Raw genomic sequence first — 57,671 nt, forward strand, 5'->3', positions numbered from 1 at the left:
CTAATCTGCTTGAGAGTCGCATCGATGAAATCGCAGAGAGCATGACGCGCGAAATGGGGAAAACGCTGCCAGAAGCAAAGGGGGAGACGGCAAGAGGCGTAGCCATCCTTCGCTACTACGCTGGTGAAGGGATGAGGAAAAACGGCGACGTGATACCTTCGACAGATAGCGAAGCTCTGATGTTTACGACGCGTGCGCCGCTTGGCGTTGTCGGCGTTATCGCACCCTGGAATTTCCCCGTAGCTATTCCGATATGGAAAATGGCGCCTGCCTTAATCTACGGTAATGCTGTTGTCCTCAAGCCTGCTCAGGAAACGGCAGTGACGGCTGCCAAAATCGTGGAATGCTTCGCAGAAGCGGGACTTCCAGCGGGTGTATTGAATTTGGTAACCGGCAGCGGAGCCGTTATCGGGCAAGGTCTTGCCGAGCATCCGGATGTGAACGGAATTACATTTACCGGCTCGAATGAGGTTGGCAAACGGGTCGGCCAAGCCGCACTAGCTAGAGGAGCGAAATACCAGCTCGAGATGGGCGGGAAAAATCCGATCCTTATCGCTGCGGATGCTGATCTCGATTTAGCGGTTGACGCGACGATCAGCGGAGGAATCCGTTCGACAGGTCAGAAATGTACGGCGACAAGCCGTGTCATTGTGATGAGCGAGGTTTATGAATCTTTTAAAGAAAAGCTGCTGAGCAAATTAAAAGGATTAACCGTAGGGCACGGTCTAGATGCCGGAACATGGCTTGGCCCATGTGCAAACGAAAATCAGCTTAGAACCGTGCAATCCTACATTCAAAAAGGGATAGAAGAAGGCGCTGAACTGTTGTTCGGCGGTTCATCTCCAGACCATCCGGATCTCGCCGAAGGCTTTTATATTCAGCCAACTGTCTTCGATAAAGTAACTCCGGATATGGCGATTGCCCGGGAAGAGATCTTCGGACCTGTTCTCGCGCTTATTCAGGTTGAATCCATGGAACAAGCCATTCAGGTGGCTAATGATTCGGATTTTGGCTTGAGCGCTTCCATTTATACGCAAAATATAGGCAATATTCTTTCGTTTATACAGGATATGGATGCCGGTTTGGTAAGAATTAATTCCGAAACAGCCGGGGTAGAGCTGCAGGCTCCGTTCGGCGGTATGAAGCAGTCCAGCTCTCATTCGCGCGAGCAAGGACAGGCGGCTATCGAATTTTTCACCTCGATAAAAACTGTGTTTCTCAAAGCGTAGCTCCTTGCTAGGATGCCTGATTCGGAAGGGTGAAAATTGATGACTGAGCAATTAAAATCGATTATGGGCAATGAAAATAACGATTTGTACACGATCCATACGCATGCGCAAGGCCCGAAAGGCTCATTGCCATTAACGAAAGAGATGTTATTGCATGCTCCGAGCGGAGAGTTGTTCGGTCTTACCCAAAATGTGGGGATGGGGTGGAAACCGTCTCGCCTGAAGGGGAAGCAGTACCTTTTGCTGAGCACACAAGGGGGCATTCGTAAGGAGGACGGCAGTCCCGTTGCTCTGGGCTATCATACCGGCCACTGGGAGGTTGGCCTGTTGACGCAGGCTGCTGCAGAAGTAATCACAGAAAGCGGCGGGGTTCCTTTCGCTGGTTATGTGAGCGACCCTTGCGACGGCAGGTCTCAGGGGACGGAAGGTATGTTTGATTCTCTTCCATATCGCAATGATGCAGCGATCGTATTTCGTCGTCTCATCCGCTCGTTGCCGACACGCAAAGGCGTCCTCGGTGTGGCAACCTGCGATAAAGGACTGCCCGCGATGATGATAGCGCTGGCTGGCATGCATGAGCTTCCATGCGTAATCGTGCCTGGGGGAGTGACATTACCCCCAACGGAAGGCGAGGATGCTGGGAAAATTCAAACCATTGGCGCCAGGTATGCGAATGGTGAAATCAGCCTGGATGATGCTGCGGATCTCGGCTGCCGGGCTTGCGCAACACCGGGCGGAGGCTGCCAGTTTCTTGGAACGGCGGCTACTTCGCAAGTGGTTGCAGAGGCTATGGGCATGACGGTGCCTCATGCTGCACTAGCTCCATCCGGTCAACCCGTATGGGAAGAGATGGCTAGGCAATCGGCACGCGCTATGATGACATTGGAGGAAAAGGGACTTCGGATGAAGGATATTTTGACGGAAGCGTCCATCCACAATGCCATGGTTGTTCATGCAGCTTTCGGAGGATCGACAAACTTGCTGCTGCATATTCCAGCTTTCGCCCACGCGGCAGGGCTGCCGGTTCCGACCGTTCAAGATTGGATACGTGTGAATAAAAGCGTACCAAGGTTAGTTAGCGTTTTGCCTAACGGTCCGGAGTATCATCCGACTGTGAGGGTGTTTTTGGCTGGCGGGGTGCCAGAAGTGATGCTGCATCTTCGACGTTTGGGCGTACTGAAGGAAAATGCGTTGACCGTAACGGGGGAAACACTGGGGACTGTATTGGATTGGTGGGAATCGAGCGAACGTCGCCACAAAATGCGGAGCCTGCTTATCGAAATGGACGGCATAGATCCCGATCAGGTCATTATGAGTCCGGAGCGTGCCAAAGAGAGAGGATTAACCTCGACAGTAACGTTCCCTATGGGGAACTTGGCTCCGGAAGGATCAGTCATCAAATCAACTGCGATTGACCCGACAACGGTTGGGGAAGACGGCGTTTACCGCCATCGGGGCAAAGCCAAGGTGTTTACCTCAGAGAAAGCGGCTATCACGGCAATCAAGAATGGCGGCATTGGGGCCGGGGATGTTATGGCGTTAATCGGGCGAGGGCCATCGGGTACGGGGATGGAGGAGACTTATCAGTTAACCTCGGCGCTGAAACATCTGCCGTTCGGTAAATACGTGTCGCTCATTACCGATGCGCGGTTTTCGGGCGTATCCACAGGGGCTTGCATCGGCCACGTTGGACCTGAGGCGCTAGCTGGCGGGCCGATTGGTAAGCTGCGGGATGGTGATATCATCGATATCGTCGTGGACCGTAACAGTTTGGAAGGCACGATTCATTTTCTGGGTGACGGTGATGGTGACGCGGTGCTTACGCCCGATGAAGGAGCGCTTATGCTTGCTGCTCGGGAGCCTCATCCCGAGCTCGCCGCAGATCCAAGACTTCCTGATGATACGCGATTATGGGCAGCTCTGCAGGCTGTCAGCGGCGGGACTTGGGCAGGAAGCGTATATGATGTGGAGCGGATCATCGCTGTTTTGGAAGCAGGTAAAAAAGCCTTGGCTGAGCAGAGCGTTTAGGCGATTATGACAGCTTCATAGATTGGTTAAGGCAGTTCTGTTGGTGTATTCGACAGGACTGCTTTTTTGCTGGTTCTTGGAGAGCAGGGGAAAGCGGCGAATGTGAGGGACTAATGGGGAGGGGAAGTAGGGAATGTGTGAGAAATTGTGGGAAGCTAGAGGAACTACAGGGCGCTATTTCAGCAATTATTGGACAATTGGCCAGGGAAGGGGAACTGTGATCCGCTATTTCGTCATTCTGGAGGTCAATTGGGACGAAGGAGGCAAAATAAGACCCTGTAGTTACCCTGTCCTCACCGAAGGAGTGCTTTTTACTAAAATAAGGGAATGGAGTTCCCTTATTAATTGCGGTGCCTCCGGGGGAGGGGCATCGATTAAGTATTTTTGAAGAATCATCTAAAAACAGGATTGAAATCGCTTACGGTTTGATCTATAATCAAACTAATATCACTAGTAATACTAGTTATATAAAAACGGAAGTAGTTAACAACTATGGAGGGAAGGAGGTCATCATTTCTTGGGTCAAGGGCAATATGGAATCACCTTGATTTTGCTGAGCAGTTTTTTTATTCCGATTATTCTGGCCCGCCTCGAGCTGCGCTTGGAGAGGTTCAAGAAGAGATCCCGGACCATCCTGTGTACGTCAACACGGGGGATATAAAATAAGCGCCAAACTTTTCTTCTTTAATGGAAGCGATTTCAAAACAAGGAGCTGCTAGCTACTTTTATGATGTATTGTAGCAAACGCTCGCACTTAGCTCACTATTACCATCTTCCTTATAATCGACCTTACACACTCACACGCACACTTGCATAATTATCTTTACGCACTCGCCTAATCAATCTCCCACACACTCACTCGCATACGCTCACTATTACGCTACTAGCTCACTCTTACATACACACACACACACTCACTCACCAAGACGTTTCACACACTAGCTCTGATATGCACACTCAAAAAATTGGAGGAAGCTGCATGAATGCTAAGAAAAAAATCTTAAGCACCATCTTAGGCGTATCTCTACTTTTCTCAATGGCGCCCGCCGCCTTCGCGACTAACAATTACTATCCGTCCAATCAAGGTCCTTCTCAAGCCCAACCGCCAGCAGGACGCGAGTATTTTCCTACTGATATAAGTAAGCTGCCAAGTTCTGAAGGCCTGCCTGATCTGTTTAAGCTGCTTGACCCTACGAAGGGAACGAATGGATCTGTGACCACGAAGGAAGAATGGACACAAAGGCGTTCAGAACTCTCTGACTTGCTGCAGTATTACTATTACGGCTATGAAATGAAGACCGCTAAAGAGAATGTTACCTATTCAGGCAATCTAAGCACGAGTAACGCAACGCTTACGGTTACCGTCAAAAACCCTGAGAATGACAGATCCGGCAGCTATAATGTAACCGGTATTTACATCCCGACTTACAAACAGGGAGTATCGGATGCCGATCTGAAAGCCGGCGAAACCAACATCGCGCCACCCTATCCGTTTGTTATCGGCGTAGGTGGCGGTGTTTCCGCTAACATGCGCAACGCTTTCCTGCGTCGCGGTTACGCTGTGATGAACAATCCCACCGGCACGATTTACAGCGACAACGCAAGCCGGAGTGGCTTATATACCACACTGTATCCTTTTAATAAGGATACATATGAGGGCAATTCCGGCGCGCTGATGGGCTGGGCATGGGGGATTTCCCGCACCATCGACGCACTCGAAAATGGTGCCTATCAAGGCCTCATCGACCCTACTCGCTCGGTTGTTACCGGTGTTTCGCGCAATGGTAAGGGTGCAGCTCTCGCCGGAGCATTCGATGAGCGTATCAGCATTGTTGTGCCTGTTGATCCCGGGCAGGGGGGCATAGCCTCAATGCGTTATAGCTCCGAAGGCCGCATCTACAACTATAACGTGCCTAATAGCAGCACCGGTGCTCCGAACGCTTCTTACAGCAACTCCAATATGAACCGGAGCTTCTTCCGAAACGAGAAGCCAACCAACCTGCTCACTACCGGCGAGGCCCATTGGTTGGACGTCAAAGCCGAGGATTTCCGGTATGAGCTCGACAATCTCCCTTTCGACTCGCATGCACTTGCTGCGCTCGTTGCTCCCCGACCGCTTATCACCTATACGGGAGAAGGTTTTGACTGGCTGAGCTCCCCGGGAACTGTACTAGCTACAGTTGCAGCCAAAGAAGTCTATGAGCTCCTTGGTGTGGGCGACAACATCGCCGTCCGCGTCCATGACGGCGCGCATGCCTTCCAAGATCGCGACCACGCCTACATGTTGGCGATCATGGACCGTGAATTCCACGGAGGAAAGTATGGCGATCCGCTCAAGGTTGAAGGACCCGACACGCTAGGCGTTAACGTGAACCCGCCACTTCATCCTGCTGCCACCTACAGCAGCGTGTGGAAAATGTCCGTCTATCCGTACGAGGTAGACAGTTCATTTATCCGTTGGTCGCAGCCGGGCAAGTACTCGATTTATACCACGAACGAGATGTTGACAGCGGACTATCCCGCAACGATCAAAGCCTATTCGGACGCTCCGCAGGTTAAGCTGGACACAGGCTCAGGCACCTATACCGCTGATGTCGCCCAAGGTGTCGCTACTTTTGCGCTGAGCGCTGATAAGGTCAAAGCGGGTCGCTATACGCTTTCGACCATTGGAAGCAGCAAGGATAATAAGTCGGTCTACCTTCAGAGTTATGACCTCAAGGGGATTCTTCGCACCAGCATCACAGGTGATGACACGGGCGATCAACGGTGGGTTTTCGGTTTTACAAGTAAAGTCGATAAGAATGCCATCAAAATCTTCGCCAACAACGTGCCAGTTCCATCAAGTGTGAATGAAGGACTGGAGCCGGGGTGGATACTCCCTTATGGTGCTTCTATTAACACCGGCTATTCGAGCGCTGACGCTGATAACACCAACAAGCACTCCTTCTTTCAAGAAGAAGTCCCGGGTTTCCCGGTTAGTTATGCCGCAGGGACGAATAGGGTTGTCCGTCTTGAAGATGTTAAGCTCGAATCACTGCCAGGGTATAACTTTCAATTTTCCTATGATTTGAACAAAAATAAGTCAGTCATGCCGCCGTCATGGCCGTCCACGAATGTGAAGATTGGCCCGAGCGCCGATTGGCCGCAATATCCGAACAAAAACACGGATACGGGAGCAAGACCCGAATCCCTTCCGTGGCCAACTAGCAACCTGGGAGCTGTCACCTTTAATCCGAGCAACGCTGTGATTACACCAGACACCACAAGTGTTTCCATTGGATTTGAGAATGCGATGGACCCACAGAACTTCGGTTTCGGAACCAATTTCGCCAATGATTACACCGTAACTTGGAGCGAAAACAATACCATTGCGACCATTGGCTTTGATAAGCCTGTTGCATCCGGTGGCAAACTTATTCTTGCTCAGCTTAAAGACTCGGCAGGTAACGCCAACGTTCAGCCTTATGTCTTTGATCTTCAAGGCGTTAATGCAACCAGTCTGACAGGACCAGAGAATGTATCTACTGGCGATGTGTTTGATTTGAACTTTGGGCTAAACGGATACACCCAAGATGCACTGGCTCAAGATATGACGGTAACCTTCAATACGTATAAGCTGGACTTTATTGCACCTGCTTCGCTTAATAACGATTTTAAAGTGGTCGATTATAAAGTTATAGAACCAGGTAAAATCCGCTTGCTTAATGTGTTTTTCGGTAATTTGCAGGCAGATCCGAATGGAGCTCTATTAAAGCTGCAGTTCAAAGCTAAGCCGGATGCATCCGGAGATGCCGATGTTACGGTTTCCAATGTCATTGTAGTTGGCAAGGATGATGTTGAAAATGAAACCGCAGGAACATCACATAGTATTCATATTACTACCGTTGAGAAGCAGGATTTATCTGAGTTGATTGCAGAAGCACAAAGCACCTATGCGAATGCAACCGAAGGTAAGCTCGTGGGTCAATATCCTGTCGGATCGAAAGCAGCACTGAATACAGCAATCAGCGCAGCTCTGCAAATTGCTAATGATACGTCAGCTACGCAAAGTGCTGTAGATCAAGCCAAAACTTCCTTGAACGAGGCCCTGCAATTGTTCCGCAGCTTGGTCATTGTTTCGATACCTGGGGATACCAACAATGATAATAAAGTAAGTGTCGGGGACTTGTCGAGAATGGTCAAAGCTTACGGCAAAACATCACAAGATCCAGATTGGAATTCCGTGATGAGCCTAGACCTCAATCAAGACGGCTTCATCGATATCGAAGATTTAGTCCAAATGGCCAAATTGATTTTTAATTGGTAATAGGGAAGTGAAAGGGAGTCAGAGGAAGACAGGAAACTGTCTTTCTCTGCTTTTATTTTGAAAGAAGGTAGGGAGTTCGCTTGAAAAAAACCTCACGCATCGTCGCAATGATATGGCTCTGTATACTAGTTTTGGGAGCGAATATGGCAGCAGCTGAAGCGGATACAACGCCTACTTTTACATTAAGAACTTCGGAATCGAGCATAGGAATCGGGCATGAGGTCCATGTAGTCGTTGTGGGAGAGAATCTGCTGGATCTCTACGGATTTGAAATAAACTTGAATTATGATACGAAAAGGCTGCATTTTAAAAATGCTACAAGCAACATACCCGGATTATCTGTGCCTGCACTGGTCAATGGAAGTCAAATTAGGTTCGGGCACACCAAAGTAGGGGCAACGACGCCAGGTGATTCCGGAACGATCGAGATGGCTGCGTTTACCTTTGAAAGCATGGCTGAGGGCAAGGGGAGTGTCGAAATCAATCAAGTGAAACTCGTTAACAGTGCAGTTGTAGCATCCACCCTTAAGCCAAATGCGCGAATTGCTCTGGATGTGATTAGGAAAACGGTGAAACAACCGAGGGTATTTACCGACATTGCCGGTCACTGGGCTATGGAGAATATGAATAGAGCGTCAACGCTTGACTTCATTGATGGTTACCCAGACGGAACCTTCCGGCCTGAGGCATTGATTACAAGAGCGGAGTTTACCGTCATGTTGGATCGAGCTGTAGCTTTATTGGCATCGGGTGAGCAGTCGCTTGATTTCGCCGATCTGCTAGATATTCCTTCCTGGGCGCAACCCGCTGTCTTCAAGGCGGTGTCTGCAGGTGTAATAGACGGCTATGATGATCATACATTCCGTGCTGCAAATCCTATTTCCCGTGCGGAGATGACTGTAATGATTATGAGAGCTCTAGGCGAGGACATAGATCCGCAAAGCACCACAGACTTTGCAGATGCCGGTGAGATCCCCTCATGGGCTCATGCTTCTATTGCGCAAGCCGTGAAAAAAGGGCTCGTACAAGGACGAGAGCATCATGCGTTCGTGCCGAATGCCAACGCTTCCCGTGCAGAAGCGGTTACTTTGATTTTGGCACTTTATGACGACATAGCAAATAGATAAATCATACGAGACAGCCCTGACATTCGAAAAGATGGAGGGCTGTCTTCGTTTTCTGGGATTTTTTGAAAAAAAGGTATTGCAATCGGTTACAAGACTGAATTATAATGAATTCAGTTGAATGACTAGTATTACTAGTAAGACTAATTAGACTGGTAATATTTATTGGGAGCGATTTGTTAGTAGATCAATTTGTTATTAAAAATTTCATTAAAAAGGATGAACGCTTTATGCAGATTGAAATTAGCCAGACGACATCCTCAGTGGCGATCAAACGAAATCGATTGTCTTTTATTAGACGCCAATGGCAGTTGTATGTCCTAATGATTGTCCCTATGGCCTACTTTGTTATTTTTAAGTACATTCCGATGGCGGGGGTTGCGGTTGCGTTTAAGGACTATAACCTGTTCAAAGGTGTCTGGGGAAGTGATTGGGTAGGACTAGACGTGTTTAAAGAAGTCTTTTCTCTGCCTCAATTTTATAGAGCGTTCCGCAACACGCTGGTCTTAAACATTTTGGGTTTGGTTACGTTCCCAGTCCCCATTATTTTGGCGGTCATGCTCAATGAGATCCGCATTAGCTGGTTCAAGCGAGTGAGTCAAACGTTAATGTACTTGCCGCATTTTATTTCCTGGGTAATTGTCGGCGGGATGGCGATTGAACTTCTATCCACCAACAATGGGACGATTAACGAAATGATCAAGGCAATTGGCGGCCAACCGATTCCGTTTCTGGAAAAACCGATGTACTGGATTTCTACTTACGTAGGAACTGGCTTATGGCACCATGCAGGCTGGGGAACGATATTGTATTTGGCTGCGCTTACAGGAATTAATAAGGAATTATATGAAGCTGCGGAAGTGGACGGAGCTACACGAATGCGGAAGATTTGGCATATTACATTACCAGGCATCAAACCTACGATCATCGTTTTGTTCATTCTACAGATCGGTAACATGGCGAACATTAGCTTTGAACAGCCGTATGTCTTGCAAAATGGCTATGTGAAAGATGTATCCGAGGTTATTAGTACGTATGTATACACGGTAGGCATTCAGTCAGCGAGATTCGCTCTTGCTACAGCAGTAGGTTTGTTCCAATCGGTGGTAGGGCTCATTTTACTCTTGACGGCTGAATTTATATCTAGAAGAGTCAATAACCAGGGGATTTTCTAAGGGGTGAAACTATGTATCAAAATCCTACAAATAGAATTGTAGACGCTGCTATTATTGTTGTAATTGGAGTTTTCTGTTTGTTCTGTGTTGTGCCAATGATTCATATGTTCGCTTTGTCGTTAAGCGGAAACAGACCGATTATGTCTGGCGAAGTAACCCTTTGGCCAATTGAATGGACCTGGGGAGCGTACAAATCGGTGCTTGGAGATTTCGCGATGCTTCGCTCGCTGCTCTTTACGATTCTGTTGGTTGCTGGATATACATTGCTAACAATGGCCGTAACGGTGATGGCTGCATATCCACTGAGCAGACGGGATTTTAAAGGAAAACATATCTTCTTCTTGCTCATTATCATCACGATGTTCTTCAATCCGGGAATCATTCCACATTATTTACTGATCAAACAGCTTGGCATGTTAAACACGGTTTTCTCCTTGGTAGTACCGATCTTGATCAACGCGTTTCTCCTGATTATTCTAAAAACTAACTTTTCACAGCTTCCGGCTGAGTTGGAAGACTCCGCATGGATGGATGGATGTGGACACTTCCGATTTTTGCTCAAAATCGTGCTTCCGCTTTCACTGCCCATATTAGCAACGATTGGCCTTTATTCTGCGGTGGATCGCTGGAATATGTTCCAGGATGCCTTATTTTATGTGAACGATCAGCATCTCTATCCGATTCAATTAAAGCTCTACGAAATGGTTATTAATAGTCAAGCCAACGATGCATCCGCTCAGGAGGGTTTCAACTCCTCCACGCCAATTCCCCAAAGTTTGCAAGCTGCCAGCATCATGTTCTCGACCGTTCCGATCCTGCTCGTATATCCTTGGCTGCAGCGTTATTTCATTTCCGGTATGCTTGTCGGTGCCGTTAAAGGTTGATAGTTCCTCTTCGGCGGCCAAGGCAAGCATCCTACTACCGAAGGTTCTATATTAAAAAATTAGTTGAGATTAAAGGGAGGCAACACAATGCGGAAAATGCTTCATAAATCAGTGAATACGACATTGACAGTAGCGATGGCATCCTGCTTAGTATTAACTGCTTGCAGCAGTACTTCTTCAAGTGGTACCAACGAAAGCAGCAGTTCACCTGCGGCCGGCAGTGCCACTACGGCACCAAGCTCAAAGCCTATTACACTTACTGTAGAGCTCTTTGATAGAGCTAATACTCCAGCAGGCGCTCCACCAATCACAGACAACTTCATGACGCAATACATTCAAGAAAATTTCGGCAAACCGAACAATATCACAGTCAAATTCGTAACCGTACCGCGTTCGGAAGAGGTTAAAAAGCTGAATGTTTTGATGGCCTCTAACTCTGCGCCGGATATTGTTTTCACCTATGATAAGCCAACTGTGCAGAACTATGCGCAAAGCGGAGGATTAGCGGATTTGGGGCCGGTCATTGATAAAGTGGGTCCTCAGCTGAAAAAGGTGCTTGCCCCTTCCTTACCGGATGGCATGTTCAATGGTAAACAGTATGCGATTCCTGCACTACGTGTCATTCAATCCCAGACAACAACGTTTGTTCGCAAGGATTGGCTGGATAAGCTGAATATGCCGGTGCCGACGACGACCGACCAATTTCTGCAAACGATGAGGGCTTTTAAAGAAAAAGACCCGGGAAATACAGGCGGAAAAGTCATCCCTTATTCGTATATCGATATTTTCCACATGCAGCCGTTAATTCAATCCTTCTGGGATTGGAGCAAAATCACGCCGGCGGATCTGTACGCTACGCCAAACTGGGAGCAGCCGGGTAATAAAGACGGCCTCAAGTTCTTGAATCAAATGTACAATGAAGGTTTAATTGATAAGGATTTTGCGCTTGCCTCTGACTTTAGCCAAGCATTTGCGCAGCAAATGGTGAATGGCATCGCAGGAGCGGGTACACCGAATACGAATGAACCGGTTTATAATGGCTATTATTCGAACTTGAAGAAGAACAATCCGGCAGCAGAATTGGTGGCAATCGATCCGTTCTCAACGAAAGACGGAAAACATCCAAAGCCTAAATATCCAGCATACGGTGCGTATCTGATGATTCCAAAAGCAAGCCCGAACGTTGAGGCGGCCGTGAAATATTTGAACTGGATGTCTGAGCCGAAGAATATCCTAGCGCTTCAAAACGGTAAGGAAGGTGTCTCCTATAAGCTAGACAGCAACGGTGTACCTCTTAACCTTGATACTGCAGAAGCGAAACAAATTCTGTATAACTACTATGATTATGCCATCATCTTAAATGGTAAATATGTGAGCCCAGATGAGCCGCAAAAAAATATCGAGGCAAACGCAACGGATCCGAACTTTAAAGATTTTACAGTGAAAAGTATTCAAGCCGGATCTAATGATGCTTATACAATCCCGCGTGTCGATACGCCGATTCAGGCTGAAGTGAAGTATGCAACCATTTTGAAGGATAAAGAAAAAGAAATGTTGACCAAAATCGCCACCGCCAAAACAGCTGATTTCAGCAAAGTATACGACGACCAAGTGAAAGCGTATATGGAAATGGGCGGTACGGCTGTTAAAGAAGAAAAGAAAAAAGCTTATGAAGAGTTTTACAAAAACCAAAAGTAATCTCATTTAAATAACATAATTAAAAAAGTGGTTGTACAGAATGATTTCTGTACAGCCACTTTTATTCGTTGTCCTTATTCTGAATGTTCGCAAAGGCCTCTGCATACTCGCTGGCTGCTTGATCTAAGCCATGCTTTTTCGCTTTTTCAATGGCCGATTTAAAGCCGTTCTCATCTATTTTACCCATGACATACTTCACTTTTGCATCATTTAGGATCTGAAGAAGCTCGTTTCCTTTCTCAGTCCAAGTTTTAGAGAATAGCGTTAATGTGGGATCTGGAACCGCATAGGTTCCGTTCATGTCTTCAACCTCTAATTGGCGTTTGGTTATCGGATCCATATCGCCCGGTGTTTTCAGATCATCGGTTGGGACAACTCGCATGACCCACTTATAAGGAAAAGCCACTTGGTTTTCATATTGATCTTGATTGGTGCGCAGTGGTTTGCCGTCTTTCAGTTCATAATGTTTGCCTTGAATGCCCCATTCGAGAAGATCGGCCATTTCGTTGTCAGCGAGTTTATCGAAGAATGTCAGCAGCTTTTTGAGATCATCTTCCGTTTTGACAGATGACTTAGGGAACATGATCATTCCGTTAGATCCGCGATCGGCAGCAACATGAAGGCCTTCTGGACCCGCCAATGGGCCAGTCATATCCATTAAGGACATGGGGCTATGGTTTTGAACGCGCGACTGATAGGCTAAAGCCGTATTCGTAGTATTTCCTATGGCGCCTGCTTTGCCATTCTCGAAGTCGCCTTCGAATTTGGCACGTTCGACGGTAGCGAAGTCGTGATTCATTAAGTTCTCGTCATACAGCTTTTTCGTGAAATTCAACCCCTCCATATACTCGGGGGTTTCTTCCATTCGGGTGAACGTACCCTCTTCTAACCGCCAGTTATTCGGTGAGCCAAAAGTAACGCCGAAATCCGGGATGAATTGTCCAGCAGTCATCATATACGAGACTCCGTAGGTGTCATCTTTGCCGTTTTTATCCGGATCATTCTCCGTAAAAGCTTTAAGCATCTGGTAGTAGTCATCCATCGTCGCAGGTGGATTTAAACCGAGCACTTCTATCCAGTCTTTTCGATAAAACACAGTGTTTCTGGAGATCGGTCGCGTTCGAGGCAATCCATATAACTTTCCATCCACTTTGACATTATTATAAATCAAAGGGTTTAGGGTGGCGAGGTTCCTGTAGTCGTCGATATAATCGGTTAGGTTCCAAAAATCTCCTTCCTGAATCGCACTGAGAATGTAGGACTGTCTAGGGTCACCCGCAATAACCATCGGTAATTGTCCAGTAGCAATCATAGCGGGGAGTTTACTGTTATAATCGCTAGCTTGGTTATAGGTGATCTGCAGCTTCGTGTTCGTGTACAGCTCAATGGTTTGCTGCACCTCATTGCTGGCTTGAGGAACTTCTTTACCGGCAAAGTCTAGAGACATGTTAATCTGGAATGATTGCTCATCTGTTATGTCAGTAGTTATGCTCGGAAACACAGCCTTATTTTCTGTGGAACACCCTGCCAAGGTAGGGAGAGCGATTAATCCTATCACGATGACCTTCAAATCATGCCCTTTCATATGCCCTTTCATAAAAATACCTCCATTTATAATGACAAATAACGTTACTGATAATACTGATATTACTAGTCCGTTTAATGCTCATATTTTAAATCATACCTCATCTTTAAGCAAGAAAAAAATGGTATATTAGAAAGGCATCGAAGCTTTGAGTTATTAACCGTCTAGGGGAGATACATATGGTCGGATGGAAGCGATTTCAATTGTTTTTATTAACAGGCATCTTTCTTGGTACTTTGCTTACTTCGTGCTATTCAACAAAAGAACAAACGAAAGTTCCGTTTCCAGATGGGGGAGGGAAAGTGAAATTGCGGATAGCATGGTGGGGCTCTCAAGAGCGTCATGAAGCTACCATGTCTGTTTTACACTTATATACACAGAAATTTCCCAATGTTACCTTCGAGCCGGAGTATTCCGGTTTGGAAGGGTACTTGGATAAAATTAATACCCAGGCGTTAGCGAAAAATCCACCTGACATTGTCCAGCTCGACGCAGGATGGATCTCGGATTGGGCAAGTCGGCAGGAATTGATTCCGTTAGAACCCGGCGTGAATCTATCCAAGGTGGACCCGAAACTTTTGACCTCCGCGCAGTACAAAGGGAAGTTATATGCTGTGCCTTTAGGTTCGGTTGCTTTCGGAATGATTTATGACCGTTCAGCCCTAGAGAAGCTGGGAATCGAAGCGCCGAAGAATGGATGGACATGGGATGACTTTTTCCAAATGGCAAGGGAATCCAAGTCTAAACTGCCGAAAGGAGTCTATTTTACAAAGGATTTTGCTGGCGATTACTTTGCCTATTCAGCCTTTCAATACAGCAGAGGCAAGGAAAAGGTGATGACGGACGACGGGAAGTTTAATATTGATAAGAACACCTTCCTAGAATGGGCGCACACCTTCGAGCAAATGCGCCTGGACGGCATTGTTCCTCCGGCAGAGATCAATCTCTCCGATAAGGAGTTTGATCCTAGTCTCGATTTGATAGTGGCTGGCAAAATTATTATGAGAATGTCCTTCTCCAACAATCTAGGCGGCTGGGACAGCTTGAAGAAAGGCGCATATGCGCTTGTCACCATGCCTAGGTCGCAGCAAGCGGGCGGGTGGCTGAAACCCTCGATGTTCTTCGGAGTTTCAGCAAACAGCCATTACCCGGAAGAGGCGAAGGCATTCATCGATTGGTTCATCAATGATCCGGAAGCCGGGGCCATCTTAAAGACTGTTCGCGGACTGCCTGTTAATAACGAGATTGCGACTTCCATTGAAAAGTACATGAGTGACATCGACAAGGACGGATTAAGCATGTTCTATGCGACATTAAAAAACGGTCAAGCTTACAGTCCAGGCCCGAACGGTTGGATCAATTATGTGGATAGGGATTGGCCACTGGTCAGGGATCAATTGAGTTTTGGCAGAATTACACCGGAGGAAGCGCTGGAGCAGCTTAGAGTGGCTGCGCAAAAATATGAAAACTAGTTGCGTCTTTAAACTGTTTTGCATATCTGGTATACTAATCATATTAGATGTATCAGGAGGAGTGTTATCCGGTGGACATGAAGCTTCCCGTTTCTTCGCGTGATACCAAGGGTCTACTGATTCGGGATCACGTGTACAATACGCTAAAAAATAATATCATGGAGTTAAAGCTTGAGCCTGGCCGTCTCATTTCGGAGAAGGAAGTTATCGAGATGCTTCAAGTAAGCAAAACCCCTATTCGAGAAGCCTTAGTCTTACTCGCACAAGAGGATTTAATTGAGACCGTTCCACAGAAGGGAACTTATATTTCACTGATTGATCTCGGTCTTGTGGAAGAAGCTAGATTTGTTCGAGAAACGATGGAAAGGGAGATTGTGCGCAGAGCTTGCCAAGATCTGAAGACGGAGCAGATTATGCAGCTGCAGCATCTCCACTCGCTCCAGGAGTTATGTGTGGAAGAGAAAAACTATGAACGCTTTTTTGAATTGGATGAAGAGTTTCATAGAACGATTATTGTGGGCTGCGGCAAAACGCATACATGGAGCATGCTGGAGCAGATGAATGTCCATTACAACAGGGTTCGCATTCTGCGCCTTGCGGATGACGAAGACTGGAGGCTTATTCTAGAGCAGCATCAAGGGATTATTCAAGCTATTCGCGATAAAGATCCAGACCGTGCCGAGAAGATTATGGGTGAGCATTTAAGCAGAGTGCGATTTGAAAAAGAAGAATTAATGAATAAATATCCAACGTATTTTAAATAGCATGATAATTTCGAAGACCTGTCGATACTCGGCAGGTCTTCGATTAGTATGAAGTGCTGCTTATGGAGAGGATGGTTGGTCTGAAAGTGTTCAATCCGTTTAAAAAGTATCGCATTGATCGATTATTCTTCTATAGCTTTGCCACGTTAATTGTGATTGTGCTCACTTTAACGGTCTTGATCAGCTTTCGTATGTCATCGAAAGAACTGGCCCAAACGACTTCGCTTTATCAGCATAAGCTCCTTGTGGAGTTAAATAAGGAAATTTCTACTCGGCTTCAATCCATTGAACAGATCTCTCTCTCTTTATCTCGTGATGAGCAGCTCATTTCTTACCTTCGAGTACAGAAGGACGAGTATCAACGCTATCAAGAATCAAGGAATGTAGCCCAAACTTTGGCTAATGTCACGTACTCCATTCCCATGATTCAAGGGATTGATCTTTATATGGATGAGCCGGTATTCGGTGATTCCAAGAGTTATATTCAATATATTGAGAGGTCCGCGGCCTCGAGCCAAATATGGTACAGCGCCTTGCAAGATAACGATTCAACCTTGTCAAGTGAACACGTGATTCCAAGTTTCCAAGGAACCGTACCTGTTTTGAGTTATGCTAGAAAAATTATGTATGACAATAAATATTTGGGTATTCTTGTTATCCATATCAAGGCCGAAAGTATTCGAGCTGCATTGGCAGGACAATCATCGGAAGTAAACCGTTTGATACTCGATGATACCGGTAAATTATTATTACACACGGGGAATATCTCGAATCATGTTCAGTTATCCCAGTGGCTGGAGCATAAATTGGACGATTCCGGATATACGCGGATTCAGGGTGAAGCTGGACTAGATGATAACTTACTAGTGTATTCCAAGTCGCCAAGTTCAAATTGGATTCTAGTAGAAGTAACGCCCTGGGAGCAAATAACGGCTGGCGGATTTAAGCTTGCGGAAGCAGTAGGAATCATAGGTGTAATAGCCATTCTCTTAGCCTTGCTGCTTGCTTTATGGCTTAGCAAGCAATTTACCAAGCCTATTAAATATTTGATCAGCATGATGTCGGCATATTCGTTAGGAGGAAAGAAAATTAATGTACCTAAGGATTACGAGAATGAATTTGGCTACTTGTTCTTAGGGTACTCCAGACAGAATGAACGGATTGAGGAACTGTATCGTTCGCTGCAGATCCGTCATGAACAGCAGCGCAAAGCGGAGATTGAAGCCTTGCAGGCGAATATCAACCCTCATTTTTTATATAATACGCTTGATCAATTGAACTGGATGGCCATAACTCGTGGGCAGCATGAGATCAGCAGAATCATAGAATTAATGGGGCGAATGTTCCGCATAGGGCTTTCGAATGGAGAAAGCTTCGTGACATTGGCGGAGGAAGTGATGCATGTGGAGAGCTATTTGGAGATCCAACAATTGCGTTGGAAAACCGGACTTGAGTATGCCATCACGGTAAGCAAAGATAGTAAGCAGTTATTCCTGCCCAAGCTGATTCTTCAACCCTTTGTAGAAAATTGCATTATCCACGGCTTTGCAGTTCGAAGTACGGGATGCATTCAGCTAAACATTGGAGTAAGTAATGATACCGTGCATATTGTCATCGAGGATGATGGAGTTGGCTTACAGATGAAGCCGGAGAAACAACAGCAACGACAAACAGGAGGTTACGGCGTACGCAATGTGAAGGAACGGATTAAAGGTTATTTCGGGGATAGTTACGGCGTTATCTTGAAGCCGCGCGAAGAGGGCGGGACGAGCGTACACATCACGCTGCCATCCTTAACGTCACGCCCGGATTCAACCCAATGGGGAAAACACCCTGATTAATTGGAATGGATTTTATAATAATTTGTGCATTAGTCGCATTTAAGCGCTTAAGAGATCATGCTATCATTTCATTTAGGAGGTTTCCAAACTATGTGGAGAATCGCAATCATTGACGACGATCGCCAAGTGCTTCAGGGCATGAAGTCTGCCATCCCTTGGGAGGCGCTGAATGCCGAATACGTCGGGGAAGCCATGACCGGTGAAGATGGTTTACAAATGGTATTGGAAGCTCAGCCGGATATCGTGATTACGGACATTTATATGCCTGTCATGAATGGTATTGATATGATTGAGCGGTTACGAGAAGAGGAATTTCAAGGGAAAATCATCATTCTAAGCGGCTATTCGGATTTTGAATTCGCAAGGCAAGCCTTACGGTTTCAGGTAAGTGATTATGTGTCCAAGCCTATTTCCTTGCAAACGCTTAACTCTGTTCTTTCCAAAGTGATTGAGGAGCTTACGGATGAGGAAGAACAGCGAATGAAGCAGATTGATCTTGAGCAGAAGCTATCGATGTACGAGCCCTTTGTTCAGAGGGAATGGGTTCAATCTGCTGTTGCGGGCACACTCGGAAGTAACTGGCATGAGTCTATGCTGCCGCCTCAGTTTCATTATTGGCAACACAAAACACATATTGTGTTGGGAATCGAAATTGTTCGTGATTTGCGCGCCAGTGAAGTCTTACTGTCGGATTGGAACTTATTCCGATTTGCTGTTCATAATATCGTTTCAGAGATCGTAAAGGAGCAATTTGAAGATTATGAATACACGAATCTGCACAGCACACGCTCAGCGTTGTTGTTACATCTTGATATAGACGAAGCATACACGGATTCCTTAGAGAAGTTAACTAAGCTCTCAATCCGAATCATAGAATGCATTAGACTTCATTTAAAGTTGACAGTTCGCGTTGGTATTGGAGCCATCAAATCGCATTGGACGGATATTCCCGATTCCACGGAAGAAGCCTTTCGTGCTATGGACCTCAAGGAGCAGCGTGTAAACACCATTTATGATGTGTTCATGTACAGCAGTATTTTCAAAGGTGAAAAGGAAACGGCAAGAATTAGACCCGTGAAATTTTATTCGGAATTGGCCGGGGCGATTAAAATATCTCACGAGGCTAGGGCCTATGAGATTATCGACATGCATGTTGAAGCGATCGAGCGAAATATGTTGTCGAGTACACCTGATTACCTACAGATGCTGGCAGGTGAGCTTTGGGGTATTTTTGCCTATTGCCTGTATGAGGTTGGGATGGTGCTGGATGATCTGTTTTCCAATGAGCAAGTGGTCATGGAAATGGCTGGCATTACGAAGTCCGAGCATTTGGCCAAATGGTTGAAAGAGAAAATATCGGTGATTTGCACAAGCAGAGAATTCAAGGGAAACAGCAAACATCAACAAGTTGCCGATTTCATGACACAGCATATCCATGAACATTATATGGAAGATATTAATCTCAGTGATTTGACAAGCAAAGTCTACGTTTCAAGAAATTATCTTGCTATTATTTTCAAAAATGCTACGGGAGAAACCTTTAACAACTATTTGACGCGTGTACGAATCGAAAAGGCTAAGGAGCTGCTCTTAGATCGCAATATGTTGGTTTATGAAGTGGCCAAAAGAGTGGGGTATAAAAACGTTCCTTATTTCAGCAACCTGTTTAAAAAATATACCGGCATGAATCCTACCGACCTAGTGAAATGAAGTGAAGAAATTTATCTTTCTATAGGGGTGAATCCATTGTCTTTGCAACTTCATGATGTGAGTGGTTCCGTTCGGGACCAAGTGTATGAAGCGTTGAAGGATAACATGATTGAGATGAGCTGGAAGCCAGGGATGCTGATCTCGGAATCGATGGCTGCAGAAATGATGCTCGTAAGCCGAAGAGTCATTCGTGAAGCATTTGCGAGGCTGGCGAAAGTCAGATTAGTTGAAATTATCCCTCAGAAGGGCTGTTATATTACGAAAATCGATTTGGCACAGGTTGATGAAACCGATTTCATCCGTGAGCAGCTGGAAGCAGAAGTGATTCGTTTAGCCTGTATGAGGATGACGGCGGAGCATATCACTTTGCTTCAGGATTTGCTTGAACAGCAGGAGCTTGCTATTGAAGAGCGGCAATTCAAAACATGCATCGAACTCGACGATCAGTTTCATGAACGGATTTTCATCGGGTGCAACATGGAGCGCACATGGGCTGTCCTGCAGCAAAAGTCGATGAATAGTAAGCGGGTCCATTTTTTGATGGAACCGAGTTTAGATTACTGGCGGACGATGATCAATGAGCATAAGGTGATTTTGCGAGCTATTCAGAGCAAAGACCCCGAGCAGGGAGTGGCTGTATTGAGAAAACATTTCACACTGCAGGATTTTGATAAGCTTGCTTTATTGCATAAGTATTCGATTTATTTTAAGTAGTGAGAATGGGGGGCGTACTTCCATTTCACCAAAGAACGGCTTCTTGTTTATTTTTTTAAAAGGAGGCATCCCTTCGTCATTTTTATGACTTGTGGGACAGCTTCGTCAGATTAACGGGAATTACTCCCGTTATTTCGAGGAGTAACGCTGATATAGCAAGAATAAATGGAATTACTCCCGTTAATGGTGACATTTGAGCTGGGAAGAAGGGATGTCGGAGCAAATTAACGGGTTTTTTTCCAGTTAACTGGATTTGTGAGCCTGGTCGTGCTGAAATAACGGGAGGATTTCCCGTTATCGTTGAATGAGCTTTGCGGGCAAGCACCTCCCGCGCGAGCGGTTCTATGAAGGTGTATGAACCTTCACCCTGCAGACAAATGTAGCGTTGTTATCGTATTCTGGCATTCATCGGTTCCCTGGACAAAGAGGCGCCCCCTCAGTCATTTTTATGACTTTGGGTGCAGCCTCTTTGTCCTTAGATAAAGCGAATCACCTTATGCGCGTATCGCCCCAGCTCCATATGTCGGATTCATGTTATAAACAAACAATCGGACATTATTGAGCCGTTTGCATCAGGAATAAAGGGGATTTCCACTGTTTTATCGCGTTTGCATTTTTTTGATTTGGGCTAAAAAAGCAGGTTGGAAGGGCTTACAAAAATGTCCGATAGCCGGAAAACGGATATGGCTGCATACTGAATCTACACCGCTCGCGAGGCGATCAACTTTCTTGGAGGTGAAGAGGATGAAACGGGTGACTGCACCTAATTCAATAGAAATTGCGCAACCGGGTACCCGTGAGCATGCGAAACGCCGTGCAAACATAACGGGAAGATTGCTGAAAGACAAATGGCTGTACGTGCTATTAGCTCCGGGATTGCTATATTTTATCATTTTCAAATATGTCCCGATGTGGGGCGTGCTGCTTGCTTTTAAAAACTATCAGCCATTTCTTGGCTTTTGGAAAAGTGATTGGGTTGGCCTGGAACATTTCCGCGTGTTTTTCACGAACCCTGAATTTTTCATGCTGCTCCGTAACACGCTGTTGCTCTCGTTTTATAATTTGCTGTTTTTCTTTCCGGCACCGATCATTCTAGCGCTGCTCTTAAATGAAGTTCGCCTGGCTTTCTTCAAGAGAACGATTCAAACGCTGATTTATGTACCTCATTTTATTTCATTAGTAATCGTGGCCAGCTTGACATATGTGTTCCTGACAACGCAAGGCGGGATAGTGAATGAGATGCTGGAGCAGTACACAGGCGCCAAAATTGATTTTCTGGCAAGTCCGGAGTGGTTCCGTCCGATGATCATCATTCAAACGATTTGGAAGGAATGCGGATTTGGCACAATCATCTTCCTTGCTGCTCTGGCAGGTGTGGACGTTGAACAATATGAAGCAGCCATCATGGATGGTGCAAACAGGTTCCGGCAGGTGTGGCATATAACACTGCCTTCAATTCGAAGTACGATCATCATTCTCCTCATTCTGCGGATGGGGGATGTTTTGGACAACGGTTTCGAGCAAATTTTTTTGATGCTGAATCCTTTGAACAGGGAAACAGCGGAAGTTTTCGATACATACGTGTATATGATGGGGATTACACAAGGTGCTTTCAGTTATAGTACAGCTGTTGGCTTATTCAAAGCTATCGTCGGCGTCATTCTTGTTCTCGGCGCAAACTGGCTGGCGAAGCGTTTCGGCCAATCCGGGATTTATTAGGTGAAGGAGGAGAGGCACATTGAATACAAAATACAGAAGCTTATCAGGGACCGTATTCGACGTAAGCAATTATATCCTGCTTAGTATCATCGGTATCGTGGCCGTTCTGCCCTTTATCTATGTGGTGGCTGGTTCTTTCGCCTCGGATACGGAGCTGACGCAAAGAGCGGTCTTCCTGATTCCGAAAACGTTCACCTTATCGGCTTACGAATTTATTTTTTCAACGGATACGATTTTGAAAAGTATTTGGGTTTCGCTTTACGTAACTGTTCTAGGTACGATGGTCAATCTCTTTTTCACCGTAACGATGGCGTATGCCCTGTCCAAAAGAGGGCTTATGGGACGAAATACGGTCTTAAACATGATTGTTTTCTCTATGCTCTTCGGCGGCGGTTTGATTCCGACTTATATCGTTATTCGCGAGCTGCATATGATCGATACTTACTGGGCTTTAATGATTCCGGGGGCTATCAGCGCCTTTAACCTAATCATCGTCAAAAACTTCTTCCAAGAGCTCCCGCAAGAACTGGAGGAAGCGGCCAAAATTGACGGCTGCACGGAGCTAGGACTTCTCTGGCGCATTGTTCTTCCTTTATCCATGCCAGTTCTGGCTACATTCACTTTGTTTTATGCGGTTGGCCACTGGAACAACTTTTTCTCCGCCCTGTTGTATCTCAACGATCCCGCCAAATGGCCGCTACAGGTCATGCTGAGGCAGATAGTCCTGCTTTCTCAAATGGCGGCAGGCGATATGACCACAGTCGATCCGCAGTTCGTGAAGCAGCAGGAGCAGTCCATCAAAATGGCGGTTATCGTCGTCGGCACCATCCCTATTTTGCTCGTCTATCCGTTCCTGCAAAAGCATTTTGCCAAGGGGGTCCTTATTGGATCGGTCAAAGGGTAAACGGATTACGATAGTTAATCTTTACAGTTTCCCGGCAATTCAGCTTTAGGCCATGCCTGGAGACTGCCCATTTTAAAGGAGGAGCGATCATATGAAAAAGAACTCAAAAAAATGGATTTCCGTCGCAGCCGTCAGTACAGTGGCTATGACAACCATTGTTGGCTGCAGCAGCGGAGGTAAGGATGCCGCAACCACTCCTTCATCCTCAGCATCGTCGGCACCATCTGCAGCTACGCCTGCCCAGCAGCAAGCTCCGCTGGATCTTAACGTCATGCTTCCGATTTTCAAAACAAACTTCCCCAAAGACGACGGTCCGGTTGTGACGGAAATCGAGAAAAAGACCAACACCAATATCCATTTGGAATGGGTACCTAACGCATCCTACACGGATAAATTCAACATCACGCTCGCTTCGGGCAAGCTTCCTAGTATCATCTATGTACCTGACGTAAAGAATCCGAGCTTTGTGAATGCAGCGAAGTCTGGCGCGTTCTGGGAAGTAGGCAAGTATTTGAAAGAATTCCCGACGCTAAGTCAGGCGAATTCAATCATCATGAACAACTCTTCTATTGATGGCAAAAACTACGGTGTTTACCGTGGACGCGCACTTGGCAGAAACGGTATTAACTACCGGAAAGACTGGTTGGAAGCTGTCGGCATGCAGCCGCCAAAAACGATTGATGATTTCTACAATATGTTGAAAGCGTTTAAAGAGAAAGATCCGGATAAAAACGGTAAAAATGACACTTACGGCATGGTTATGGTGAAATGGACGGGTCAATGGGCAAGCAGCTTTGACATTATGAAGCTTTGGTTCGGTGCCCCGAACAAATGGGGTGTCGTCGATGGCAAATTGATGCCTGAGCATCAAACGCCGGAATATCTGGAAGCGTTGAAATTCATGAAAAAGTTGTATGATGAAAAGCTGATCAACCAGGACTTTGCTGTATTTGATTCGGCAAAATGGAACGACCCTGTCGTCAATAATCAAGCCGGCGTCATCATTGACGTTACGGATAATGCTGCTCGTTTGGATGATAAAATCCACCAGACGCTTGCGAAAGAAGGCAAAGATAAGCCCGATATTCACTATATTGATAACATGATTGGCGTCACAGGCAAATCGGGTCTCAAAGCGCTGCCAACGTCCGGTTTCGCAGGATTGCTCGCCATTCCGAAATCATCTGTGAAAACGGAAGACGATGTGAAACGCGTGCTGAAATTCCTGGATCAAATGAACTCGCCGGAGCTTACGACAATGGCAGGTTATGGTTTGGAAGGCAAGCACTACACCAAAGAAGGCGACGCCGTAGTGCCTAGCAAGGATTCCGCGCTTCTGGAATCCGAAGTTGAAGGCTTGAACCAAATGCTGCCGTTCATTCCAGAGGATCGTGGCTTGAAAGTGAAACAAACACCGCTTCGCCTGCAAACGGCCAAAATTCAAAAAGAAGCCGAGCAGTTCATCATCGCTAACCCTGCCGAGCCATTTATCTCCCAAGTTTACTCGCAGAAAGGTCAGCAGCTCGACAATGTTATCAATGATGCGCGCATCAAATTCATCGTCGGGCAAACGGACGAAGCGGGCTTGAAGAATGCGTTTGAAACTTGGAAAAAATCAGGTGGCGACGATTTAGTGAAAGAAATGAACGACCTTTACGCAGCTGTAAAGAAGTAATAGCTGAATAGCTTAGGGCAGTGCAAGCGAGCGCTCAGGCACTCAGGATTCGCTAGTGAATTAGCGGATCTTGGGTGCCTTTTTAGCTAGTTGCCTCTCGTCTCACAGGTCACGGCAAGTTAGCGGAACTACAGGGCGCTATTTCGCCAAAAACGCCGATTTTCGGGAGTAGAGGGAACTAGGGTCCGCTATTCCGCCACACCATCAGATATTTGGATGATGGGGGTGAAATAAGACCCTGTAGTTCCGCTCAGCCCCTGACATTGTGCTTTTTCACTAAATAAGGGCCTGTAGTTCCCATACTATGGCGGGGCATCGAGTGCCCAGTCCCAGAGCGAACTCTGTCCATGCACGCAGGCTAGTTGCAGGGGCGGGGAGGCAGAGCTCTTCTTCTGCGGCTCTGTCCTCTGTAGAAAGTCGGAAAAGTAGGGGAAATACACTGAAAATTAACTTCCCATCGCCAACTTTCCGTAATATGCTCAAGGTTATAGTGTCACTTGCTTGAAGCTAAACTTAAGAATGGGTTGGTGAAAACATGCGCTTAAGCACCGTTAAAGCAAGATTCGGTAACAGGCAGGGCCGGACGGACGGCGGCAAAGGCCGCTTTTTTAGAAAAAGCCTGATCATGATTTTTATCGTCTCCGGCATCCCGGGACTCATTATGGGTGCGCTGGTGTATGGGATAGCCGGCGGGCGAGTAGAGAGCGAGCTGTTGCAGCTGCATTACGGGCAGATCGAGCAGCGTTCCCAGAACATTGACGATCAATTGAGCAATCTTGAACTGCTCCTCTCACACTGGGCATTTGACAATAAATTCGACTACAGCTTGAACGGCTTCGATTTCGTGAGAAACTTCGAAAGAACGCAAGATATTACGAGAACGCTCATTGCTATGCAGGGCTCCAATGCGCTGGTCAAGAAGGCGGAACTGTATGTAGGCGGTTCGAGCACAGTCCTTTTTAATCCTGAATATACCGTGCTGGATAACAAGACGACATCTGGCATGTACGATAAGCTGATTCACGGCAAAAATGTTACCTACTGGACGCAGTGGTCCTTTGATACGACGCATCCGAATACGAAGGACCTGACGCTAATTCACCATATTCCTGGTGGGAGCTTGCATCCTTTTGGCGTCTTAGTCTTTAGGTTTGACAACGATAAAATCGCGAACATGTTGAAAACGATGACGCCGTACGATGAAGGCGAAACTTTCGTGTTGCAAAGTGCCGGAGAGCTTTATGTCTCGTCTAACGGAAGCGCTTCCAAATCACCTTTTGTCACGGCCTTGAGGGAGAAAATGGCATCTTTGGGCTCGCCGAAAGGCTCCTTCTTTTTAGATTACAAAGGGAAGACCTATACGGTTTCCTATGGCAGCTTATCCAGAATCGCAGATGATTGGACTTATGTATCTGCTTCTCCAATCACCAGTATCATTTCGCCTGTGGTGTTTATTTCCAAGCTGATCATCACGGTAAGTTTGATCGCTTTGCTGCTTGCGGCTCTGCTTTCTTGGCTGGCCTCGCGGAGCATCTATTTGCCGGTGAAACGACTTGTCTCACTGCTGGGCAGTCATGCGAATTGGGCCGGTCGGGAAGATGAATTCACCGTGATCGAGAAGCAATGGAGAGACTTGCACAAGGAGAGTCTTGAGCTGAATACCAAGCTCAAGGAGCAGCTGCCGCATGTGAAAGACAGTTTTCTGCACCAGTTGCTGCAGGGTTACCTGAATGAATACTCGGAGGAAGACTTGCTTCGACGAATGGAGCGGTTTAAGTGGGATGTCAGAGATCGTCATTTTACTGTGCTGTATGTCCAGCTAATCGGCATGACGAATTTGGACGGGACGTTCCGCCATGGCGATGAGGGGCTTGTGACATTTGCGGCTGTCAACATGATCAAGGAGCTGGCCGCCCAGCATTTCGAACAAAGCGACACGCTCAATTTCCACGACCTTACGGCAGGTCTGCTGCTGATTACACCGGAAAATCAATCCGTCGTGGATGCTTTTGAGATATTCAGTGAAGAGTTGACGCAGTACATTAATCGTATTCTGAAAATGCACGTCACCATCGCGATCAGCCGTCCAGTATCGCTTATTTCGGATGTTCCGCTTGCTTTTGACAGAACGAAACAAGCAGTCAGCTACCGTAATTTTGAAAATGTAAACCAAATTATCGATATGGAGAAGGATCATCTCGAAGGAGATGAGGTTTCGGAGCCTCAATACCCGTTTGCGCTGGAGCGGGAGCTGATTCAGGCGCTTCGTACCGGCCGGGAAGAAGAGGCGCATGTCATGCTGGCATCATTCCTTGATGCGCTATCCGGCAAAGGAGCAAAGGAGATCGATGTGCAGCAAGGCATGCTGCATCTTCTCGGCAACGTTCAGCACGCCATTATGGTTTCCGGTATTAACCCGAACCGGCTGTTCAAAGGGGCAAATTTGTATGAGCAGCTTTCCCAAATCAGGGAGCCACGGAGAATCCTGGAATGGTTCCAGGACAAGGTCCTTGCTCCGTTCCAGAAGGAGCTGTCAGGCCGCTCCGATGCACAGGTCAAGCGTATGATCGAGCAAGCGATGATTTATTTGCAGCAAAATTATAGGAATGATATTTCACTCGACAATTGTGCGGATCATACCGGGACCAATCCCTTTTTCCTCAGCAAGACGTTCAAACAGGTAACCGGGAAAAATTTTATCGATTATTTAACGGAATTGCGAATGGACAAAGCCAAAGAACTGCTGCGCGAGTCAGAGATTAAGATTTGCGATGTTGCCGATCAGGTCGGCTATCAGCACAGTTATTTTAACCGTATATTTAAAAAGCTGGAAGGCATGACGCCGACCCGTTATCGGGAGCTTAGCCGAAGCACATAAAGCTGTAAACAATAATGTTTTAATGGAATAAAAAAGTGCAAATCGCCCAGGCACCCCCGTCAATAATGTCTCATTGTAGGCAAGAGGTCGCATTTTTACAATGAAGTTATGAGGAAGGGAGATGCATACGTTTGGCAACGGAAACGAAAGTGAATCTGCACTGGTTAAGCAAAGATAAAGCTGTGTCTATGCCTGTTGGCATGACTTGGGGAATACCGTGGAAGGAAGGCGAGCTGCGCAGGGAGGAGTCCTTGCTTCTAGCGCAAGCGAACGGCGAGGGGGCCATCCCGTTGCAAAGCTGGCCGACGGCTTATTGGCCGGATGGCAGTGTGAAATGGTCTGCACATGCGGCAGCGGTTCCACACCAGGTAACGGATAGTTTCGTCATTACGAAAGGAAGCGGGCCTGTCCCTGACAAATGTGTCATTGTTCGAGAGACTGACGACACGATTACGCTGGATACAGGTGTGATGGTTTGTACGCTGGGCAAGCAGGGCACTCCTTGGCTGCGCAGCATCGTCCGCCAAGGGGCAGAGGTGTGCAGCGGAGGCCAGTTGATCTGCTTGAAAGAATCTCGGACCGAAGTGTCCGGGATTCGGACGATAACGGAAGAGCCGTTCGAGAGCCGCATCCATCAGGCGGTTGTAGAGCAGAGCGGGCCTGTCCGTGCGGTGGTGAAGCTCAGCGGGAGGCATCGTGCGGTTAACGGCTCGCGGGAATGGCTGCCTTTTTCAATGCGATTGTATGTCTATGCGGGCTTGGAGTCGATTCGGCTTGTACATACGTTCCATTATGATGGCAATCCGAACGAGGACTTTATCAAAGGGCTTGGCATCCGTTTGGCGGTGCCGATGCGAGGTGCCCACTATAACCGGCATGTCCGCTTTGCGGGAGATAAAGGGTATTTTGGTGAATCGCCAAAAACGCTGCACACACGGCGTACGAAGGGAAAATACCGGAATCTATTTGAACGCCAGACGCTAGGTGAAACGGTTGACTTCGATCCACAAGAAGACGGCTATTTCTTAAGCTTGCTGGATGATTCGGCAACGTGGGACAGCTTTAAGCTGGTTCAGGATTCGTCGGATCACTACCGAATCTGGAAGCAAACGAAGGCGGTATGCAGCTGGGTAAAGGTGACGGATGGACAACGAGCAGGCGGGCTTGGCTACATTGGCGGGGAGGGCGGCGGCTTGGCTGTTGGGCTGCGCCATTTTTGGGAGAAGCACCCGTCAGGTTTTGATGTGCAGGGCATGGCAGGGGCGGAAGCCGCTTGGACTGTTTGGCTGTGGTCGCCGGACAGTGCGCCGATGGATCTCCGCCACTACGATACGGAAACGCATGTGGAGTCGTCCTATGAAGGTGCGGAGGAGCTTCGCGCCACGCCGTATGGCATCGCTAACACGAGCGAGATGACGTTATGGTGTTTGGCAGCGACACCAGGACCAGAGCTGCTGGATAGCCTGCTTGCGGAGTCGCAAGATCCGTCTTTGCTTGTTTGTGAACCGGCCTATTATCATGCCGCACGCGCCTTTGGCTATTGGAGCCTCCCAGATCGGAGCAGCTTTGCGAAAGAAACGCTGGAGCAGCGGCTGGACGGCATCATCGCGTTTTACCAGGACGAGGTGGAGCAGCGCAAGTGGTACGGGTTCTGGGACTATGGCGATTACATGCATAGCTATGACCCGGTTAGGCATGTGTGGAACTATGATCTCGGCGGATGTGCTTGGCAAAATACCGAGCTGGCGCCAAATATGTGGCTGTGGATCATGTTTTTACGCACGGGCCGGGGGGATATCTTCCGCATGGCGGAGGCGATGACCCGGCACACGAGCGAAGTCGATGTGTACCATTTCGGCGAATATGCCGGACTTGGTTCACGGCATAATGTGGTGCATTGGGGCTGCGGCTGCAAGGAAGCTCGCATCGCTATGGCCGGTCTGCATCGCTACTACTATTATTTGACGGCTGACGAGCGGATCGGAGATATGATGGACGAAGTGAAGGATTCGGATTTCACGACGGTGAATTTGGACCCGATGCGAGCCTACTTTCCGAAGGATGAGCACCCGACTCATGCCCGTGTGGGCCCGGACTGGGCAGCCTTCAGCTCCAACTGGATGACCCGTTGGGAACGCTATGAGGACACAGCATACCGGGACAAAATTGTCCTAGGGATCGAATGCATCAAAGGCGCGAATTACGGTCTGATCTCCGGGCCTACCTATGGCTATGACCCGAAAACCGGCGTGTTGACGCCGCTTGGCGATGATAACTGGGGACGGCATTTGGCGATATGTATGGGCGGTCCGCAAGTATGGTTTGAGCTCGCCGGCATGCTGAAGGATCCGAAGTGGGAGGAAATGCTAGCCGATTTTGGCGTTTACTATAACAAATCGCAGGAAGAGAAGGATCTGCTCACAAAAGGAGAGATCAGCACCAAGCACTTCGAGCATCCTGTGCTTAGTGCGGCGATTGTTGCTTTTGGCGCTTACTATAAGAAGGACGAGGAAACAGCGCGCGCATGCTGGTCCATCCTTCTGGGTAACCCATTCGCCCGGGTTGATTTGCAAAAAGACGCTTCGCATGTCATGCATGTGAACGATCTCAAAGAGATCGATTGGATGAATACGAATGAGGCGGCGCAATGGTCACTCAACACCATTATGGCTTTGGAGTTCATTCCGGATACGATCCCGGAGGAAAAGCGCTGATGGTGGGCTTGAATCGCTCGCTGGGAAAATGGAATGCCGTCAAATGTCTCCTTTTATCGCGGAATACGGGAATATGCAGGTCTTTGCGCCTTGATAAATAGTTTACATATGGAGGGATATTGGATGCAACAAACGTTGAAGGAACCGCATCTTATTGCGAAAATAGATATTCAGGCGGCGGGTCCGCGCTGCAAAATGCTGCTCGGCGATCTGAATGGTGACGGCAGGATGGAGGTGCTCTTGGTGCACCCTGACAACCGCCAGGATGTCAGATACATTCCCCATCAGGTACAATGCTTAACTGCGTACGACTTGGAGGGGAATTTACTTTGGCAAACCGGTAAACCGGATTCCGGAGCGGGTAGTCAAGGGTCAGATTATCCAGCGCAGATTGCAGATATTGACGGAGATGGACGCTTAGAGGTTTTGTGCGTAATGGACAATCGATTCCTGATTTTGGATGGTCAAAATGGGCAGATAAAGGCATCTCATGAATTGCCTAGCGAACATGCTCATGATTGTATCATTGTAGCGAATTTGACAGGCGGCTGTGCGGCGGGAGATATCATCCTGAAAGATCGCTATCATACCCTGTGGGCGCTCGATCGCGAGTTTAATCTCCTGTGGAAACATGAGGGCAACCCAGGGCATTTTCCTTGGGTTTACGATTTCGACGGCGATGGGCTGGGTGAAGTCATGGCTGGTTATGACCTGCTTGACCATGATGGCCAGCTGCTCTGGAGCTGCCGGGATTTGGACGATCACGCAGACTGTATATGGGTTGGCGATGTGAACGGAGACGGGGAGCCGGAGCTTGTGATCGGCGGCAGTGTCACGGTCATGTATGATCGCCATGGCCAAGAGCTTTGGCGTTATGAAGGCTCGATCGAGTCGCAGCACATCGCGCTCGGCCGATTCCGCAGCGATTTGCCGGGACTTCAGATCGCTGGCCTGGATCGTCTCGTGCGCGAGGATGACGGCAAGGGTTTGAAGGGAAAAGATGCGTTATTCCTTTTGGATAGCGAAGGGCGAGAGATTTGGAAGGAAGACCGCCAAACAGACGGTTGGCTGACCATTATTGAACCTCTTCGCGGTTGGGAGAAGGGCGCAGCGGATTACATTTTAGCTTATCGCCGTGGTGGAGGCGTGTTTCCAACTTTATATGACGGCAACATGAATGCGGTCGTGTCTTTTCCGCTTGAAGGCTATGCGGTGCATGCCGACTTATTTGGCAGCGGGAGCGAGCAGGTCATTATTTTTAATAATGAGACGATGGCTATTTATGCGAGTCAGCCACATGATGTGACCGAGAAGCCTTCCGGTGTACCGCTGCCTCAGCCGAAACGGTTGTCCAGCTCCACGTTGTATCCCGGCGGCGAGATCCCGATCTAATGGAGGTAGAGGCAGACATGATGATGAGTCCCTATTTTCAACCAAACGAATCGATCGCTGGCAAAGCGAAGTCTGACGAACATATACTGGCGACTATTGCTGGAAGATTCATCGGTGCTAACCCTAAGCATCCGCCCGTTTATCGGATCTACTCGGCAGAAGGCTTCCGAAGAGGAGCGGATTACCGCTACGAAATGGATCTTGCGCAGAGATGGCCGGATCTGGAGGACGGGCAATTCGTCTACGTCTGGGGGAAGCTGTGGAGCGATGCAGAGATCGAGCAACCTTTCAGCGTAAGCTGCTATTGCCCTGTACGTATTATGGTGAACGGGGCGCAGCAATTCGCATCGAACTTGAATGACGATGTGTTTCCGGAGCGGAGCAGCTATTTCCGTGCCAAACTTAGCAAGGGCTGGAATCACATCGTCTTGGAATTCGTGGCAACCGCAACCGGTTGTGGCGGCAAGTTCGGAACCGGAAGCATCAAAGGGTTTCCGATGCACATTCTTGCCCCATTAGCTGACCGGGACGGTCAAGAGGGCTGGGTATACAGCAGCCCGCAATCGACTGCATGGCAAATCATGCCTGGTGCTGGGGAGGAGAAAGACTGCGCAGGCTCAGCTATAGTGGAGTGGTTTCCTCGAATGGCTTGGACGCCGCAGGAATTGAGCAGCGGATGCTTCACCCGTATCTACGGCGAAAGGCTAGGGCAGATCGCCTATGCATGGACGAAGCTGGAGAACAGAAACCCGAGCGTGCAAAGGGTTAGGTTTACAGGTGAGTCTCAAGGCCAGCTGACCGTGTACTTGAACGGTACTCCCGTGTTTGAGGAGCATCAGCACTCCATGTCTAGCCCGCTCGAGATGACACTTTCAATCCCGTTTGGTGTCCATGATCTCGTTGTCCGTTCTGTTTGCGAGGGCTCGATTTGGGGTGTTAACCTAGAAAGCGAACATGCAAGCGCTGAAGAAGCCGCTCCTGTGAAACGAATGCCGCCTTATTCTGTTGAAGGACTGACGGATGGCTGGTTGTACGCAGGACCTTTTTCACCTGAAAAAGCTCCGCACTTGGCCGCAATTACTCGCATGGATGCACCGCTTGGCTCAGAAGATGAGCACACGTTCTGGCGGGCGGATTTGCCCGGAGCTTGGGTACGGCCTTATCTGGAGAATGCCGTTTATGGAAAATGGAACTATCCGCTTGGCGTGACGCTCTATGGCATCCTGCGAACAGGTAAGGAGTTAGGGGATCTGCATTACACGAACTATGCTGCCGATCATATTGAACAGTGCACCTCCTTGTTCGCTTACAGCCGTTGGGACCAGGCGCAATACGGCTCGCCGGGCGTGAATCACCAACTGACGCTGATCGACAGCTTGGATGACTGCGGCTCCTTCGGGGCAGCGATGCTGGAGGCAGTCAAACTCCGAGCATTAGATGGCGCAGAGGCGGCAGCCGAACGCATAGCCCATTACATCACGCGGGAACAAAGCCGGCTTGAGGATGGGACGTTGTATCGAACGCGAGGGACGACTGATTTCATGAAAGATACGGTTTGGTGTGACGATTTATATATGAGTACGCCGTTCCTCAGCAAATATTACGAGCTTACAGGTGATGTTGCGTATCTGAATGATGCGGCGAAACAGTTTATGCGATATAAAAAGCTGATGTTCATCCCCGAGAAAGGCATTATGCATCATGTATTCGATTTTAAATTCGTCAAAGGAAACGGCGTGTCTTGGGGGCGAGGCAATGGTTGGGTACTGTTTTCGTTAACAGAACTGCTGGCCGTCATGCCTGAGGAGCATCCAGAACGCCCAGAGCTATTGGCTTTTTTCCGTGAGCTGTGCCAAGGGTACAGGCGCTTACAGGGGGAGCAGGGCTTATGGCATCAAGTGCTGACGGATCCGGAATCGTATGCGGAGTCTTCCTGCACCTCGATGTTCATCTACGCGTTCGCTAGAGGCGTTCGCTTCGGCTGGCTGGAGGAGGCAGCTCCTTACGTGGAGGCTGTGCTGCAAGGTTGGGACGGCTTGACGCGTTATGCGATCGACAAAAACGGAAATGTATACGGCGTCTGCCGAGGCTCGGGGTATTCGTTCAACAAGCTGTACTATAAGGACCAGCTGTCTTGGCAACTGAACGATACGCATGGAATCGGCATTGTGCTGTTGGCTGGGATTGAAACGATGAAGCTGAGGAAGCATCTAACAGCGCTTAGCCACTAAAATAACCGGTATGACCCTTTGGGTTATGCCGGTTTTTCTGTGCAACCGCAACAGAAAATCTCAATTGAGAGCTTGCTGGTGTCTCATCCAATCCCACAAACTGCAAAAAGTACAGCAAAATATCTCAGTTTTGCCGTCTCGAGAGATAAAGATGTAAAAAGTACATGTAAGTTTGTGGTCTCTACACGAAATAGGCAGAAGTCGCTAGTTTTGCAGTACTATTTGCATGATTTGTCTCCAAAATCAATGATCTCCGCCGAATTTGCTGTACTATTTGCAGGATTAGTAATTCGGCAAACATCCGGACTCACCTCGCGTCCAGCTCAGCCAGCAAAGACCAAATTCATTGAATTATTCCGAGTTAAATAGTAAGATTAAATTAATTTCCTTCTTGCTAATGTCATCTGTCTTACAATAGCGGTGAGGGTTGTCTATTACAACTGTTTGATAAAACCTTGATATTACAAGCTTTTTGAGCAGTGAATTCAAATTTTAATCATTAGTGCAAAAATTAATTATATATTCACACACTCATTTTATACATAATTGAATTAGTCGGAATTAACCGAATGACAATAGAGTTTGATGGAGGAGAGCTAGCAGATGAGTCAAAAAGGAGGCCATCTATTTTCAATTTTTAATACCATTTTTTTGAGCCTGTTGACCCTAGCCACTCTTTACCCTATGTGGCGGGAAGCGGCCGTGTCCTTCAGCGGCATGGAGGAGGCGATGAAAGGCGGCCTATTTTTGTGGCCGAGAGATTTTACAACGGATGCTTATGTTAACATCTTACATTCCCGGTATTTATGGCTTGCGTATGGGAACAGTTTATTTATTACATTAGTTGGGACATTGATCGGTGTATTTTTGACAGCAGCAACCGCTTTTCCCCTCATTAAACAAGATTTACCCGGCAAAAAATGGTTCGTTCTTCTTATTTTGTTCACGATGCTGTTTAGCGGTGGGATTATTCCTACCTATTTACTGGTGAAAAGCGTCGGACTTATCAACTCTTTATGGTCATTGATTCTACCGACGGCTATATCGGCGTATAACGTGATCGTTATGATGAGTTTTTTTCGAACGCTCCCCCGGGAGTTGGATGAATCGGCGACCATGGATGGGGCTCATGCGATTCGTATTTTTGCCAGTGTAATTCTCCCTCTCTCTAAACCTGTGCTCGCTACAATTGCATTATGGGAGGCAGTTGGTTACTGGAACAACTATTTGCAGGCGCTTTTTTATCTGAATGACAAAAGTAAATACGTTCTTCCCGTGCTCCTGCGGGATATTATTAACGGCCAGACCATTGCCCAAATGACGGGGGAAAGCACGGGTTCATCGACGGAATCGGTCATTGCAGCAACGACGATCATGGCAGTGCTTCCGATCCTTATTGTGTATCCGTTTTTACAAAAGTACTTTGTACAGGGGACACTGATTGGTTCGGTCAAAGCTTAAGATCAGCTTAGGACTTTATATGATTGTTGGCTAGGATTGAATAAGATTGAATAGGGGGAAGTAAAACCATGTCATTCTATACATACAAATCCATTCTTATTTTGACTATAGCAGCCAGCCTTACTGCTGCGTGCAGCAGTAACCCAGAATCGGACGGGGCTGCAAAAGCACCTAGTACAGCAACTCAGCCAAACACTGCGTCCGGCAGTGACTCTGCCAAGGTCACATTTAAGATTTTCCGCAACTTTCAAGCACCTGAATACCCAGCAGATGGCGGGCCAGCGAAGCAAAAGGTGTTGGCTGCACTTGACCAGGCAGGAATTAAAGGCATTGATTACAACATTTCAATGGCTTCGGGGGATGAATATAAGACCAAGCTTAACTTGCTTGCTTCTTCCGGGGACCTGCCGGATTACTTTAGTGTGCCTGATCTCCTGACATTGAACAGACTGACGGATGAAGGCTTGATTCTGCCGTTGGACGACTTGTTAAAGAATGCGCCTAATGTTACGAAGTTTCTGAAACCTGAAGATTTGGAGATTCTCAAGTACAAGGGCAAACTGTACGGATTGCCTCCGGGTTACCGTCCAGAGACTTTCAATGGACCTAACGTGAATGGGTTGCTGATACGCCAGGATTGGCTGGATACACTCAAGCTGAAAACACCGACCACCCTGGATGAGCTTCATGATGTACTCAAGGCGTTCACGTTCAATGATCCAGACGGGAATGGGAAGAAGGATACGTATGGCATAACAACGAACAAGCTTCTCGGAGCTGGTGCAAACGGTAATTATTTCAGCTCGGTATTCGGCGCTTTCGGTGTCATTCCGACGTTCTGGCAGCAGCGTGACGGGCAATTGAAGCAGGGAATGGTACTGCCTGAGATGAAACAAGCGCTTTCTTTGTTGCAAAGCTGGTACAAAGAAGGCATCATCGATCCGGAGTTCCCCATTATGGAAGCGAAGCAAATGAACGAAAAGATGATTAATTCCAAAGCAGGCATTTTCGAAGGAACGGCATTCGATGCTGATCCGACAGGAGCAAACTACAGCGCTCTGAAGAAGACAGTTGCGACAGCGAAATTTTCCTTCCTTCCACCACCTGCTGGCGCGAGCGGGAAAAAGGGAGCTGCCGAGAATTCGCCGGCATATAGCGATATCCGGGCGATATCGGCCAAAGTTAAGAATCCAGAGAAGCTGATGGAGTTAATCAACTGGTCGGCGGGCCCAGGTTTTGACCTAGTCACTTACGGGATCGAGAATGAGGATTATCAGTTCGATAAAGACAAAAACAAAATTAAGCTGCTTGTCCCGAACTACTCCGAGCTGTATAAGAAAGGGTATTCGAACCCGATTCGCTTCCTGCAAGTCGTAGACCGTCGTTGGTTAACGGAAGAAGCGATAGCGGCTATGACAGTTTCCAATGATCCTCAAAATTTGGTTCATAACGAGTTTTGGAAGAGTGTGCAGGCAATGAACGACTATCCGGATATCAAAAAGCTATGGGATGAGTACTTCGCCAAAATTGTCACTGGCGCATGGTCCGTAGATAAATGGGATGAACTCGTCAAACGGTATTACCAAGAAGGCGGGCAGGAAATCGAGAAGCAGGTTAATGCGGAATGGAAGAAAACGAAATAATGTTCAACTAGGATCAGGACGACGAATCGAATCATGCTTGAAGAAGAAAGAGGGGACAGTCTATGTTTAATAAAATGCTCGTATCCTATATGACTATCATAGTGATCCTCATTTTGGCGGTCGGTTCGTCGTACCTGATGATTGTATCCCACGATATCAAATCCGAGCTTGCACGTTCGTCTCAGAACGAAATCTCGGGGATGATGAAGCATGCTGAATCATTGATTGAGAATATCGAGCAGCTGTCCTTGCAAGTTTCTCTTAAGCCAGGAGTCAATGAGGCGTTAACTAATCCATATCCGTATTCCATTTTGCAATATGGGGCTTTGAAGAATCAGTTGAAAGATGAAGTTAATTCCAACGATCTGTTGTATTCCATTTATTTGTATTTTCGTTTGAACAACCGTATTTTGACTACGAATGAAGGCATCTATGCGCTGGATCAATTTTTTGATAAGCAGATCATTACGACAAACTTTCAAGCCAATAGCAGCAAAGGCTATCAGGTGCGGAGTCTGGAGGATACATCACTTTCGGAGCCCGTTGAATTGCTTACCTTTCATAGGCTAGTTCCTATGACTGCGAAAGAACCGCTCGGGGAACTCATTTTGAATGTGAAGCGTCAAGCGTTCTTCGATGCCTTGTTTCGTTATGCGAATGTGGATAGCAGCAAGATGATGATTATGGACAGCGATAGCTATGTCGTTCTTTCAGAAAGTAATGCCAGAAGTAAAGCATTTACGAAGGACTTACAATCTTTGAACGCTGAACATTCACTGTCAGATTCCTCCGGGATGGTGAAAATACAGGGGGAAGATGAGACCTATTTCCTCAGTTATGCTAGATCTGACACGACTCCGTGGATGGTTGCCGAACGTATTCCCTATTCGGTTTATCAACTTGCATGGAAAAGCAAGGTGCATGCTGCAACTCAGGTTGCGGCCGTCATCCTTTTTATTAGTATAGCGCTTGCATGTCTCTATAGTATTCGTTTCACTAGACCATGGAAGAACATGGTGAGGGACTATGTAGAGCAGCAGAGTCAATACCCAGGGAACATGGTGAAAAAGGATGAAAGCCAACTGATTGCCGAAGCGATCCGGGAGCTCATGTCAGAAAACCGCTACATCAAACAAACCCTGGAGCAGAGTAAACCGATCATCCGTTTCCGGTTGATCTATGATATTTTAACCAATCGTGTGTTCGAAACTTCGGTGATGGCTAATCGGCTTCAGCATCTCGGAATCGTGTTCCCGCATTCTTATTATGCTGCGATTATTGTTCGAGCAGATTTGCAGCCATTGGAAGATCAGGAGGACTACAACGAAATTCGTTTGCTTCTGTTCAGCACCATTGAGAAAGAACTGCGTAAGCGCCTTTTTGTTGTCGGCACCATACTTGAAAACCATCAATTCGGGTTTATCTTGAACTCGCCCGTTTCTACGTACATGACCCAGCTAAAACTGGAATTGGATGCGTGCTGTCAGGCGGCGAATCGGATAGGGCTGGAGGAGTTCGGAATCACCTTGCAAATTGCTTTAGGGGGCATTTATTCGTCTATGAACGGTTTGAACAAGTCGTACCACGAGGCCAAACGTGCGCTGCACAATACGGCTTGGACCTACCAAACCGATTGCGCCTTTTTCGAGGATTCGGCGGATTCTAGAAAATGGAGCTATCCGCTGGCTATTCAGAAGGAGTTGCTGCGTCGTCTTAAGTCGGTAGACCGGGAGTCGGCTAAGCTGTCCCTCGACGAATTGTTCGACCGCTATATGTTAGGCAAATCCTATACCCGAGATGAAGTTCAAGACACCATCACCTTGATGATGGGAGCGATCGTACAAGAGCTATATGAGGATGGTTATTCGCTAGACAAAGTTCATTTACGATTCCAATCCGTCAGTGAATGCGAACATATTGGTCAAGTGAAGGAGCTGTTCTACGGGTACATCACTGACATCATGAACCTGCTTGAACAGTTTCAGGATAATAAGATGAGCAATAGCTATATCAGTAAGGCAATTGACTACATGCAGACGAATTACGACCGAATTGAATCAATTGCTGATATTGCCGATCATGTCGGTGTCAGCTCCAGCTACTTGAGCCGAATGTTCCGTGCGGAGACAGGGAAAGCACCGCTTGATTACTTGACCCGGCTGCGCATTGATAAAAGCAAAGAGCTGCTATTCGCAGGTAATTGCAAGTATTCCTTGCAGGAAATTTGCGGTCAGATCGGTTACCACGATGTGCAGAGCTTCATTCGATTTTTCAAAAAGTGGGAGAAGATCACACCAGGTGAATACCGCAAACTGCAGTTAGAAAAAGGAGGTGCCCTATGAGCAGTCAAGCCATCCATCCAAAGCCTACCGTTTTACGTGCAAAAGCAGCGCCATCAAGCTCTTTTATTCGAAAACTGCTGAAATATAGATATTATTACGCATTGCTGCTGCCGGGTCTTATTTATTTTGTTGTATTCAAGTATATTCCCATGGGCGGTGTAATTATTGCCTTTAAGGACTATAAACTAACGCAGGGGGTACTAGGCAGCCCTTGGGTGGGGTTGAAATGGTTTCGGATTCTATGGTCAACAGGGGATTTCTGGAATGCGCTGTACAATACGTTACTCATAAGTTTTTATAAGCTAATCTTCGGTTTTCCTGCACCAATTGCACTTGCTATTTTGCTGAATGAGGTCATCAATCGCAGATTCAAAAGGATCATCCAGAGCATCTTATATTTCCCGCACTTTTTATCTTGGATTGTTCTGGGAGGCATATTGTTTGCCATTCTGTCGCCGGGAACGGGCTTGCTCTCGTGGTTGGGGTTCAGCAGTTCCCCGCTTATGCGGCCGGAATCATTCCGCTCGCTGCTCGTAGTCTCGCATATATGGAAGGAAATCGGCTGGGGAACTGTCATTTATTTGGCAGCTATCGCAGGAATTAATCCAGAGATGTATGAGGCGGCACGTATGGATGGAGCCAATCGATTCCGATTAATCAGGCACGTGACACTTCCGGCGATATCGGGAACTATCGTGATTATGCTGATACTCCGAACAGGGCAAATATTGTCAGCAGGCTTCGATCAGGTCTTTATTTTATCTAACGATGTCGTGCTTCATGTTGCAGATATTTTGGATACGTATGTCTACCGAGTTGGCTTGAGTTTGGGACGATTTTCAATTGCTACTGCCGCAGGCTTATTTCAGTCCTTGGCGGGTTTGCTGCTGCTCCTGTTTACCAACTGGCTGGCACGTAGATTCAGCGATCAAGGATTATGGTAAATTGGAAGAGAGTTCTGATACTGATAAGATGAGGGAGCTGGGATGTTATGGGTGAAAAGGGCGCAGTACGTCCGAATGTTATCGTATTTTTTACCGATCAACAAAGATGGGATACTACAGGGGTGCATGGCAATCCGCTAGGGCTTACCCCGAATTTCGACCGGATGGCGGTCGAAGGTACACACGTGTATCATTCAATCACATGCCAACCCGTATGCGGTCCAGCTCGATCCTGTCTGCAAACCGGAAGGTACGCAACGTCTACAGGATGTTACCGCAATGGCATTCCGCTGCCTGCAGAAAGCAAGACGTTAGCCCACTATTTCCGTGATTCTGGATACCGCACGGGTTATATTGGCAAATGGCATTTGGCTAGTACGGAACCTGTGATGGAGGAACAAAGGGGGGGCTATGAGCATTGGTTAGCCTCCAATGTGTTGGAATTTTCTTCCGATGCGTACGACACGGTCATGTACAATAATGAGAATGAACCGGTTAACCTGCCAGGTTACCGGGCTGATGCTTTAACAGATGCTGCTATCCAATTTGTACATAAGGAGCAGAAGCGGAACCGGCAGGAGAAGACGGTAGATCCTTTCTTCCTATTCCTGTCTTATATTGAGCCTCATCACCAAAATCATCTTGACAATTATCCGGCTCCCATTGGGTATGAGGATCAATACACCGGACGTTGGATACCGCCTGATCTGGCAGCACTTGGTGGAACTGCACATCAGCACTTAGGTGGTTATTACGGAATGGTTAAACGGTTGGATGAAGCGCTAGGCCGTCTGATTGATGCGTTGCGGAGTCTACAATTGCTAGACAATACGATTGTACTGTTTACATCTGATCACGGGTGTCATTTCAAGACGCGTAATTCCGAATATAAGCGCTCCTGCCATGATAGCTCGATTCGGGTTCCAACGGCTTTGATGGGGCCAGGCTTTCAAGCAGGAGGCAGGATTCAAGAGTTGGTTAGCTTATTGGATCTGCCGCCTACACTGCTAGATGCAGCTGGCATTCCTGTGCCTGAAAGCATGCAGGGGCGATCCATCTTACCTTTGGCGCAGAAGAAAAGCGTGGATTGGCCGAAGGAAGCCTTTATACAAATTAGTGAATCCGAAGTAGGGCGAGCTATACGTACGAATCGTTGGAAATACAGTGTCCATGCGCCAGACAAGAATGCGTGGCAGGATGCTGCATCTGATGTGTATGAAGAGCAGTTCTTATATGATCTGCACGCGGATCCGCATGAGCTGAGCAATCTAATCGGCGTGGAAAGTTACGCAACCATTACGGCTGAACTGAGAGAGCGACTGATTGCCCGCATCATTGAAGCAGGTGAAGAGGAGCCGGTAATACGTCCTGCAAAAGCTAGAAAGCATGAGCAGAGGAGGATCTCCGTTGCGGAAGTGAGAGTGCCGCTTTAAATAATTTTCTGTACATGTATATTTAGTTTGTTTCGGGACATACTATTATTTATTGCGTAAAAAGCGGAAAAGAAAGAGAACCTGTTTACCGGATAATGTTCGCTTAGAAAAAATATATCCAAATTGGAATTGAAAATTGAATGAAGTATTGCCTGCAGCATGGTTAAATTCTCCTTTCACATACAACGCAACATAAAAAGAAGCTTGGATCAATAATCCAGCTTCTTTTTTGACGTCAGTGAGAGTCTCGCTCCCGCCAAAGGTGTCCCATCCAACCGCACATACTGCAAAAAGTACAGCAAAATGATCTCACTTTTGCTGTTTCTAGAGATTAACATGTAAAAAGTACATGTCATTCATTGTCTTTTACCCAACATAAGCAGAAATCACCAATTTAGCTGCACTTTTTGCAGGAAATGAGTCCAAATCGGTGACTTCCGCCAAATTTGCTGCACCTTTTGCAGGATTTGTATGGCGCCAGACATAAGTCGCCACTCCCCTAACCAAACTCGCAGCACCCGCCACAACATCTCACGCCCGCCTACCCAGCAGGGGGAACTACAGGCCGTTATTTTGCTGAAAATAGCCGTGTTCGTCCTAGTTGGGGAACTGTGGTTCGCTATTTCGTCGCTGTGGGCAGAAACTTTGGCAGTTTGGGTGAAATAGGACCCTGTAGTTCCCCTCCCCCCTCGAAACTTGGCTTTTGGCTGAAATAAGGGAATGGAGTTCCCTTAAATCAGGTGGGGGAGACGTGCAACGTTGGTCACCAATCATCACACTCATTGAAGCTCCTTCAACGGTTCAAAGTTAGGATAAACATACGGCGAGCTCGGAGCAGTGATTTTATCAATTTGCGTGGCTTTGATGACGAAAATGTCGTTGCCATTGTAGCTGCCATTTTGAACAGTACCTGTGACCTTGACCCACATGTCCTTGGGGTAAGTCGCGGCAGTGGGGAAGTCAATCATTACACCGTAGGGAGTCGCATCCGCGGAACAACAGCTAACCGCAAATCGGCCAACGACAAATTGATTGCTTGCCATGTTGTCTTCACGATAGACGAAGCCGGTGAGCTCGATTTTTTTGCCGATAAAATTAGCTTTGAATAAGTCGATCGTGGAGAGGATTTCCATATAAATCTCAGGCTTAACGACGATGGTGTCCTTTTTATAAAGGATCATGCCGATTTTGGAAAAGTCTTCGTCCCATTCATTATCAGCATGAAATAATTTCTGTAAGTCGGCATCCGTGTTTGCAGGAGCTGGCACCTCAGTGTTGGAAGTGGCTGGAGTCATTGTGGGGGCTGAAGCCGTCGCTGACGGCGTTATCGTCACTGTCGTCGTCGGGAGACTCGATTTGGAAGCGGAGAGATTCATCCCTTTGGCAGCTACCATTGTACTGCTCAAGGCCGTATCTGGAAGCACAAAGCCTACTAAAAGCGGCAAAATCAGAAGTCCATAGGCTAGTGTATTCCGCAAAACGGAGCGGGAAACGGGCTGCTCACATTCACAAGTGACAGGCTTTCCCCAGTAGGCGCGTAGGGCCATGTACCCTTGAAAGCAGGCAATGATATACAAAATAAGGGAAGCAACTTTCACATAAATCATCATTCGCGGCGCAATGTAATACGTAAGGGCATCCGACTTGGAAAGGATCACAATATAACTTGAGAATCCTAACAGAATCAATGTGCGTAAGAAATAATGGAAACTGATTATGCGAGCTTGACTCAACTTCATTCCTCCTTGAAAGCTAAATTTATAAGAGATGTTGGGCGAGCAGAGAGCAGCCGAGAACTGTAATGACAATCAATAGCGAGAGTAGGAACACAAATTTTGATTTAAAGATGGAAAGCAGCATGAGCGTGCTTTTGAAATCCAGCATAGGGCCAAATACCAGGAAGGTTAACAGAGATCCAGGTGTAAATGAAGTCTGAAAAGATGAAGCGACGAAGGCGTCCGAGGTCGAGCATAGCGAAAGAATGTAGGCGAAACCCATCATAAACACATGGGAGCTGATCGGACCTTGACCAATCGCAAGCAGGCTTTCGCGCTGCATAAAGATTTGAATCAGAGCAGTAAGCAGGGAACCAAACACCAGATATTTGCCCATTTCAAAAAACTCATCAGAAGCATGCACGAAAAAGGTGTTTATTTTGCTGAAAAAGCCTCCTCCTTGATGCTGATGCCCCTCCCAATCAACTTGATTCGAGAAGTTAGCGCGGCTATTGCGAAGTGGATTGCTTTTGATAAAACGATAGAGGAAAAGTCCGATAATAACAGCGGCAACAAAAGCTAGTCCTATACGGGAATACGCCATAGCAGGGTGATTTCGGAACGCCATGAATGTGGCTGCAAAAACAATGGGGTTAATAATGGGGCCGGTTAGGATGAAAACAACGGCTATGTAAACAGGCATTCCTTTAAGAATAAGCCTTCGCACAACAGGAATCATACCGCATTCGCACATGGGGAAAAGGATACCTAGCAAACAGGCAAACAAAATGCCGAGTATAGGGTTCTTTGGAATAAAACGACGGATGGTTTGAACAGAAACAAATGTTTGAAGCAGCGACGAAAGCAATACGCCTACCAGAATGAAAGGGATCGCTTCTAATAAGATACTAATAAAAATAGTTTTAAATGCTTGCATTTGCTCCGTTTGCAGGACATTCGGCAGGGATACATCTTGGTTCCAAAAGATGAGGACAAGGAGCACGAAAATAAGGGCAGTCAAGAGATGCATGCTTGTTCGAAATACGGTGTTCGGCATTAGAAAAGGCTCCTTCATGTTAATTGGTTTGAGAGTCAATCAGCCGCTTATTCCAGTCATCCTCAAGCAATTGCACATCCAAATCAAGCCCTATGAGAACAAGATAAGGCGCTTCTTGATAAGCAGTTGGCTGCCAATTCGTGCGTTTGCCTGCAAATTGCAGCAGATAGGCTTCACGTTTGGAGCCGATGCGTAAATAGCCTTTGGCGCGAAGAAGCGATTTTCCCCATTTTCGCAAATAATGCTCCACAAAGCCTTGAGTGACGACAGCCTCATTCTCAATCGGGATGGTAAGTGTTTGAACACGCGAAAAGGAAGCGGCGTGCATAGAAGTCACGCTCGTTTCTTTGAAAGCTTTTACGGCGCGCATGTGTAAACTTTTCTTCAAAGTAGGCGTGGCAGGGGACAGCGATTGTCTGGATGGGAGGCTGCCGAAAATGATGTCTAAATCCAGTTGACTGAATGTCGTAGGCAGTAACAAAGCTTGACTATTGAATTTATGAACGGTTTTTTCAATAGACTTCAGCTGCTTGTCTGAGATGAGATCGATTTTATTCAATAGAAGAAGGTCGGCAACCTCCATCTGTCTCCGAAGTGTATGGACGAGCTCGCGATCTGAAGCAAAGATGCTATTGTATTCAAGCACATGCTCAGCATCGAGAACCGTGATGACTTTGTGAAGTTTAACATGGGGCAGCAGTGCAGGCTCCGTCAAAGCATCGACGATTTCTTCCGGGTTAGCGACACCGGTCAATTCAATGAGAATAACATCGGGTTTACGTGTTAATAGTTGTTTGAGCGAGTCCTGGATCTCGCTTTTTTTGCTGCAGCAGATGCACCCATCAAGCAATTTGGTCAGTGGGAGATCTGGAGAAGCATCCATCAGAAGGTGTCCATCGACATCTTGTTTCCCTAATTCATTCATAAGTACGGCTGGCTGGAGGTGAAAATCGGCAGCTTCTCGGAGCATGCGCAGAAGCAGAGTCGTCTTACCGCTGCCTAGAAATCCGCTCAGTACGATTACGGGCACTTTACTCATAAAAGGACTCCTTTTTCAAATGCTTAAAAGTAATGTTTACGAATTAAATTGTAGTATAAATAAGAGATAGCTGCAAGATAAGCTTTTAAATTAGAAGGGCAAGAAGCTAGCATCTGTTGATTTCGTTGTTGACAACGTCCTTTTTACAAGCTATATTTGTCGTTGTAATAGTAATGATTACGATTTATTAGCTCGATGGCCATCACTATTACATGTATAAGCAGATGCCGCTTTTTTTATTAATGTTTATTCGTAATTTTTACATGTAAGGGGGATTGTATGTATGTTAGTGGCTTCTTTGAAAGAGGTGGAGTTCGGATATAACGATATTCCTTGCATACAAGATGTTAATGTTGAAATTCAATCAGGTGAATTTGTCGCCGTAACAGGTCCCAATGGCGCAGCGAAGTCAACCTTGCTTAAGCTCATGTTGGGTTTGCTTGAACCATGGAAGGGGAAGGTGTTCTTATCAGCTGCGAACGAAGAGGGCAGGAGGCTACGAGTCGGTTATGTATCGCAACAAATCTCAGCGTTCAATAGTGGATTTCCCAGCACAATCATTGAGTTTGTTCGTTCAGGCAGGTATGCGAGCGGCTCTTGGTTCAGGAAGCTTTTGAAAGAAGATGACCGATTGACGGAGACGGCGCTGCGACAGGTGGGCATGTGGGAGTTGCGGAAGCGCAAAATTGGGGAGCTTTCTGGCGGACAGAAGCAGCGGATCTGCATCGCCAGAGCGCTCGCGCAAGAGCCGGATATGCTTGTGCTGGATGAGCCTACGACGGGGATGGATCAAGATAGCCGGTTCGGGTTCTATGAACTTATGCACCACCAAGTCAAAGTTCACGGGCGCACAGTTGTTATGGTGACGCATAGTCTTGACGAAGTAGCCCCTTACCTCAATCGCATTATTGAACTGGAAAGAAAGGAGGATGGCGGATGGAAATGCTGCACTACGACTTCATGCAGCGGGCATTTTGTGCCGGTGGGTTAATCGCAATCATAGGTTCAGTTCTTGGTGTTTATCTAATGCTTCGAAGGCAAGCGCTTATGGCAGATATGCTCTCGCATGTCTCTTTGGCCGGTGTAGCGGGAGGTGCTTATCTACACATCAACCCTACGTTATCCGGATTTGTTGTGGCAACTCTGGGGGCAATCGCCGTTGAATATGTGAGAAGGTCCTATAAATCCTATAGTGAGATTTCCGTTGCGATCATCATGGTTGGCGGTTTGTCATCTGCTGTCATTATCATGAGCCTTAATCCAAGCGTCAACAAAGGGTTTTCCGCCTATTTATTCGGTTCTGTCGTTGCCGTTAATGAAATAGAGCTGCTGTTTATGTTCATCGTTGCCTGCATAGGCGGTCTCTTCTTCTTCGCATTTCGCCGGCCGTTGTATCAAATTACTTTCGATGAAGATACAGCGAAAACGAACGGACTGCCAGTAAGGTGGATTTCACTTGGCTTTAGTGTTTTAACGGGCATGATCGTAGCCGCTGCAATGCCTATTGTTGGCGTGCTCCTCGTATCCGCGCTTATTATTCTTCCCGCAGCACTAGCTATCCGTATCGCGCCTAGCTTTGTTTCGTCACTTTTTATCGCGATGGGAATTGGCTTGGTTGGCGTTTTTTCAGGTCTTACGGCTTCCTATGAGCTGAGCACACCACCTGGAGGAACCATTGCGATTCTGTTATTAATCGTCTTAATAGCTGGTTTAAGCATCAAAAAGTTGATCGTAAAGTTCAGTAAAGACCGCAATCAAAAAAATCTTCAAGCCGAACAAACGGCATTCAGCGCTCTGCTTCCATCCTCGCAGGAGTCTGCTTAATCATTATCATTTCACATCTATTTGGAGGAATAAACGACAATGAAAAAATCATGGATTTCAAAATCATTCGTATTCACCGCTGTATCCACACTCCTATTATCAGGCTGTGCCGCTCAGTCCTCGGGTACCGGTAAACTAAACGTAGTCACCACCTTTTATCCGATGTATGAATTCACTAAGCAAGTGGCTGGAGAGCATGCAGACGTTGTTGCTTTGATACCCGCGGGTAGCGAGCCGCATGATTGGGAGCCGAGCGCCAAAGATATGAAGACAGTGAGCAATGCCGATGTGTTTGTTTTCAACGGAATCGTGGAGGGTTGGGCTGAACAAGCGCTTGCGAGTGCAGACAATCAGAAGCGTGTTGTTGTTGAAGCGAGCCAAGGCATCGAATTGATGGAAGGGCTGCCGGAAGAAGAGGACCACAAAGATGATGATCATAAAGATGAAGACCACAAAGAGGCTGCTGATGGTAAAATCTTGGATCCGCATGTTTGGTTAAGTCCTGCTCTCGCTCAAAAAGAGGTGGAGTCCATTGTGGCTGGTCTGACTCAAGCTGATCCTGCACACACAGCGGATTATCGGAAAAATGCCGATGCTTTTATCGCGAAGCTCAAAGCCATAGATGAGTCCTTCCGAACGGGTCTCAACGAGGTGAAACAGAAAGATTTCGTGACACAGCATGCTGCATTTGGTTATCTGGCCAAAGAATATGGTTTGACCCAAGTGCCAATCGCTGGACTCTCGCCGGAAGAAGAGCCTTCACCGGCTAAAATGGCCGATATCATCGATTTTGCTAAACAAAATCAAGTAAAGACGATTTTCTTTGAAACGTTAGTTGATCCGAAAGTGGCCCAGACGATTTCCAAAGAAATCAATGCGAAAACGGATGTGCTGAACCCGCTAGAAGGCTTGACGGATGAAGATAAAAAGCAAAATTTGGATTACATCGCGATCATGACCAAAAACTTGGAAGCACTCAAGAAAGCTTTGAATGAATAAGAAAGGAGAATGGACATGTCAGATCATAAAATACCAGTAACAGTTTTGAGCGGGTACTTGGGAGCCGGTAAAACCACGCTGTTAAACCACGTTTTACATAATCGGGATGGCTTGAAAGTAGCTGTCATTGTCAATGATTTAAGCGAAGTTAATATAGATGCTGGGCTAATTCGTGAGGGCAGCGGGTTGTCTCGGACGAATGAGAGTCTGGTTGAAATGTCCAACGGCTGCATCTGCTGCACGTTGCGGGATGATTTGCTGAGGGAAGTGGAGCGGCTTGCTAAAATGAATACATTCGACTATATCCTGATCGAGTCCACCGGTGTCGGCGAACCTCTGCCAGTAGCTCAAACTTTCACCTACATCGATGAGGAGCAGGGCATAGACCTTTCCCAGTTTTGTCGATTGGATAGCATGGTGACTGTTGTAGATGCCTATCGTTTCTGGACGGACTATTCCTCAGGCGAAACGCTGCTTGAACGGAGTCAAGCTGTTGGGGAAGACGACACAAGAGAAGTGGTGGATCTGCTGATCGATCAAATCGAATTCTGTGATGTGCTTATTATGAATAAATGCGACATGCTGGAGGAAGAGGAGCTGAAGGAGCTCGAAGGCGTTCTTCGCACGCTGCAGCCCAAAGCCAAGTTTATTCGCTCTATTCATGGGCAGGTGTCGCCAGCGGACATTCTGAATACGCATCTCTTTGATTTTGATGAAGCTAGCACATCCGCTGGCTGGATGAAGGAGCTTGAGAAGGAAAAGCATACGCCTGAAACCGAAGAATATGGTATTTCTTCCTTTGTGTACGAAAGAATTCGGCCTTTCGAGCCTTCGCGGCTGATGAGCTGGATGGAGGATTGGCCTGCGGAGATTGTGAGAGCCAAAGGGATTATGTGGCTGGCAACTCGGAACGATCATGCTCAAAACTTGAGCCAAGCAGGTCCCTCTGTTCGGTTCGGACCCGCAGGGTATTGGATAGCTGCGCTTCCAGAAGAAGAAAGAGTAGCTATCCTCGCGGAGGAAGATGACCAGATATCTCACTGGGATGCCACTTACGGGGATCGCATGAATAAGCTCGTATTCATTGGGATAGAGATGGATCGGGCAAACATTACAGCTTCGCTGGATGCCTGTTTATTGACAGATGCCGAGATGCTCGTTGATTGGCGTCAATTTGAAGATCATCTGCCGAATGCCATCATGGAATTCGAGGATGCCTAGGCAACAGAATGGAAGATGAGGGGCTCATCTTTCTTTTTTTACAGGTGGGGTCGATGGGGGCGGCGCCTGAGGAGAGTCAAGCTCATTGGATGAATTCCAACGAAGATGCGATTTTTGACACTTAAATGCCACTCTCATTGGACAAAATCCAACAAAGAGATGAATTTTGTGGTTTTCAGCGCCAATGTAGCTGCGCTTGTTGGATTTCATCCAATGAAAAGAAGATTAAACGTGTCTAAACGGCGATCTCATTGGATTTCGTCCAATCCGGGCTGGAAGGACGCTAACTTCTAGCGTGTCAAAGTACTCTGAAAAAGTGGGGGGAGTAGAGAGGTAAGGTAGTGGAGACATATAAGAGCAGAATAGTGTGCAAAGAGAAATAAAAAGTAAATTAGTAAGAGAAGTAGAGGTAGAAGTGAAGTAGTAAGTGAAGTAAGTAAGAGAAGTTAAACACAGGACATAGTGAACAGTGAGCTAGCGTTTACACGATGATCTAGCTGCAGGCTAGGTTTTTCTGAACAGGTGTTTGGGAGGGATCTATGGTCCTCTATTTCTCTGAAAAGGCACAATTTCCACGTGTATGGGGAACTACGTTCCGCTATATTTCTAATTTCTTCCTGAAAAAGCAAGGTGGAGGACAACTAAGAGCCTGTAGTTCCGCTCGGAGAGGAAACAGCTCGTTTTCCTCGGAATAAAGGACTCCAGTTCCCTTAGTCATGAGCGGGAATTAATTAAGCGGTTATGTGATCGGGTGATTAGCATGCCTTTTATATGAGGTAGATAGTGTGGAGGAACTGGCTTTGTGCGGCTCTTTTTTCGTTTGAGGGAAAGGGAGTAAGAACTAATGTTTGGTTGGTTATCTCGATTGCCCAAATCTATCGTTGGTATAGCCATTAGCTATATCTGGATATAGTTAAATTCAGTTACTACATAGCCACTTCTCTATGATATCTTTTTTATAACAAATTGTAGAATATGATGGTAAGGAGCAATTTACTGTGGAGCAATTACGCAAACAAGACCCTAAAATTGTTGAGGCAATGAATCTGGAGATTGGCCGTCAACGTGACAAAATTGAGTTAATCGCTTCTGAAAACTTCGTCAGCGAAGCGGTGTTGCAAGCGATGGGAACGGTTTTGACGAATAAATACGCGGAAGGTTATCCAGGGAAGCGTTACTACGGCGGCTGCGAGTATGTAGATATCGTTGAGGATATCGCGCGTGATCGTGCAAAAGAATTATTTGGCGCTGAGCATGCCAACGTGCAGCCACATTCCGGCGCACAAGCCAATTTGGCGGTATATTTAGCTGCTCTGAAACCTGGAGATACAGTTCTTGGTATGAACTTGGCGCATGGCGGTCACTTAACCCATGGTAGCCCTGTTAATGCTTCCGGAATCTTGTATAACTTTATTCCTTATGGAGTTAGAGAAAGCGATGGGTATATTGATTACAACGAGGTTCGCAAATTGGCATTCAAGCATAAGCCTCGTATGATCGTGGCTGGTGCCAGCGCATATCCTCGCACGATTGATTTTGAAGCATTAGGTTCGATTGCAAATGATGTGGGAGCGTTGTTCTTTGTGGACATGGCCCATATTGCCGGGTTAGTTGCGGCAGGGTTGCATCCTAGCCCAGTTCCACACGCCCACTTTGTGACAACAACGACGCATAAAACGCTTCGCGGACCCCGCGGCGGTATGATTCTTTGCCGCAAGCCTTGGGCTGCAGCGATTGATAAAGCGGTATTCCCAGGGACGCAAGGCGGGCCCTTGATGCATATCATTGCCGCTAAAGCTGTTGCTTTTGGCGAAGCGCTCCAAGCAGATTTTAAAACATATGCTCAAAATGTTATTCTTAACGCCAAAACGTTATCAGAAGAACTACTGGCAGAAGGTGTCAACCTTGTATCCGGAGGTACAGATAACCATCTGATGCTGATCGACTTGCGTAGTCTGGGTATCACCGGTAAAGAGGCCGAACATTTACTGGATGAAGTAGGAGTAACGGTGAACAAAAATGCGATTCCTTTCGACCCAGCGAAACCAATGATTACAAGCGGAGTTCGGATTGGAACGCCAGCTGTTACCGCTCGTGGCATGGATCAAGAAGCTATGAAAAAAATTGCCAAAATTGTGGCGTTAACATTGAAAAATCCAACGGACGAAGCTGTGCATAACAAAGTACGCGGTTTGGTAAGTGATTTGACAGCGCAATTCCCATTGTATCCAGGGTTGAGCTACTAAATTTAGATTCACCTCTGGGCCAAGTATTTGATCTTTGGATCAAATACTTTTTTTATTATAAGAAAATTTCTGACAAAAAGTTGGTGGGCATAGTGAAGTATGAATTTCCAGGTGCTTTGCTAAATCAGAAGATCCTATTATCAAAGGAATGTCTCATTGAAGAACCTAATTGTGTCCTGATTTTTGCATTCTATCAAGGTAAATTGATTCTTGTTAGACATAACTGCCGGGGGTGGGAGTTGCCTGGGGGGAAGAGAGAGAAAGGCGAGTCCGTTCTTCAAACGATCCGAAGGGAGATGCGGGAAGAGGCTGGAGGAGAGCTTGATGCGATTGAGAAAGTTGGTCAATACTTAATTTTCGAAAATGACGATCTAGTATTTGTGAAAAATATTTATATTTCCACAGTCAGTGTTCTTAGAGGGCTGCCGAGCGGATTTGAAACCAATGGTATCATGTTAGTAGATACGATTCCGAAACAAGTTGAGATAATGAATGAGGACACATTTAGTCCCTACATGAAAGACAATGTCTATATGATTGTTTCCGAATGGATTAAGGATCATCGATTTATTAGTGATAGTTACAAGGCTTGTCCTGAATGCTATGAAATAAATTATGAAGTAGACAAAACGAAATAAACGATATAACATTAGCGATGACAAAATATAATATGCTAAATAAGGGTGCAAGTATCCGATTTGGATGCTTGCTTAAAAGGGAAGTTCGGTAAAAGCCGACGCGGTCCCACCACTGTAATTGCCGAGTAACTCTTTCATATGCCACTGACTTGTTCACGAGATTGGGAAGGCGAAAGAGAAGCGATGACGCATGAGCCAGGAGACCTGCCTTTATTTATAGTATGTTACTAATTCTTTGGGGGTGGGAATTAGCAACAATAGATTATGCCACGGCATAATTCTTACTATTACAACATGTTATTCGTGCGAACGTATGTCTGTACAGCCACCCTAGTTTTTAAGGGTGGCTTTTTCTGCGCTGTTGTCCAAATTTGGTAGGAAAGAGGAATGACAAAGATGATTCATCGTTATGCTTCAAAACCGTTTATTGCACTTTTTATGTCTTTTGTACTCTTATTTTCTTCGCTAGGGGTTTTGGCAGGACCGAGCAGTCAGGCTCTTGCCAGTACAATTGGCCCAAGCTCAATCCGTGAATGGTTGCCAGCGCCGGGACAATTCACTAACGAAGCTGGTTGGGGCGCAACGGGAGATGTTAACTCGAAATGGACGAATACGCCCGGTTCAACGGGTGTGTCCCTAGGTGCATTTGGAGGAAGCATCGTTTACAAATTCGATGAACCAATTCAGAACAGCCCCAAAAATCCGTACGGCGTGGATTTCACCGTGTTCGGGAATGCCTTTGCTGGTAACGAAGAACCTGCTGGTGTAGCCGTAGCACAGGATGATGGGACAGGTAATCCGGGACCTTGGTTTTATATTGCTGGATCCGAGCATTACGAAGACAGCACGATTTGGGATTATAGGGTCACCTATATGAATCCCGAGCCAGATTTTACGAGCCCTAATGGTGTTAATGTGCCATGGGTTGATAATCTGGCAAGCAGTGGGAATGTAAAAACAAATAGCTTTCACAAACATGCTTATTATCCAATACCGGCAAATTATCCCAATGCCCCTGCGGATTTTAATAAACTATCGTATACGTATTCCGGAGTAAAAATAAACGTTAGGAAAAATGCTTTCGGTTATCCCGATACGCATGCAAACGGCAGTGCTCCCTATGATGTTCCTACCAATCCGTATCTAACATCTCCAGTAAAAGGTGACCCCATCGATATTAGCTGGGCTGTTGATAGTGCCGGTAAGCCTGTTGCTTTAACGAGTGTCAGCTTTGTTAAGGTTTACAATGCGGTTCAAATAGACGGTGGTGCCCTTGGTGAAATAGGCGCTGAAATTACTTCTTTGCAGAAGGTAACGGTCAATGATGCTGTTTATGAAACAGCCGATCTTTCAAGCATTGTATTGTCTGGGGTTGGTACAGATGTTACGAAGCAAGTTACCGTTACTTCTGGTGTTTATGTCTATGAGGATATCCGAATTAAAGCGGATAAAATTAAGATTACAGCTAACGGCACGGCAAGCCAAATTTTCGTCAATAATAAAAGCGGTACTTCAGGTACATTAATTGATAAAGAAATTTCATTGAGCGAAGACAAGGCTAAGATCGTTAGAGTAATTGCTCAAGAAGGAATAAATACGCCTAAGATTTACTATTTGAGTATTAAAAAAGAAGCAACCAATAAATTGGCGTTGAATACTTCGATTGCTAATGTCGATAACATGACAAAAGGCAATTATACAGACACAAGTTGGCAAGCGCTGCAAACTAGTTTGGCAGAAGCAAAAGAAGTGTCTGCGAATAGTTTGGCAACCCAGGATCAAGTTGACGTCACGTTAGCTAATTTACTGGCAGCTGTGCAAGGTTTGCAAAGCAATGCTCCTCCTGGCCAAATTACGGTTTCTGTCATCGTAAATGGTTTCAGCGCTATGGCTGGCAAAATCGTAAACCAAGCTAAAGCTGATACCGTTGTTGAAGAGGGCGCAACTGCTGCTTCTGCGATTAAGAAAGTGTTAGACGAGAAACAGATTTCTTTTGTTAATGCGAGCGGGAATTACATCACGAAAATAGGCGATTTGGACACAGCTGATGGCGGTTCCAAGAGTGGTTGGATGTACTTGGTCAATGGGCAATTTGCCGATGTTGGCATCGCAGATTATAAATTAAAGAGCAGTGACATCATTTCACTTGTTTATACAGATGATTATGAACAAGATATAACAACAACCGCTAATAAATCGGCACTGAATGCAAAAATAACTGAGCTTGATGCTTTGCAAAAGGGCAACTACACAGATGCAAGCTGGCTTGTGCTGCAGAGCAGCTTAACACTTGCAAAAGCAGTTTCCGCAAATACCAATGCTATTCAATATCATGCTGATAGTGCATTAGCAAAGATAACTACTGCATTTCAAAACTTAGTTACGACATCAGTCCCTCCGGTGACTCCACAGACGATTGCTGTTTCGTTCACTTTGAAAGGTACTAGTGCAGCAGCTGGTAAAAGCATTACTTTACCGAAAACAACTGTAAATATTGAATCAGGTCATACGGCAGCGTATGTAATTGAAAAGGTATTAACTGAAGCAGGCATTTCCTATGTCAATGAAAACGGCGTGTATATCTCAGATGTTGGAGGATTAGCAGCCTTTGACGGGGGACCTAACAGCGGCTGGCTATACTCCGTTGATGGCATTGACCCTGATGTAGGGATTGCCGACTACATACTAGACCATAATGCCGATATCGTGCTTCGCTATACGGATAATTACTTGGATGAGAATCCGCCAACACCACCACCGGGTCCAAGTGGTCCATCTGGCGGTCAGCCTTCAAGGATACCAGTGGTGCCAACAACAGTCGGTAATAATTCAGTTTTTGAAGTTCCGGCCGACAATAATCAAGGTTACTCAATCAAGGTATCTACAGATCTAAAAGACAAAGAGCTAATCACGGTCAAAATGCCTAACGTAAAATCGAAAGTACTCCTTAATCTAGAAGAAGTAAAGGACAGCATTCCAGCAATTACTGCAATTAAAGGAGACATTACCCTATCAATTGATAAAGGCACCGTGCTCAAATCGGGAGATCACAATGTCGAGCTCCTAACATCTATTAATACGGATGATAAGAGCATTCTAAATCTTATTAACAACAGCCTGAGCAGTGGCAGCACGAAGTTAACGAAATTGAACCAAGCGTTTGCTATGGGTAATGCCAATCAATCCGTTCTATTCGATAAGCCGCTTACATTCGTCATTAAAAATGGTAAAGGGCAGCTTGCCGGGTTTATTGAAGGAACGACGTTTACGCCAATCGAGATCTATGAGTCCGACACGCAAGGAATGGAAGCAACAAAAGGCAAGGAGAAGATCACCTACGCCTATGTGAAAGATAATGATTTGATCATTAGAACGAACCATTTCACGAGTTTCCTATCTTACACGGTAGGTGCTAAGGTAACCGAACCGACACCGGTATTTGATTGGAAGAAACTTTATACAGATTCAAATTTCGTCTCACCTTGGGCCATTGACGCAATCAACGATGCATCGCAGAAAAAGTTTATCGAAGGCAACGAAGGTAAATTCTCTCCTCAAGCTGCAGTTACGAGAGCAGAATTCACTAAAATCCTGGTCAACGTACTTGGTCTAGAAGTGAAGAAAGAGAATTCCATTCATTTCCAAGATGTTTCTCAGAATGATTGGTACTATCCTTACGTAAATACGGCTTATCAAGCTGGCATTATCTCCGGATACGACGCTGTACATTTCTATCCTAATGAGAAGCTTACACGTGAGCAGATGGCTGTGATCATCGCCAATGCGCTAGCTCTTCCAAAAGTAGATCAGATTACGGGCATTGAAGATATGGATCAAGTGTCCGACTGGGCCAAGTCTAGCGTTCAGACGATTGTGGCTAGCGAGCTAATGACGGGTTGGAATAATGGCTTTCAGCCAGGTGAAGAAGTAACAAGAGAAATGGCCATTGTCGTTGCTATGAGAGCTTACAAAAAAAGATAGCACGGAATTATAAGCTTGCAGAATGCATGGAGAAGGAGCAGAAAAATTTCTGCTCCTTCTCCAATATGTAATATGAAGTATTGGAGGGATCTAAGTGAGAACTATGAAAAAGCTTTCAACACTGCTTCTTATTCTTTGTCTTTATTTAAGCAGTTCGATTCAAGTTTTTGCAGCAGCGGATAAAGCAGAAATTTCCAAGGCTATTTCTAACACAGCCTCCTATTTGACCAAGACCGTTTCAGAACCGCAGGTAGGTTCTATTGGCGGAGAATGGGCAAGTATAGGGCTTGCTCGCTCAGGAAATACAATTCCGCAGAATTATTATGACAATTACTACAAGGTCGTAGAAAAGTACGTCAAGGAGCTTGGCGGCGTTTTGCATGACAAGAAATATACGGAGTATTCGAGAGTCATTCTAGCACTAACCGCCATCGGCAAAGATCCCTCAAATGTAGCGGGCTATAACCTGTTAGAGCCTTTGGGGGATTTCGACAAAACGATATGGCAGGGCATTAACGGCCCGATTTTTGCCCTTATTGCCTTAGACTCAGGTAATTATGAGATTCCTATTAACAAGAACGCGAAAACTCAAGCGACTAGGGAAATGTATATCGATGAAATTCTGGCAAGGCAGCTGGCAGACGGGGGATTTGCATTATCAGGTAACAAAGCTGACCCCGATGTGACAGGTATGGCTTTGCAAGCTCTCGCCAAATATCAGAATAAGGAAAACGTGAAAGCAGCAACAGCTAAGGCCATTGAAGCACTATCCAAAATGCAGAATAGCTCAGGGGGCTACGCTAGCTGGGGGACTGAAAATTTGGAAAGCGCGGCTCAAGTTCTCATGGCTTTATGTGAGCTTGGCATCGATCCGGAAGACCCTAGGTTTACTAAAAATGGTCATAATCTTATCGACATCCTATTAAGTTATTATCGAGAAGGACGAGGATTTCTGCATACGGCTGACGGCAGCGGTGAAAATCTGATGTCTACGGAGCAGGCATTTTATACGTTAGTCAACGTACAAAGAGTAGATGAAGGGAAAACTAGTCTCTACAACATGGTAGATGTAAAAAAGGATTCCC

At 46.6% G+C, this 57,671-nt stretch carries 36 protein-coding genes and 1 riboswitch (2 of these 37 cut by a window edge); of the genes, 32 read left to right on the plus strand and 4 right to left on the minus strand.

All coding sequences use genetic code 11. The annotated features are described in order from the left end of the window. From gucD to AC58UW_RS27220, 7 genes are all read left to right on the plus strand, one after another. Window positions 1-1,229, plus strand: partial view of an alpha-ketoglutaric semialdehyde dehydrogenase GucD gene (gene gucD, locus AC58UW_RS27190; protein ID WP_497423686.1) — the 3' portion only. Its footprint begins 241 nt before the window's first position; 1,229 of the gene's 1,470 nt are visible here — the last part of the coding sequence; the start codon falls outside the window, past its left edge; its stop codon occupies window positions 1,227-1,229. 39 nt (window positions 1,230-1,268) lie between these two features. After that, window positions 1,269-3,257: a YjhG/YagF family D-xylonate dehydratase gene (locus AC58UW_RS27195; RefSeq protein WP_497423687.1), complete on the plus strand. Its 1,989-nt coding sequence runs from the start codon at window positions 1,269-1,271 to the stop codon at window positions 3,255-3,257. 979 nt (window positions 3,258-4,236) lie between these two features. Beyond that, window positions 4,237-7,563: a glucuronyl esterase domain-containing protein gene (locus AC58UW_RS27200; protein WP_497423688.1), complete on the plus strand. Its 3,327-nt coding sequence runs from the start codon at window positions 4,237-4,239 to the stop codon at window positions 7,561-7,563. A gap of 80 nt (window positions 7,564-7,643) precedes the next feature. Then, complete coding sequence (locus AC58UW_RS27205) at window positions 7,644-8,690, plus strand: S-layer homology domain-containing protein (protein ID WP_497423689.1); 1,047 nt, start codon at window positions 7,644-7,646, stop codon at window positions 8,688-8,690. A 227-nt stretch (window positions 8,691-8,917) separates the two neighbouring features. Further along, on the plus strand, window positions 8,918-9,862 hold the full coding sequence (locus tag AC58UW_RS27210) for an ABC transporter permease (RefSeq protein WP_497423690.1): 945 nt from the start codon (window positions 8,918-8,920) through the stop codon (window positions 9,860-9,862). A gap of 11 nt (window positions 9,863-9,873) precedes the next feature. After that, window positions 9,874-10,746, plus strand: coding sequence for a carbohydrate ABC transporter permease (locus tag AC58UW_RS27215; protein ID WP_497423691.1), 873 nt, complete (start codon window positions 9,874-9,876; stop codon window positions 10,744-10,746). Window positions 10,747-10,833: 87 nt separating this feature from the next. Next, window positions 10,834-12,444, plus strand: a complete 1,611-nt coding sequence (locus tag AC58UW_RS27220; RefSeq protein WP_497423692.1) for an extracellular solute-binding protein — start codon at window positions 10,834-10,836, stop codon at window positions 12,442-12,444. Between the two features lie 61 nt (window positions 12,445-12,505). On the opposite strand, the gene AC58UW_RS27225 is transcribed toward AC58UW_RS27220, so the two are convergent. Then, entirely contained in the window at window positions 12,506-14,041 is a 1,536-nt protein-coding gene (locus AC58UW_RS27225; protein ID WP_497423693.1) for an extracellular solute-binding protein, read from the minus strand. A gap of 167 nt (window positions 14,042-14,208) precedes the next feature. On the opposite strand from AC58UW_RS27225, the gene AC58UW_RS27230 reads away from it, so the two are divergent. The 17 genes from AC58UW_RS27230 (at window position 14,209) to AC58UW_RS27310 (ending at window position 41,866) form a co-directional block, all read left to right on the plus strand. Continuing rightward, window positions 14,209-15,501 (plus strand): ABC transporter substrate-binding protein, encoded by a 1,293-nt coding sequence (locus tag AC58UW_RS27230; RefSeq protein WP_497423694.1) that lies wholly within the window; start codon window positions 14,209-14,211, stop codon window positions 15,499-15,501. 77 nt (window positions 15,502-15,578) lie between these two features. Continuing rightward, entirely contained in the window at window positions 15,579-16,265 is a 687-nt protein-coding gene (locus AC58UW_RS27235) for a GntR family transcriptional regulator (protein WP_497423731.1), read from the plus strand. Window positions 16,266-16,327: 62 nt separating this feature from the next. Then, window positions 16,328-18,106: a cache domain-containing sensor histidine kinase gene (locus tag AC58UW_RS27240; protein ID WP_497423695.1), complete on the plus strand. Its 1,779-nt coding sequence runs from the start codon at window positions 16,328-16,330 to the stop codon at window positions 18,104-18,106. A 90-nt stretch (window positions 18,107-18,196) separates the two neighbouring features. Next, window positions 18,197-19,816: a response regulator transcription factor gene (locus AC58UW_RS27245; RefSeq protein WP_497423696.1), complete on the plus strand. Its 1,620-nt coding sequence runs from the start codon at window positions 18,197-18,199 to the stop codon at window positions 19,814-19,816. A gap of 36 nt (window positions 19,817-19,852) precedes the next feature. Then, window positions 19,853-20,530, plus strand: coding sequence for a GntR family transcriptional regulator (locus AC58UW_RS27250; protein WP_497423697.1), 678 nt, complete (start codon window positions 19,853-19,855; stop codon window positions 20,528-20,530). Window positions 20,531-21,274: 744 nt separating this feature from the next. Then, window positions 21,275-22,249, plus strand: a complete 975-nt coding sequence (locus tag AC58UW_RS27255) for an ABC transporter permease (protein ID WP_497423698.1) — start codon at window positions 21,275-21,277, stop codon at window positions 22,247-22,249. Between the two features lie 19 nt (window positions 22,250-22,268). Next, window positions 22,269-23,153, plus strand: coding sequence for a carbohydrate ABC transporter permease (locus AC58UW_RS27260; RefSeq protein ID WP_497423699.1), 885 nt, complete (start codon window positions 22,269-22,271; stop codon window positions 23,151-23,153). A gap of 91 nt (window positions 23,154-23,244) precedes the next feature. Continuing rightward, on the plus strand, window positions 23,245-24,828 hold the full coding sequence (locus AC58UW_RS27265) for an extracellular solute-binding protein (RefSeq protein ID WP_497423700.1): 1,584 nt from the start codon (window positions 23,245-23,247) through the stop codon (window positions 24,826-24,828). 535 nt (window positions 24,829-25,363) lie between these two features. Then, window positions 25,364-27,706 carry a helix-turn-helix domain-containing protein gene (locus AC58UW_RS27270; RefSeq protein WP_497423701.1) on the plus strand — a complete coding sequence of 781 codons (2,343 nt, stop codon included), beginning with the start codon at window positions 25,364-25,366 and terminating at the stop codon, window positions 27,704-27,706. 131 nt (window positions 27,707-27,837) lie between these two features. After that, window positions 27,838-30,420 (plus strand): exo-rhamnogalacturonan lyase family protein, encoded by a 2,583-nt coding sequence (locus tag AC58UW_RS27275; RefSeq protein ID WP_497423702.1) that lies wholly within the window; start codon window positions 27,838-27,840, stop codon window positions 30,418-30,420. A 123-nt stretch (window positions 30,421-30,543) separates the two neighbouring features. Beyond that, window positions 30,544-31,812, plus strand: coding sequence for an FG-GAP-like repeat-containing protein (locus tag AC58UW_RS27280; RefSeq protein WP_497423703.1), 1,269 nt, complete (start codon window positions 30,544-30,546; stop codon window positions 31,810-31,812). 17 nt (window positions 31,813-31,829) lie between these two features. Further along, window positions 31,830-34,043: a glycoside hydrolase family 88/105 protein gene (locus tag AC58UW_RS27285; RefSeq protein ID WP_497423704.1), complete on the plus strand. Its 2,214-nt coding sequence runs from the start codon at window positions 31,830-31,832 to the stop codon at window positions 34,041-34,043. A 603-nt stretch (window positions 34,044-34,646) separates the two neighbouring features. Beyond that, a complete protein-coding gene (locus AC58UW_RS27290) occupies window positions 34,647-35,504 on the plus strand; it encodes a carbohydrate ABC transporter permease (RefSeq protein WP_497423705.1) in 858 nt (285 codons plus the stop codon). A 68-nt stretch (window positions 35,505-35,572) separates the two neighbouring features. Continuing rightward, a complete protein-coding gene (locus AC58UW_RS27295) occupies window positions 35,573-37,147 on the plus strand; it encodes a type 2 periplasmic-binding domain-containing protein (RefSeq protein WP_497423706.1) in 1,575 nt (524 codons plus the stop codon). 62 nt (window positions 37,148-37,209) lie between these two features. Continuing rightward, a complete protein-coding gene (locus AC58UW_RS27300; RefSeq protein ID WP_497423707.1) occupies window positions 37,210-39,489 on the plus strand; it encodes a helix-turn-helix domain-containing protein in 2,280 nt (759 codons plus the stop codon). Then, on the plus strand, window positions 39,486-40,433 hold the full coding sequence (locus AC58UW_RS27305) for an ABC transporter permease (RefSeq protein ID WP_497423708.1): 948 nt from the start codon (window positions 39,486-39,488) through the stop codon (window positions 40,431-40,433). The genes AC58UW_RS27300 and AC58UW_RS27305 overlap by 4 nt, the downstream gene beginning before the upstream one ends. Window positions 40,434-40,480: 47 nt before the next feature. Next, on the plus strand, window positions 40,481-41,866 hold the full coding sequence (locus AC58UW_RS27310) for a sulfatase family protein (RefSeq protein WP_497423709.1): 1,386 nt from the start codon (window positions 40,481-40,483) through the stop codon (window positions 41,864-41,866). Between the two features lie 779 nt (window positions 41,867-42,645). Here AC58UW_RS27310 and AC58UW_RS27315 read toward each other — a convergent pair. Genes AC58UW_RS27315 through AC58UW_RS27325 form a run of 3 tightly spaced genes read right to left on the minus strand, consistent with a single transcriptional unit; the run spans window position 42,646 to window position 45,677 of the window. Beyond that, window positions 42,646-43,599, minus strand: a complete 954-nt coding sequence (locus AC58UW_RS27315; RefSeq protein WP_497423710.1) for a TIGR03943 family putative permease subunit — start codon at window positions 43,597-43,599, stop codon at window positions 42,646-42,648. Between the two features lie 25 nt (window positions 43,600-43,624). Continuing rightward, window positions 43,625-44,638 carry a permease gene (locus AC58UW_RS27320; RefSeq protein WP_497423711.1) on the minus strand — a complete coding sequence of 338 codons (1,014 nt, stop codon included), beginning with the start codon at window positions 44,636-44,638 and terminating at the stop codon, window positions 43,625-43,627. 19 nt (window positions 44,639-44,657) lie between these two features. Beyond that, window positions 44,658-45,677, minus strand: coding sequence for a CobW family GTP-binding protein (locus AC58UW_RS27325; protein WP_497423712.1), 1,020 nt, complete (start codon window positions 45,675-45,677; stop codon window positions 44,658-44,660). A gap of 283 nt (window positions 45,678-45,960) precedes the next feature. Here AC58UW_RS27325 and AC58UW_RS27330 point away from each other — a divergent pair, with 283 nt between their 5' ends. The 8 genes from AC58UW_RS27330 to AC58UW_RS27365 form a co-directional block, all read left to right on the plus strand. Next, on the plus strand, window positions 45,961-46,668 hold the full coding sequence (locus AC58UW_RS27330; RefSeq protein WP_497423713.1) for a metal ABC transporter ATP-binding protein: 708 nt from the start codon (window positions 45,961-45,963) through the stop codon (window positions 46,666-46,668). Further along, a complete protein-coding gene (locus AC58UW_RS27335; RefSeq protein ID WP_497423714.1) occupies window positions 46,614-47,501 on the plus strand; it encodes a metal ABC transporter permease in 888 nt (295 codons plus the stop codon). Before AC58UW_RS27330 ends, AC58UW_RS27335 begins: the two co-directional genes overlap by 55 nt. Before the next feature lie 39 nt (window positions 47,502-47,540). Further along, entirely contained in the window at window positions 47,541-48,500 is a 960-nt protein-coding gene (locus tag AC58UW_RS27340; RefSeq protein WP_497423715.1) for a metal ABC transporter substrate-binding protein, read from the plus strand. Between the two features lie 9 nt (window positions 48,501-48,509). Beyond that, on the plus strand, window positions 48,510-49,721 hold the full coding sequence (locus AC58UW_RS27345; RefSeq protein WP_497423716.1) for a GTP-binding protein: 1,212 nt from the start codon (window positions 48,510-48,512) through the stop codon (window positions 49,719-49,721). Window positions 49,722-50,719: 998 nt separating this feature from the next. Next, window positions 50,720-51,967, plus strand: a complete 1,248-nt coding sequence (gene glyA, locus AC58UW_RS27350) for a serine hydroxymethyltransferase (protein ID WP_497423717.1) — start codon at window positions 50,720-50,722, stop codon at window positions 51,965-51,967. A 92-nt stretch (window positions 51,968-52,059) separates the two neighbouring features. Beyond that, a complete protein-coding gene (locus tag AC58UW_RS27355; RefSeq protein ID WP_497423718.1) occupies window positions 52,060-52,605 on the plus strand; it encodes an NUDIX domain-containing protein in 546 nt (181 codons plus the stop codon). Window positions 52,606-52,631: 26 nt separating this feature from the next. After that, window positions 52,632-52,831, plus strand: a riboswitch (cobalamin riboswitch). A 170-nt stretch (window positions 52,832-53,001) separates the two neighbouring features. After that, a complete protein-coding gene (locus AC58UW_RS27360) occupies window positions 53,002-56,586 on the plus strand; it encodes an S-layer homology domain-containing protein (protein WP_497423719.1) in 3,585 nt (1,194 codons plus the stop codon). 103 nt (window positions 56,587-56,689) lie between these two features. Beyond that, window positions 56,690-57,671, plus strand: partial view of an S-layer homology domain-containing protein gene (locus AC58UW_RS27365; protein WP_497423732.1) — the 5' portion only. It continues 656 nt past the right edge of the window; 982 of the gene's 1,638 nt are visible here — the first part of the coding sequence; it begins with the start codon at window positions 56,690-56,692; its stop codon lies off the right edge, out of view.

This window comes from Paenibacillus sp. J22R160 (assembly GCF_059692135.1).

What these genes read in the sequence shown, in the direction of transcription:
- AC58UW_RS27195 (WP_497423687.1), top strand. Translation starts at nt 1,269, where the DNA reads ATGACTGAGCAATTAAAATCGATTATGGGCAATGAAAATAACGATTTG.
- AC58UW_RS27200 (WP_497423688.1), top strand. Translation starts at nt 4,237, where the DNA reads ATGAATGCTAAGAAAAAAATCTTAAGCACCATCTTAGGCGTATCTCTA.
- AC58UW_RS27210 (WP_497423690.1), top strand. Translation starts at nt 8,918, where the DNA reads ATGCAGATTGAAATTAGCCAGACGACATCCTCAGTGGCGATCAAACGA.
- AC58UW_RS27215 (WP_497423691.1), top strand. Translation starts at nt 9,874, where the DNA reads ATGTATCAAAATCCTACAAATAGAATTGTAGACGCTGCTATTATTGTT.
- AC58UW_RS27220 (WP_497423692.1), top strand. Translation starts at nt 10,834, where the DNA reads ATGCGGAAAATGCTTCATAAATCAGTGAATACGACATTGACAGTAGCG.
- AC58UW_RS27225 (WP_497423693.1), bottom strand. Translation starts at nt 14,041, where the DNA reads ATGAAAGGGCATATGAAAGGGCATGATTTGAAGGTCATCGTGATAGGA.
- AC58UW_RS27230 (WP_497423694.1), top strand. Translation starts at nt 14,209, where the DNA reads ATGGTCGGATGGAAGCGATTTCAATTGTTTTTATTAACAGGCATCTTT.
- AC58UW_RS27235 (WP_497423731.1), top strand. Translation starts at nt 15,579, where the DNA reads ATGAAGCTTCCCGTTTCTTCGCGTGATACCAAGGGTCTACTGATTCGG.
- AC58UW_RS27240 (WP_497423695.1), top strand. Translation starts at nt 16,328, where the DNA reads ATGGAGAGGATGGTTGGTCTGAAAGTGTTCAATCCGTTTAAAAAGTAT.
- AC58UW_RS27245 (WP_497423696.1), top strand. Translation starts at nt 18,197, where the DNA reads ATGTGGAGAATCGCAATCATTGACGACGATCGCCAAGTGCTTCAGGGC.
- AC58UW_RS27255 (WP_497423698.1), top strand. Translation starts at nt 21,275, where the DNA reads ATGAAACGGGTGACTGCACCTAATTCAATAGAAATTGCGCAACCGGGT.
- AC58UW_RS27265 (WP_497423700.1), top strand. Translation starts at nt 23,245, where the DNA reads ATGAAAAAGAACTCAAAAAAATGGATTTCCGTCGCAGCCGTCAGTACA.
- AC58UW_RS27270 (WP_497423701.1), top strand. Translation starts at nt 25,364, where the DNA reads ATGCGCTTAAGCACCGTTAAAGCAAGATTCGGTAACAGGCAGGGCCGG.
- AC58UW_RS27280 (WP_497423703.1), top strand. Translation starts at nt 30,544, where the DNA reads ATGCAACAAACGTTGAAGGAACCGCATCTTATTGCGAAAATAGATATT.
- AC58UW_RS27285 (WP_497423704.1), top strand. Translation starts at nt 31,830, where the DNA reads ATGATGATGAGTCCCTATTTTCAACCAAACGAATCGATCGCTGGCAAA.
- AC58UW_RS27290 (WP_497423705.1), top strand. Translation starts at nt 34,647, where the DNA reads ATGAGTCAAAAAGGAGGCCATCTATTTTCAATTTTTAATACCATTTTT.
- AC58UW_RS27295 (WP_497423706.1), top strand. Translation starts at nt 35,573, where the DNA reads ATGTCATTCTATACATACAAATCCATTCTTATTTTGACTATAGCAGCC.
- AC58UW_RS27300 (WP_497423707.1), top strand. Translation starts at nt 37,210, where the DNA reads ATGTTTAATAAAATGCTCGTATCCTATATGACTATCATAGTGATCCTC.
- AC58UW_RS27305 (WP_497423708.1), top strand. Translation starts at nt 39,486, where the DNA reads ATGAGCAGTCAAGCCATCCATCCAAAGCCTACCGTTTTACGTGCAAAA.
- AC58UW_RS27310 (WP_497423709.1), top strand. Translation starts at nt 40,481, where the DNA reads ATGGGTGAAAAGGGCGCAGTACGTCCGAATGTTATCGTATTTTTTACC.
- AC58UW_RS27320 (WP_497423711.1), bottom strand. Translation starts at nt 44,638, where the DNA reads ATGCCGAACACCGTATTTCGAACAAGCATGCATCTCTTGACTGCCCTT.
- AC58UW_RS27325 (WP_497423712.1), bottom strand. Translation starts at nt 45,677, where the DNA reads ATGAGTAAAGTGCCCGTAATCGTACTGAGCGGATTTCTAGGCAGCGGT.
- AC58UW_RS27330 (WP_497423713.1), top strand. Translation starts at nt 45,961, where the DNA reads ATGTTAGTGGCTTCTTTGAAAGAGGTGGAGTTCGGATATAACGATATT.
- AC58UW_RS27335 (WP_497423714.1), top strand. Translation starts at nt 46,614, where the DNA reads ATGGAAATGCTGCACTACGACTTCATGCAGCGGGCATTTTGTGCCGGT.
- AC58UW_RS27340 (WP_497423715.1), top strand. Translation starts at nt 47,541, where the DNA reads ATGAAAAAATCATGGATTTCAAAATCATTCGTATTCACCGCTGTATCC.
- AC58UW_RS27345 (WP_497423716.1), top strand. Translation starts at nt 48,510, where the DNA reads ATGGACATGTCAGATCATAAAATACCAGTAACAGTTTTGAGCGGGTAC.
- AC58UW_RS27360 (WP_497423719.1), top strand. Translation starts at nt 53,002, where the DNA reads ATGATTCATCGTTATGCTTCAAAACCGTTTATTGCACTTTTTATGTCT.